The sequence below is a fragment of the Micromonospora matsumotoense genome, assembly GCF_900091525.1.
GTDB classification, from domain to species: domain Bacteria; phylum Actinomycetota; class Actinomycetes; order Mycobacteriales; family Micromonosporaceae; genus Micromonospora; species Micromonospora matsumotoensis.
The window spans coordinates 1-57671 of the sequence record NZ_FMCU01000029.1 but is presented as its reverse complement, the minus strand read 5'-3'; the positions used below and the strand labels follow the sequence as shown (position 1 = coordinate 57671).

At 69.7% G+C, this 57671-nt stretch carries 41 protein-coding genes and 1 pseudogene (1 of these 42 running past the window's edge); 21 read left to right on the top strand and 21 right to left on the bottom strand.

Annotated features, from left to right (window positions below; all coding sequences use genetic code 11):
- The 6 genes from GA0070216_RS31595 to GA0070216_RS31570 all read right to left on the bottom strand — a co-directional run.
- Positions 1-284, bottom strand: partial view of a glycoside hydrolase family 27 protein gene (locus GA0070216_RS31595; RefSeq protein WP_245722868.1) — the 5' portion only. Its footprint begins 1357 nt before the window's first position; only the first 284 of its 1641 coding nucleotides appear in the window; it begins with the start codon at positions 282-284; its stop codon lies beyond the left edge, outside the window.
- 21 nt (positions 285-305) lie between these two features.
- Positions 306-1697, bottom strand: a complete 1392-nt coding sequence (locus tag GA0070216_RS31590; protein WP_091253870.1) for a glycoside hydrolase family 43 protein — start codon at positions 1695-1697, stop codon at positions 306-308.
- A gap of 211 nt (positions 1698-1908) precedes the next feature.
- The gene (gene arfA, locus GA0070216_RS31585; RefSeq protein ID WP_245722867.1) at positions 1909-3438 is read right to left on the bottom strand and encodes an arabinosylfuranosidase ArfA; all 1530 of its coding nucleotides are present in this window, start codon (positions 3436-3438) and stop codon (positions 1909-1911) included.
- 23 nt (positions 3439-3461) lie between these two features.
- Positions 3462-4265 carry a carbohydrate ABC transporter permease gene (locus GA0070216_RS31580; protein ID WP_176739239.1) on the bottom strand — a complete coding sequence of 268 codons (804 nt, stop codon included), beginning with the start codon at positions 4263-4265 and terminating at the stop codon, positions 3462-3464.
- A 53-nt stretch (positions 4266-4318) separates the two neighbouring features.
- Positions 4319-5278 carry a carbohydrate ABC transporter permease gene (locus GA0070216_RS31575; protein WP_091253868.1) on the bottom strand — a complete coding sequence of 320 codons (960 nt, stop codon included), beginning with the start codon at positions 5276-5278 and terminating at the stop codon, positions 4319-4321.
- Positions 5279-5346: 68 nt separating this feature from the next.
- Positions 5347-6708 (bottom strand): ABC transporter substrate-binding protein, encoded by a 1362-nt coding sequence (locus GA0070216_RS31570; protein WP_091253866.1) that lies wholly within the window; start codon positions 6706-6708, stop codon positions 5347-5349.
- Between the two features lie 297 nt (positions 6709-7005).
- On the opposite strand from GA0070216_RS31570, the gene GA0070216_RS31565 reads away from it, so the two are divergent.
- Positions 7006-8028 (top strand): LacI family DNA-binding transcriptional regulator, encoded by a 1023-nt coding sequence (locus tag GA0070216_RS31565; protein WP_091253863.1) that lies wholly within the window; start codon positions 7006-7008, stop codon positions 8026-8028.
- Here GA0070216_RS31565 and GA0070216_RS31560 read toward each other — a convergent pair.
- Positions 8011-10260: an alpha-galactosidase gene (locus GA0070216_RS31560; protein ID WP_176739238.1), complete on the bottom strand. Its 2250-nt coding sequence runs from the start codon at positions 10258-10260 to the stop codon at positions 8011-8013. The two genes, GA0070216_RS31565 and GA0070216_RS31560, sit on opposite strands and share 18 nt — an antisense overlap.
- 93 nt (positions 10261-10353) lie before the next feature.
- On the opposite strand from GA0070216_RS31560, the gene GA0070216_RS31555 reads away from it, so the two are divergent.
- From GA0070216_RS31555 to GA0070216_RS35930, 5 genes are all read left to right on the top strand, one after another.
- On the top strand, positions 10354-11499 hold the full coding sequence (locus GA0070216_RS31555) for an ROK family transcriptional regulator (RefSeq protein ID WP_176739237.1): 1146 nt from the start codon (positions 10354-10356) through the stop codon (positions 11497-11499).
- Positions 11500-11969: 470 nt separating this feature from the next.
- Positions 11970-13361 (top strand): glycosyl hydrolase, encoded by a 1392-nt coding sequence (locus GA0070216_RS31550; protein ID WP_218108342.1) that lies wholly within the window; start codon positions 11970-11972, stop codon positions 13359-13361.
- A 47-nt stretch (positions 13362-13408) separates the two neighbouring features.
- Positions 13409-14890, top strand: coding sequence for a lectin (locus GA0070216_RS31545; RefSeq protein ID WP_218108341.1), 1482 nt, complete (start codon positions 13409-13411; stop codon positions 14888-14890).
- A 387-nt stretch (positions 14891-15277) separates the two neighbouring features.
- Positions 15278-16450 (top strand): poly(ethylene terephthalate) hydrolase family protein, encoded by a 1173-nt coding sequence (locus GA0070216_RS31540; protein ID WP_342670817.1) that lies wholly within the window; start codon positions 15278-15280, stop codon positions 16448-16450.
- Between the two features lie 67 nt (positions 16451-16517).
- A complete protein-coding gene (locus GA0070216_RS35930) occupies positions 16518-17969 on the top strand; it encodes an RICIN domain-containing protein (protein WP_245722866.1) in 1452 nt (483 codons plus the stop codon).
- A gap of 298 nt (positions 17970-18267) precedes the next feature.
- Here the strand turns inward: GA0070216_RS35930 and GA0070216_RS31530 are convergent, their stop codons facing one another.
- Together GA0070216_RS31530 and GA0070216_RS31525 are read right to left on the bottom strand one after the other, a co-directional pair.
- On the bottom strand, positions 18268-20352 hold the full coding sequence (locus GA0070216_RS31530) for a beta-galactosidase (RefSeq protein WP_091253850.1): 2085 nt from the start codon (positions 20350-20352) through the stop codon (positions 18268-18270).
- A gap of 179 nt (positions 20353-20531) precedes the next feature.
- Positions 20532-22061, bottom strand: coding sequence for a cellulase family glycosylhydrolase (locus GA0070216_RS31525; protein ID WP_091253848.1), 1530 nt, complete (start codon positions 22059-22061; stop codon positions 20532-20534).
- A 173-nt stretch (positions 22062-22234) separates the two neighbouring features.
- On the opposite strand from GA0070216_RS31525, the gene GA0070216_RS31520 reads away from it, so the two are divergent.
- Together GA0070216_RS31520 and GA0070216_RS31515 are read left to right on the top strand one after the other, a co-directional pair.
- Positions 22235-23488 carry an ROK family protein gene (locus tag GA0070216_RS31520; RefSeq protein ID WP_091253845.1) on the top strand — a complete coding sequence of 418 codons (1254 nt, stop codon included), beginning with the start codon at positions 22235-22237 and terminating at the stop codon, positions 23486-23488.
- A gap of 122 nt (positions 23489-23610) precedes the next feature.
- Entirely contained in the window at positions 23611-26073 is a 2463-nt protein-coding gene (locus GA0070216_RS31515; protein ID WP_091253842.1) for a glycoside hydrolase family 2 protein, read from the top strand.
- A gap of 76 nt (positions 26074-26149) precedes the next feature.
- Here the strand turns inward: GA0070216_RS31515 and GA0070216_RS31510 are convergent, their stop codons facing one another.
- The 8 genes from GA0070216_RS31510 to GA0070216_RS31475 are packed head-to-tail and all read right to left on the bottom strand — an operon-like array spanning position 26150 to position 36687.
- A complete protein-coding gene (locus GA0070216_RS31510; RefSeq protein ID WP_091253839.1) occupies positions 26150-27133 on the bottom strand; it encodes a PfkB family carbohydrate kinase in 984 nt (327 codons plus the stop codon).
- Positions 27130-28443 carry an AGE family epimerase/isomerase gene (locus GA0070216_RS31505; protein WP_091253836.1) on the bottom strand — a complete coding sequence of 438 codons (1314 nt, stop codon included), beginning with the start codon at positions 28441-28443 and terminating at the stop codon, positions 27130-27132. The genes GA0070216_RS31510 and GA0070216_RS31505 overlap by 4 nt, the downstream gene beginning before the upstream one ends.
- Positions 28440-31031 carry a glycoside hydrolase family 2 protein gene (locus tag GA0070216_RS31500; RefSeq protein ID WP_091253831.1) on the bottom strand — a complete coding sequence of 864 codons (2592 nt, stop codon included), beginning with the start codon at positions 31029-31031 and terminating at the stop codon, positions 28440-28442. Before GA0070216_RS31500 ends, GA0070216_RS31505 begins: the two co-directional genes overlap by 4 nt.
- A 55-nt stretch (positions 31032-31086) precedes the next feature.
- Positions 31087-31983: an ABC transporter ATP-binding protein gene (locus GA0070216_RS31495; RefSeq protein ID WP_245722865.1), complete on the bottom strand. Its 897-nt coding sequence runs from the start codon at positions 31981-31983 to the stop codon at positions 31087-31089.
- 11 nt (positions 31984-31994) lie between these two features.
- Positions 31995-32918 carry an ABC transporter ATP-binding protein gene (locus GA0070216_RS31490; protein ID WP_091253823.1) on the bottom strand — a complete coding sequence of 308 codons (924 nt, stop codon included), beginning with the start codon at positions 32916-32918 and terminating at the stop codon, positions 31995-31997.
- Positions 32915-33970: an ABC transporter permease gene (locus GA0070216_RS31485; RefSeq protein ID WP_091253819.1), complete on the bottom strand. Its 1056-nt coding sequence runs from the start codon at positions 33968-33970 to the stop codon at positions 32915-32917. The genes GA0070216_RS31490 and GA0070216_RS31485 overlap by 4 nt, the downstream gene beginning before the upstream one ends.
- A gap of 14 nt (positions 33971-33984) precedes the next feature.
- Positions 33985-34974, bottom strand: a complete 990-nt coding sequence (locus GA0070216_RS31480; RefSeq protein ID WP_091253816.1) for an ABC transporter permease — start codon at positions 34972-34974, stop codon at positions 33985-33987.
- 36 nt (positions 34975-35010) lie between these two features.
- On the bottom strand, positions 35011-36687 hold the full coding sequence (locus GA0070216_RS31475; RefSeq protein ID WP_091253812.1) for an ABC transporter substrate-binding protein: 1677 nt from the start codon (positions 36685-36687) through the stop codon (positions 35011-35013).
- A 464-nt stretch (positions 36688-37151) separates the two neighbouring features.
- Between GA0070216_RS31475 and GA0070216_RS31470 the strand changes: the two genes are divergently transcribed.
- From GA0070216_RS31470 to GA0070216_RS31440, 7 genes are all read left to right on the top strand, one after another.
- Positions 37152-38363, top strand: coding sequence for an ROK family transcriptional regulator (locus GA0070216_RS31470; protein WP_091253809.1), 1212 nt, complete (start codon positions 37152-37154; stop codon positions 38361-38363).
- A gap of 49 nt (positions 38364-38412) precedes the next feature.
- Positions 38413-40569 (top strand): alpha-galactosidase, encoded by a 2157-nt coding sequence (locus tag GA0070216_RS31465; protein ID WP_091253806.1) that lies wholly within the window; start codon positions 38413-38415, stop codon positions 40567-40569.
- Positions 40570-40649: 80 nt separating this feature from the next.
- Positions 40650-41459, top strand: a complete 810-nt coding sequence (locus GA0070216_RS31460) for a class I SAM-dependent methyltransferase (protein ID WP_218108339.1) — start codon at positions 40650-40652, stop codon at positions 41457-41459.
- A gap of 198 nt (positions 41460-41657) precedes the next feature.
- Positions 41658-42776, top strand: a complete 1119-nt coding sequence (locus GA0070216_RS31455) for a cellulose binding domain-containing protein (protein ID WP_091253802.1) — start codon at positions 41658-41660, stop codon at positions 42774-42776.
- 164 nt (positions 42777-42940) lie between these two features.
- On the top strand, positions 42941-43921 hold the full coding sequence (locus tag GA0070216_RS31450) for a GDSL-type esterase/lipase family protein (protein ID WP_245722864.1): 981 nt from the start codon (positions 42941-42943) through the stop codon (positions 43919-43921).
- Positions 43921-45246, top strand: coding sequence for an extracellular catalytic domain type 1 short-chain-length polyhydroxyalkanoate depolymerase (locus tag GA0070216_RS31445; protein WP_091253798.1), 1326 nt, complete (start codon positions 43921-43923; stop codon positions 45244-45246). The genes GA0070216_RS31450 and GA0070216_RS31445 overlap by 1 nt, the downstream gene beginning before the upstream one ends.
- Positions 45247-45735: 489 nt before the next feature.
- Positions 45736-47205: a hypothetical protein gene (locus GA0070216_RS31440; protein ID WP_091253795.1), complete on the top strand. Its 1470-nt coding sequence runs from the start codon at positions 45736-45738 to the stop codon at positions 47203-47205.
- Positions 47206-47453: 248 nt separating this feature from the next.
- Here the strand turns inward: GA0070216_RS31440 and GA0070216_RS31435 are convergent, their stop codons facing one another.
- Positions 47454-50201 (bottom strand): AfsR/SARP family transcriptional regulator, encoded by a 2748-nt coding sequence (locus GA0070216_RS31435; protein WP_176739235.1) that lies wholly within the window; start codon positions 50199-50201, stop codon positions 47454-47456.
- A 161-nt stretch (positions 50202-50362) separates the two neighbouring features.
- On the opposite strand from GA0070216_RS31435, the gene GA0070216_RS31430 reads away from it, so the two are divergent.
- From GA0070216_RS31430 to GA0070216_RS31410, 5 genes are all read left to right on the top strand, one after another.
- Positions 50363-52126, top strand: a complete 1764-nt coding sequence (locus GA0070216_RS31430; protein ID WP_176739234.1) for an AMP-binding protein — start codon at positions 50363-50365, stop codon at positions 52124-52126.
- A complete protein-coding gene (locus tag GA0070216_RS31425) occupies positions 52123-53016 on the top strand; it encodes a GNAT family N-acetyltransferase (protein ID WP_091253786.1) in 894 nt (297 codons plus the stop codon). Before GA0070216_RS31430 ends, GA0070216_RS31425 begins: the two co-directional genes overlap by 4 nt.
- On the top strand, positions 53006-53614 hold the full coding sequence (locus GA0070216_RS31420) for a hypothetical protein (RefSeq protein WP_141723263.1): 609 nt from the start codon (positions 53006-53008) through the stop codon (positions 53612-53614). The genes GA0070216_RS31425 and GA0070216_RS31420 overlap by 11 nt, the downstream gene beginning before the upstream one ends.
- A gap of 66 nt (positions 53615-53680) precedes the next feature.
- The gene (locus tag GA0070216_RS31415; RefSeq protein WP_091253780.1) at positions 53681-54211 is read left to right on the top strand and encodes a hypothetical protein; all 531 of its coding nucleotides are present in this window, start codon (positions 53681-53683) and stop codon (positions 54209-54211) included.
- A gap of 492 nt (positions 54212-54703) precedes the next feature.
- Positions 54704-55126 (top strand): hypothetical protein, encoded by a 423-nt coding sequence (locus GA0070216_RS31410; protein WP_091253777.1) that lies wholly within the window; start codon positions 54704-54706, stop codon positions 55124-55126.
- Positions 55127-55369: 243 nt separating this feature from the next.
- Here GA0070216_RS31410 and GA0070216_RS36315 read toward each other — a convergent pair whose 3' ends face one another.
- The 3 genes from GA0070216_RS36315 to GA0070216_RS31400 all read right to left on the bottom strand — a co-directional run bounded on the left by GA0070216_RS36315 (position 55370) and on the right by GA0070216_RS31400 (position 57302).
- Complete coding sequence (locus tag GA0070216_RS36315; RefSeq protein ID WP_281190484.1) at positions 55370-55498, bottom strand: hypothetical protein; 129 nt, start codon at positions 55496-55498, stop codon at positions 55370-55372.
- Between the two features lie 558 nt (positions 55499-56056).
- Positions 56057-56518 carry a cupin domain-containing protein gene (locus GA0070216_RS31405; protein WP_091253775.1) on the bottom strand — a complete coding sequence of 154 codons (462 nt, stop codon included), beginning with the start codon at positions 56516-56518 and terminating at the stop codon, positions 56057-56059.
- Between the two features lie 76 nt (positions 56519-56594).
- Complete coding sequence (locus tag GA0070216_RS31400) at positions 56595-57302, bottom strand: TetR/AcrR family transcriptional regulator (protein WP_091253771.1); 708 nt, start codon at positions 57300-57302, stop codon at positions 56595-56597.
- A gap of 269 nt (positions 57303-57571) precedes the next feature.
- Between GA0070216_RS31400 and GA0070216_RS34175 the strand changes: the two are divergent.
- A pseudogene (locus GA0070216_RS34175) lies at positions 57572-57671 on the top strand (IS5 family transposase); the annotation flags it as partial.

Below are 57671 nucleotides of genomic sequence, written 5' to 3'. Positions count from 1 at the left end.
CCAGCGGCGTCGCGGGTGGTGGCCTGCCAGCAGTCGTCGACCACCACGTACTGATAGCCGGCCGCGCGCATACCGGAGTTGACCATGGCGTCCGCAGCGCCGCGGATCTTGGCTTCGTTGATGTTGCAGCCGAAGGTGTTCCAGCTGTTCCAGCCCAGGGGCGGCCGGACGGCCGGGCTGCCGGGCGCCGCCGAGGCGGGCGACGCGGGGGTGAGCGCGGTACCCGCCGCGACGGTGGCGCTGGCGGCGAGGACGGCCAGCAGTGTTCGTATCCGAGATCGCACAGTTACCTCTGCCTTCGGGGATCAGGAGACACGGAAGGTGGCGTCCTGGCGGTCGCTGGCGCTGGAACTCGCACTCAGGGGGTCGATGCGCAGCACGTAGTTGGAGTGGCGCAGGTAGCGGTCCGGGAAGTTGTAGGACCGGAACGACGACCAGGTGGAGTCGGCCAGGCCGGGGACCCGCCGGAAGGTCGCGTCGGCGCGGAACGTCGCGGTGCCGTCGTTGGCCGCCAGCCGGATCGCGTAGTCGCTGTGCCGCAGGTAGCGCCCGGGAGAGTTGACCGACTCGAACGACACGCCGGTAGAGTCGGCCAGGCCGGCGACCATGCGCCACAGCTGGTCCTGGTGCGGGTCGAAGGGGTAGGCGTCGATCCGGCCCACGTCGCCGGCGTGCCGCACGTAGTAGTCGGGGAAGTTGTACGACTTCAGCCGGACCCAGGACGGCAGGCCCCAGCGGGACACCAGCCCGTCGTACTCGGCCGAGGTGACACCGACGATCGAGCCGTGCTTGGCGCTCAGCGGTGGCGTGTAGTCGCGCTGGTTGAGCAGCGTCCAGGAGTTGCCCGCCACGTTCGAGGTGGACCAGCCGTAGTAGTCGTTGTTGACCGGGCTGAACGAGTCGCCCCACAACCGCCAGCCGCTGCCGGTGTTGTTCTTGATCAGCAGGGGTGCCTCCATCGCGTTGCCCTGCCGCAGGCCGCCGGTGTAGTTGGTGTAGCTATTCGGCGCGCCGGTCGACGACCGGGCACCGTAGATCAGGCCGTTGGACATGTTCTTGTAGTACATGTAGAAGGTCGATCCGTCGGCCACGATGTCGGCGTCCAGCACCGGGTAGCCGGGGCTGAAGTAGACCTGGTTGGCGCTCACCGTCCGGAAGTCCGAGGTGTAGTTGACCATGAAGACGTCGGCACCGTTGTTCGCGGAGTAGACGATCGCGTACTGGCTGCGCGACGGCACCCAGAACGCGGTCGGCGCCCAGGTGTGGGTGGCCAGGCCGTGCATCCGGATCCGGCGGTAGCCGGTGAAGCTGCGCAGGTCGACCGAGTCCCAGACGTGCAGGTACTGGTTGTTCTGGTTGAAGATGCGGCCCCGCAGGTCGGTGGCGAGCACGACGAAGGTGCCGTCCTGCTTGCGCAGGATGAACGGGTCACGCAGCCCGAGCGTGCCGGCGGTCGGGGTCGCCACCGGGTTGTTCTGGTTCAGTGGACGCCAGTTCAGGCCGTCGGTGCTGACCGCCAGGTGCAGCGCGTAGCTGTCGCCGCTCTCGTTCGGCGTCTCCTTGAAGTAGCCGAACACGTACGCGCTGTTGGCGGCCGAGGCTGCCGACGGCCCGACCAACGCGGCCGCGCCGCCGCCGATGGCGGTCAGCGTGCCCAACGTGGCGAGGCGGGTGAAATCTCTCCGGGACAGGGACACAGCGGTCTACCTCTCTGGTGATTCGGTGGTGGCCGGTTCGAGCGGGGATCTTCGGGTTCGACGGTGCCGGAGCACCGCGTCGGCGAACACACTTCGAGAATGTTGAGCTCAGGTTTCACATAAGTGTTAGCGCTAACATAGACCTACATCGATGCTTTGTCTACACCTCCCCCGTGCAGCATCTGAAGAGGATGGAGCTAGTGCGTTAGCGCTAACATTCTGGATCCGACACGCAGAGCCGAACGGCGCTCCACGAGACGGGCGGCAGGGTCGCGCGCAGCACCCCGTCGGTCACCTCGACGTCGGCCGTCGGCCGGGCGACCACCCGGTCCGGGCAGTCCGCCGTGTTCACCGCCAGGAGGTCGTCGTCGGCGAGGGTCCACGATTCCGCCACCCGCAGCTCGACGCCGAAGCCCGTCACCGCAACGGTCAGCGTCGCCGCCTGCGACTGGTGCCGGTTGACCACGAAGACGGTCACGTCACCGGTGTCCGCGTCGTGGGTGGCGACCGCGTCGAGTGCCGGCACCGCGCCGTACCGCGCGGTCTCGTACGTCGGGCAGCGTGGCTCCACCCGCAGCACCTCACCCCGGGCCAGGCGCGAGGTGATGGCGAAGGGGTGGAAGATGGTCTGCCGCCAGGCCGCTCCGCCGGGTTCGGTGCGGATGGGTGCGATGACGTTGACGAGTTGGGCCTGACAGGCGACGGTGACCCGGTCGCTGTGCCGCAGTAGCGAGATCAGCAGGCTTCCGACCACCACGGCGTCCGCGACGCTGTAGCAGTCCTCGATGACGCGCGGCGCCACCGGCCACTCGGTGGACCCGGTGTCCAGCCGATCCTGGAAGTCGCGCAGGTACCAGACGTTCCACTCGTCGAAGGAGATGTTCAGTCGCTTGGTGCTCTTGAGCCGGGCGCCGACGCTGTCCGCGGTGGCGACCACGCTGCCCACGAAGTGGTCCATGTCCACCGCGGAGGCCAGGAAGCTGGCCATGTCGCCGTCGACCGGCTCGTAGTAGGCGTGCGCCGAGATGTAGTCCACCGCGTCGTACGCCGTCTCCAGCACCTCCGCCTCCCAGGCGACGAAGGTCGGCATCGACGAGCTGGAACTACCGCAGACGACCAACTCCAGCTCCGGTTCGGCGGAGCGCAGCGCGCGGGCAGTCTGCGCGGCCAGCCGGCCGTACTCCTGGGCGGTCTTGTGTCCCGTCTGCCAGGGTCCGTCCAGCTCGTTGCCGAGACAGAACATCCGCACCCCGTACGGCTTCTCCACGCCGTTGGCCCGACGCCGCTCGGCCAGGCGGGTACGGTCGGGATGGTTGAGGTACTCATGGACATCGAGCGCCTCCTGCACCCCACGGGTGCCCAGGTTGAGCGCGTACATCACCTCGACGCCGGCCTTGCCCGCCCAGCGCATGAACTCGTCGATCCCGACCTCGTTGGTCTCCAGGCTGCGCCAGGCCAGGTCACGGCGGACCGGCCGATCCGCGACCGGGCCGATGCCGTCCTCCCACCGGTACCCGGAGACGAAGTTGCCACCGGGATAGCGCACCAGGGACACCCCGAGCTCGCGCACCAGGGCCAGGACGTCCCCACGGAAGCCGTCAGCGTCCGCGGTCGGATGCCCTGGCTCGTAGATGCCGGTGTAGACACACCGGCCCATGTGCTCGACGAACGAGCCGAAGGTACGCCGGGACACCGGCGCGACGGTGAAGGACGGGTCAAGGCTGAACGAGGCGGCAAACACGGATCTCCCCGGGCTAGAACGCGTTACTTGAGGCTGCCGACGGCCAGCCCGCCCTGCCAGTACCGCTGCAGGGTGAGGAAGGCGATCACCAGCGGAATGATCGACACCAGCGAGCCGACAATGATCAGATTCCAGAGCGACTGGCCACCGCCGTTGTTGGAGCTGGCCAGTTGCGACCACAGCCCGATCCCCACGGTCAGCGGATAGAGCTTGGAGCTGGACAGCATGGTCAGCGGCAGGAAGTAGTTGTTCCAGGTGCCGACCACCGACAGCAGCAGCACGGTGACGACGCCGGGCCGCATCAGCGGCAGCGACACCCGCAGGAACGTGCGCAGTTCGCCGGCGCCGTCGATGCGCGCGGCGTCCAGCAGTTCGTCCGGCACCGAGACAGCCGCGTAGACCCGCATCAGGTAGACCGCGAACGGACTGAGCAGGGACGGCAGGATCACCGCCCAGATCGTGTCGGTGAGCCCGACGTTGCTCATCATGACGAAGGTCGGGATGACCAGCGCGGTGAGCGGGACCATGACCGAGCCCAGGACGAGCGCGAAGACGACGCCCCGCCCGCGGAAGTCGAACTTGGCGAATCCGTAGCCGGCCAGCACCGACACGATCGTGCAGCCGACGCCGCCGGCGAACGCGTACCGCACGGAGTTGCCGAGCCAGCGCAGGTACTCGCCGTTGTTGTGGGTGAACAGGTCGCCCAGGTTGTCGAACAGGTGGAAGCCGGAGAACCACAGGGCGCCGGAGCCGGCGAACAGGCCCGGGGCGTCCTTGGTGCTGGCCACCACGAGCCACCAGACGGGCACGAGAAAATAGCACACCATCGCCAGCAGCAGCAGTTTCGCCCAGACGTGGCGGGGCCGACGCCGCACGTCGCTCACGTGAAGATGCTCCCCTTCTTGCGCGTGACGATCATGAAGATGGCGACCGCCACGAAGACCACGAAGCCCAGCGCGAACGAGATCGCCGAGGCGTAGTTGAACTGTGCGTAGCGGAAGGCCAGGTTGAACGCGTAGATGTTCGGGGTGAAGTCCGGGGTGACGGTGCCGTTCGCGATCGGGCCGAGGATCTGCGGCTCGGTGAAGAACTGGAGGGTGCCGATCAGTGAGAAGATCAGGATGAGGGTCAACGCCGAGGTCACCATCGGCACCTTGATCCGCAACGCGATCTGGCGGGCGTTCGCGCCGTCCATCCGAGCCGCCTCGTAGACCGAGGAGTCGATACTCTGCAGCGCCGCATAGATGATGATCATGTAATAGCCGGCCCACTGCCAGGTGACGACGTTGAGCAGGCCGTAGAAGATGTTGCCCTGGCTGAGCAGGAACGGCGCCCGCACATCGAACGCCGAGGCGAGCTGCTCGATCGGCCCGAAGCTGGGACTGTAGAGGAAGCCCCACATCAGCGCGCCGAGGACCGCGGGGATCGCGTACGGCAGGAAGATGACCAGACGCGAGAAGCGCGCCAGCCGGCCGGTCACCTCGTCCAGCACCAGGGCCGCCACCAACGCCACGATCATCTGCAGCGGGATGACGACGAGGCTGAACCGGAGGACGAACCACAGACCCTTGCGGAACGACGGGTCGCCGAAGGCCCGGGTGTAGTTGTCGAGGCCGGCGAACGTGGTGCCCGTCGCCAGCCCTTTGGTATAGAGGCTGAGGTAGCCCGCGTAGGCCAACGGACCGATCAGGAAGACCACGAACACGATCAGGAACGGGAGGATGAACAGCCAGCCCAGGGCACCACGTCGGGCGGACCGGCGGCGAGCCGGTGCCGTGCCGGGCGGATCGGACGCGACGGCGCGCGGCGTGCTCGGTCTGGTATCGACGGTGGCGGCCACGGAGCGTCTCCCTTCGTTCCGAGAGGGGACCGGGTGGTCGGCGGTGCGCGGCGTCCACCCGGAGCGGATCAACGTACGGTGAAGCCCTGGGTCTTGGCGTACTTGACGATCTCGTCGTGCAGATCGGTGGCAGCCTGCGCGCCGGTCGTCTGACCCGCGTTGAGCTTCACGATCTGGGCCTGGAGCTGGGCGTAGTAGTAGACGGTGAACGGGCTGTAGACGGCGCCCCGGTAGGCGTTCGCCGCCGGGATGTAGACGTCCCGGTTGGCGGTCTGGCCGTTGAAGAACTCGCTCCTGGCGTCGACGAACTCCGTGGAGGTCAGCACGCCGGTGTTGAGCGGGAAGATGGTCTGCGACTTCCAGCCGTCGGTCAGCGACGGCTCGTCGGCGTACAGGCCCATCGCGACCTTGGCCGCGGCCGCCTTGTCACTCGCCTGGCTGGTCACCGCGAAGGTGGAGCCGCCCCAGTTCACCTCGACCGGGTTGGCCGGGTCCCACTGCGGCAACGGTGCCACGGCCCAGGTGCCCTTCTCCGTGCCGCCACCGACGCCTGCGCCGGTGAGGTAGCCGGGTGCCCAGGCAGCCGAGACATAGGTGGCGTACTTGCCGCCGACCATGCCGGAGATGTAGTCCGTGGTGAACTGGTCCTCCTTGCCGACCAGGCCGTTCTTGGCCAGCTCACCCCAGAAGGTGAGGACGTCCTTGGTGGCCTGGTCGTCCAGTTTGATGGTGATGTTCTGCTTGTCGGACAGGTCGTAGCCGAACGGCTGGGCGCCCTTCTGCATCATCAGCGCGGTGGTCACGGCCGGCACGTTGCTGCCGAAGTCGCCGAAGACCGGGCCGCCGGCCGCCTTCACCCTGGCCGCCGCCGCGGCGTACTCGGGCCAGGTTTTCGGTGGGGCCGTGATGCCGTACTTCCGGAACACGTCAGTGCGGTAGATCAGGGCCATCGGACCGCCGTCGACCGGGATGGCGTAGACGGCCGTGCCCTGCGAGACGTCCTTCCAGGCACCCTCGCTGAAGTTCTTCTTCACCGTATCGGCGCCGAACGGGGCGAGGTCGACCAGCGCGTCCTGGATCTCGAAGCCGACGAGTTGGTCAGATTCGAGCATGACGACGTCGGGAGCGCCCTTCTTCGCCGAGATCGCGGTCTGGAACTTCTCGTACTGCGGCTGGCCCTGGCCGGCGTTGGTCCAGCAGACCTGCACGTCGGTGTGGGCGTTGTTGAAGTTGTCGACGACCTTGGCCATGTTCGGGTACCAGGCCCAGACCGAGACACGGGTCGCATCCTCGTGAACGATCTTGTTGGTGCAGTTGGTGGGCTTCGCGCGGGACGCGCCAGCGCCGTCGTCACCGCCGCTACAGGCGGACAGGCCGAGAACGACCGCCACGGCGGTGACGAACGCGGGCAGATTCTTGCTGGTACGCATTGCTGCGAGCCTCCTGAAGGGACTTCGATCACCGAACCGCGCGCTGGCCACCGCGTTCCTGGGCAGGACGACATGGCCGTACGCGGGGCACGGCTCAAAGGCTGTGGCGAGGCGCTGTTCGGGGGGGTCGTTGGCAGAAGCGAGGTAACAACGCATCGATGAGCATGTGTCATGTAGGTTACATTGCAGCGCTGCAAAGGACTATGCACCGGGGCCCTGGCTCTGGCAAGAGGCGACCTGAGGAAAATACGATCGTCACTGCGGGAGACCCATCACCCGCCCGGCGGGGAGGCGCCCATGGGGGAAAGCACACTACGGGACGTCGCGGAACTGGCCGGCGTCTCGCCCCGCACCGTGTCCAACGTGGTCAACGGGTATGCCCGGGTCACCGACGCCACGCGGAGCAAGGTCGAGCACGCCATCGCCGTGCTCGGCTACCGCCCGAACGTTCTCGCCCGCAACCTGGCCACCGGCCGGTCCGGGCAGATCGTCGTCGTGGTGCCGTACCTCGACACCCCGTACTTCGCGGAACTACTCCAAACGATCATCCCCACCGCCCGCAAGGCCGGCTACAACGTGCTGGTGGACCAGACTGACGGCGACCGCGACCACGAAGTCGAACTGATCGGACGTGGGCCACGGCGCTTCCTGTTCGACGGCATGATCATCAGCCCGCTGGGCCTGTCCCAGGAGGATCTCTCGCTCCGCGATCCGACCCTGCCCCTGGTGGTCCTCGGCGAACGCCCTTCCGACGGCACCTTCGACCACGTCGGCATCGACGACGTCGCCGCCGCCACCGAGGCCGTCCGCCACCTCATCAGCATCGGGCGGCGTCGGATCGCGGCGATCGGCGACCAGCCCTACCCCACCGGGGAGGCGGCACAGCTACGCACCAGGGGCTTCCGGGCCGCCCACACCGCCGCCGGCCTACCGGTCGACGAGTCACTGATCATCAGCACCACGCGCTTCAACCGGGCCGACGGCGCCACCGCCATGGCCGCCCTGTTGGACCGGGCGGACCCGCCGGACGCGGTGTTCTGCTACAGCGACCTGGTCGCCTCGGGCGCCATCCACACCGCACTCCAGCGCAGGCTGCGCGTTCCCGAGGACATCGCCGTGATCGGCTACGACGACATCGAGGACGGACGGTACGGTCGACCCACCATCAGCACCATCTCGCCCGACAAGAAGGCCATCGCCCAACTCGCCGTCGAACGGCTCATCATGCGGATCGGCAGCACCGAGCCGGTGCTCGGAGTGGAACTCCGCGCCGCCCACCGACTCATACCCCGAGAAAGCACGCTACGGGACGTCCCGTGACCGGATGACGGCGTTGCCGGGAGCCGAACCGGCGGTGGTCCGCAGCACGATCAGGTCGCTGCGGTGGTCGGCGCCGATGGGTTCCCAGGCGGTGGGGCGGATGCCGACGGCCATCAGGGTCCTGCCCTGCCAGCGCGACCCGGCGGCCAGCCGTCCGGGCACGCCGTCGGTGTCGCCCCCGGCGACCACCTCGTAGCACGCGTCCGGATCCAGGGCGGTCAGCCGCAACCACCGGCGACCGCTCTTGGCGTTTCCGTACGGGTGGTAGACGAGCACGACGACCTGGTCGTCGCGCACGTACTGCAGGGCCGACCGCTCGACGCCGGGCCGTCCACCGAGCCGGTACTGCCGGCCGTGTTGGATGGTGCGGCGCACCTCCTTGTACTGCCCGATCAGTGCGCGGGCCTCGTCGAGCTCGGCGGCGGACCAGCGGGCCAGGTCCACCCCGATGCCGAGCACTCCGGCCATGGCGACGTGGAAGCGGTAGCGCAACGGCGTGGACCGGCCGACGTTCGCGTTCGGCGAGTCGGTGACCCACGCGGACATGACGTTGGCCGGGTAGAGCTGGCAGACGCCGTGCTGCGCGGTCTGCCGGTCGATGGGATCGGTGTTGTCCGACGGCCAGGCCTGGTCGATGTGGTGCAGGATGCCGAGGTCGAGCCGGCCGCCCCCACCGGCGCACGACTCGATCCGCAATCCCGGATGGCGGGCCCGCAGCTGGGCCATGACCTGGTAGACGTGCCGGGTGTGGTCGATCCAGACATGGTCCTGGCCCTGGCCCTGGCCGGGCCAGCCCGCCTGGGTGAACGGCCGGTTCATGTCCCACTTGAGGTAGTCGAGGCGCAGGTCGGTGACGAGCCGGTCGAGCCACCCCAGGGCCCAGTCGCGTACGTCGGTACGGGCGAAGTTGAGCACGAGCTGGTGACGTTTGCGGTCGCGACGGCGGTTGTCGAGGTGCAGTGTCCAGTCCGGGTGCGCCCGGTAGAGGTCGCTGTCCGGGCTGACCCCCTCCGGCTCCACCCACAGCCCGGCCTTCATACCCAGCGCGCGGACGCCCTCGAACAGGCCCTGCAACCCGTCGGGGAACCGTTCCCCGTGCGGCCACCAGTCGCCCAGCGAGCTGTGCTCGTCGTCGCGCCGGCCGAACCACCCGTCGTCGACGACGAACAGCTCGACCCCGAGCGTGGCCGCCCGCCGGGCGAGCCTGAGCTGTTCCGGTTCGGTGACCGCGAAGCCGGTCGCCTCCCAGGAGTTGTAGAGCACCGGGCGGTCCTCGTCGCCGGCGGGCAGGATGTGCCGGCGGATGTGGTCGTGCCAGCCACGGCTCGTGCCGCCGAACCCGTGGGCGCTGTAGAGGCCGAGGACCGCCGGGGTGACGAGCTCGGCTCCGGCCGGCAGCGGCCACCGCAATCCGTCGTGACCGAATCCCGCGGTCACCGCGGTCCCGCCCTCCGGCCGGCGGGTGGTGGTCATCCGCCAACTGCCGCTCCAGGCCAGGGCGACACTCCACACCTCACCGTGTTCCTCGCCGGCGTCCCCGGCATCGATCATGATCCAGGGATTGGCGTGGTGGCCGGTGATGCCCTGCCGGCTGGTGAAGGTCAGCTCGCCCACCGGCAGCCGGCCCTGCTGGAGTTGACTCTCCTCCGCCCAGGCCCCGGACGCCGCCCGGTACCGGTAGTCCTCGGCGTCGGGGATGAACCAGCTGCCGGAGTCCAGGCGGCTGACCTCCACGGCCGCGTCGCCGCCGGCCCGGTGCCGTACGGTCACCCACCGGGCGATGACGTTCGAGTCGGCGTACGGGCGGGCGTGCAGCACCACGTCGATCGGGAAGGTGCGGTCTTCCAGCGCGATGTCGAGCTGGTCCACCCCGTCCCCGGAGGCCGCGTCGACGCCGACGAACCGCAGCTCCAGCGACCGCACCTGGTCCACCGCGACCTGGAGGGCCGGTAGGCCCCACCGCAGGCCGCCGTCGACCGGCAGCAGCTCCTCGACCTCGACCGGGCGGGAGAAGCTGGTCACGTGCCGGCCGGCGCCCGAGGGGCTACCGGGCCCGGCCGACATCGCGGCGGCTTCCCGGGCGGCCTGCGGCGGTAGGATCGGTCCCCAGTACTTCTGCAGCACCAGCGCCTCGCCGGTCGTATGGTCGATCTCGATGCCGATGACGTAGGTGCAGTCGCGGGTGTTGAGTGCCCACAACCGGCCGTCCTGATCGAGGGACACCAGCGACACTACGTCCTCCGTGCAATAAATCCGGCACTGCACCCGGCGACCGAGGGGTCAGGCAGCGTTCATTCCTTGACATCATCAACAAATTTGTCCAAGATGTCCAGTGTGCTGTCCGATGCGCATCTGACCGAGGGCATGCGATCGGTTTTCGTGGAACTGCTCGTGCACGGGCCGCTGTCCCGGGCGGAGGCGGCACGCCGGTTGGACCTCTCGCCGTCCGCCGTGACGAAGCTGACCAAACCGTTGCTAGAGAACGGCTACCTGCTCCATCAGCCGCTCGGCGACCGCAGCACGATGGGCCGCCCCTCGCAGCCGCTGGCGGTCGATCCGGCCCGCGCGGCGTTGATCGGGGTCAAGCTGACCGAGGACGCGTTGTTCGCGGTCCGCACCGATCTTCGCGCCGAGATACAGCACGAGCTGCGCCGCCCCCTGATCAGCCACGCCGTCGACGACGTGGTGACCCGCATCGGCGAGGCCGTGCGTGACCTGACCGGGTCGGGGCAGCCGCCCGCGGCCCTCGGGATAAGCCTGGCCGGCACGGCCTCCGGAGGAGACCCGGTCGTGCTCACCTCTCCGTTCCTGGGCTGGCGCAACGTGCCCCTGGGCGACCTCGTCGCGGCGGCCACGGGCCTGCCGGCGGTGGTGGAGAACGACGTACGGGCGCTGACCGCCGCCCAGCAGTGGTTCGGCGCCGGCGTGGGGCGCAGCTCGTTCGCACTGGTCACGGTGGGTGCCGGCCTCGGTTGCGGCCTGGTGATCGGCGACCGCCTCGTCAGTGGCGCCGGCCGGGGAACCGGCCTGGTGGGCCACCTGCCGATCCACGACAACGGGCCCCTGTGCGAGATGGGGCACCGCGGCTGCGCCCGGGCGTACGCCAGCTCGGCGGCGATCCGGCGGGCCGTCGCGAGCACCCTCGACCGGCCGGGCCTGACCTTCGAGGCGTGCCTGGCGCTGGCGGGGGAAGGCCAGCCGGTGGCCCGGCGCATCTTCGAGGAGGCCGGCCGCGCCCTCGGGCAGGTGGTCGCCACGGTCGCCAACATCACCGGTGTGCAGCTGGTCATCCTGTCCGGCGAGGCGGTGGCGATGTACGACGTGTGCGCCGAGGCGTTCGACGCCGCGCTCACCGCGCACACCCACTGGACCTCGACGCCCGTTGAGGTGGTGGTCAAGCCCTTCACCTTCAGCGAATGGGCCCGCGGCGCCGCCGTCATCGCCCTGCAGCACCGCATCCTCGGCCGCTGACGTCCAGCTTCCGGGTGCCCGGCCAGGCGGATACCCGGCCGAAGTTTCTTGCTGTATTCAACTAACTACGCCCTCGAACACGGCATTGCAGCGCCGCAACCCATCGAAATACTTGACATCGTGTATGAATTAAGCACATGATTCCGGCATGTTAACCACGGCCTCGTCGCCGCAGCCCGGCGCATGGCGCCTGGGCACCGCGACGACTCGTGGGCGGCGTCCGCTGCACCGACATCCAGACCGCCCCGACCGCGGCGCTGGAGCCATCTCTGTTCAAGGCCCACCTCGGCGCGGCCGACAGGGTCAACGACACGCACCACTCTCCCGGTAACTCGCATCGAGTTACCCGCACCTGTCCGCACTGCTCCACGGGGCCGGGCCACCGGGCACGTCCGGCTCCGTGGCTCACCACGTCCCCACCCGCTGAGCCGGACGGGTTGGACGCCCCACGAAACCCGAGAGGAGAAGTCATGCGATGGAGGATCATGCTCGCCACGGCCATGGTGGCCGCGAGCGGGGGCGCGGCACTACTGGGGGCGGGCACCGCCTCGGCCGCAGTCGGCAGTCCGCTGGTCAGCGCAGCGTCGGGACGCTGCCTCGACGTGTCGGGCAACAGCCCCACGGCCGGTACCCCGGTCGCGATCTGGGACTGCAACGGGCAGCAGAACCAGGGTTGGGTCTTCACCGGCCAGGGTGAACTGCGCACCTTCAACGAGACCAGATGCCTGGACCTCTCCAGCGCCACGGCCGGCACCCCGCTCACCATTCAGAACTGCACCGGCCAGACCAACCAGAGGTTCCGGTGGAACACCAACGGCAGCATCACGGCCACCCAGTCCGGCCTGTGCCTCGATGTCGAGGGCAACAACTCGGCCAACGGCACCCGGGTGGTGCTCTGGAGTTGCAACGGCCAGTCCAACCAACGCTGGAGTCAATCCGGGGGGCCGACCACCCCGCCGACCACCCCGCCGGCCACCTGCACCGTCGCTCCGGTCGACCCGCAGGCCACCACCCAGGCTCGCAAGCTGCTGTGCTACCTCTACAGCCAGTACGGCAACCACATCCTGTCCGGCCAGCGGGAGACCAACGGCAGCGAGGCCGAGTTCCACCACATCCTGACCAACACCGGTAAGCAGCCGGCCATCCGCGGCCTCGACATGTGTGACCGCCCCGGGGCCGTCGACCGGGCCCTCGCCTGGTGGAACGCCGGCGGCATCCCGTTGATCGGCTGGCATGTCGGCGCGCCCGCGACCAGCTCCTGCAACTACGGCGGCACCGCGTCCATCAACGCCACCCTCACGCCCGGCACCGCCGAGAACCGCTCCTATCTCGCCGAGCTCGACGCCGCGGCAGCCCAGTTGCAGCGCCTGCAGTCCAACGGCGTCGCCGTGCTGTGGGCGCCCTACCACGAGGCCGGCGGCACCTGGTTCTGGTGGAGCAAGGAGGGCGGCAGCCAGTACCAGCGGCTGTGGCGGTTCCAGTTCGACTACTTCACCCGGACCAAGGGCATCCACAACCTGGTCTGGTTGCACCCGTACAACGGCGAACCCAACTCCTCGTTCTACCCCGGCAAGCAGTACGTGGACATCGGCGGCGCCGACACCTACGCCAACGACCACAACCCGTTGACGCCGCTGTTCAACCGCACCCGCGACATCGTCGGCGGCACCGTCCCGATCGCCCTGCACGAGAACGGCCCCATCCCGGATCCCGACCAGCTCCAGTCCACCGGCACCCGGTGGGTGCTGTTCAGCACCTGGAACGGCAGTTGGCTCACCGAGCGCAACGACGTCACGTTCCTGCGGCGCGTCTACGGCCACAGCTATGTCGTCACCCGCGACGAAGTTCCCAATCTCCGGTGATCCCGTCCCCGTCGAACCCGATCCGTCCCTCACCTCGGAGGCCCTCCATGACAGTCACTGCCCATCCCACCCCGGTGGTGCGGCGCCGCCGTACCAGGTGGATGAGCCTGTTCCTCGCTGCGGTGACAGCCGGCAGCGTCAGTGTGTCCGCGCTCTGGCTGACCGCGGGCAATGCCGCCGCCGCCTCGACCGGACGGCTGGTCAGCGCCGCGTCCGGACGCTGTCTCGACGTCGTCGGCAACGCCCCGACCACCGGCACCCGCGTGCAGATCTGGGACTGCAACGGCCAGGCCAACCAGATCTGGACCCTCACCGATGCCGGTGAGATGCGCGTGTTCAACAACAGCATGTGCCTGGACGCCGAGGCTGGCCAGACCAGCGCGGGCACCGCAGCGATCGTCTGGTCCTGCACGGGGGCGGCCAACCAGCGGTGGCGGCTGAACGCCAATGGCAGCATCACCGGCGTGCAGTCCGGGTTGTGCCTGGACGTCTCCGGTGCCGCCACCACCGCCGGCACCCTGGTCGCCCTCTGGAACTGCAACGGCCAGGCCAACCAGCGCTGGTCGCAGACCGGCGGCAACCCGACCACGCCACCGACCACCCCGCCGACCACCCCGGGTGGCTGCGCCGTCGCCCCGGTCGACCCCAACGCCACCGCCGCCGCGCGCCGGCTGCTGTGCTACGTCTACAGCCAGTACGGCAACCACATCCTGTCCGGGCAGCAGGAGTCCACCTGGGTCAGCGGTCCGGACTACGAGATGAACATCATCCGCAACGCCTCCGGCAAGTACCCGGCGATCCGCGGCCAGGACATGGGTGACGCCCCGGACTTCGGTGCCCGTGGGCTGGCCTGGTGGAACGCCGGAGGCATCCCGATGGTCGGCTACCACATGGGCTCGCCCGCGCAGAACACCGACGGCTACAACGGCTCCCTGATGCGGGCGAACATCAACGCGGCACTGACCTCCGGCACCGCCGACAACGGCCGGCTCAACCAGCGGCTCACCGCCTGGGCCAACCAGTTGAAGGTCATTCAGAACGGTGGCGGCGCGGTCCTGTTCCGCCCCTGGCACGAGGCCAGCGGCACCTGGTTCTGGTGGAGCATGGAGGGGGCCGGCCAGTACAACCGGCTGTGGGTCTACACCTACAACTTCATGCGCGCCCAGGGGGTGCACAACCTGGTCTACCTGCACCCGTTCAACGGCTCCCCCAGCGCCGCCTGGTACCCCGGCAAGCAGTACGTCGACATCGGCGGTGCCGACACGTACGCCGGTGACCACGGGCCACTGACGTCGATGTTCAACGCCGCCCGCAGCGTGTACGGCGGCACGGTCCCGATCGCGTTGCACGAGAACGGCCGCATCCCCGACCCGGCGCAGTTGCAGTCCTCCGGTGCCCGGTGGGTGCTGTTCAACACCTGGCACACGAGCTTCATCAGCGATGGCAGCACCAACTCGCCGTCCTTCATCAACACCGTCTACAACAGCTCGTACGTGGTCACCCGCGACGAGGTGCCGAACCTGAGGTGAGCGCGGCCCTCCGGGCGATGTCTGACCGGCATGGCCCGGAGGAGCCGTCGCCTCCTCGCCACCAATTCGCGCTGAGGACATCCCCGAGGGGCCGTCGGCCGAGGTGCGGAGCAGGATCCTACGAAAGGTGTGAACATCGTGAAAACACGCGCTCGCGATGGACTCGGCGGGGATCTCCGCCCGGTACCGGCCGGAGATCCCCGGTCCGGCATGCCGGGCGGTGCCGGGGCCGGTCGGCGGGAACGCAGTTCCCCGCCCCGGCGGGGCTGGCGCATCGTGGCGGGCGGGGCCGCGGCCCTGCTGGGCGTGGCCATGGCCGGAGCCGCAGTGGTGGGCAGTTCCCCCTCAGCTGCCGCCGCGTCATACCAGCGGGGGCCGGATCCCACGGTGCAGAGCGTCGCGGCCAACCGCGGAACGTTCGCCACGGCCGAGATCACCGTGCCACGTGGCTACGGCTTCAACGGCGGGAAGATCTACTACCCGACCGACACCAGTCAGGGGACCTGGGGCGCGATCGCGGCGGTACCGGGTTACACGGCATCCTGGGCTGCCGAGGGTGCCTGGATGGGGCCCTGGCTGGCGTCCTTCGGCTTCGTGGTGATCGGCATCGACACCAACAGCCCCACCGACTTCGACACCGCCCGGGGCACCCAGCTGCTGGCCGCGCTGGACTACCTCACCGGGCAGAGCCCGGTGCGTGACCGGGTCGACCCCAACCGGCTCGCCGTGCTCGGTCACTCCATGGGCGGCGGCGGCGCCATCAGCGCGGCCACGCGGCGTCCCACCCTCAAGGCGGCCATCCCCCTGGCGCCGGCCTCGTTCTCGCAGAACCTGTCCGGTGTCCGGGTACCCACGCTGATCATGGGCGCCCGGGACGACGGCACCATCACCCCGTCCTCGATCAACAGCCTGTGGGCCACCAAACCGGCCACCACGAAGGGCGCCTACGTCGAGCTCACCGGCGGCGGCCACGGATTCCCCACCTGGGGAAACTCCCAGGTGACCCGACGGGAGATCCCCTGGCTGAAGATCTTCCTCGACAACGACAACCGCTACACGCAGTTCCTGTGCCCATCACTCGCGGACAACACCGGCGTCTCCCGCTACCTCAGCGAATGCCCGTACGGATCCACCGGCCAGCCGACGTCCCCGCCGTCCACCCCGCCGCCGACCTCCGGCGGGCCGGTCCGCGCGGTCGGCGCGGGCAAGTGCCTGGACGTGCCCAACGCCTCCCAGACCAACGATACCCAACTGGCGATCTGGGACTGCAACGGCGGCACCAACCAACGCTGGACCCGCACCGCCGGCAAACAACTCACCGTCTACGGCAACAAATGCCTCGACGCCGCCGGTCAGGGCACCACCAACGGCACCCGGGTCATCATCTGGGACTGCACCGGCACCACCAACCAGCAATGGAACGTCAACGCCAACGGCACCGTCACCGGCGTCCAGTCCGGCCTCTGCCTCGACGTCAGCGGCGGCTCCACCGCCAACGGCGCCCTGACCCAACTCTGGGCCTGCAACAACGGCAACAACCAGCAGTGGCGCCTCGGATAGGCGGCACCCGGCAACCGGGGCCAGCACGGCGGCTGGATCACCATCGGCAACTGACATGGAGATTGTCATGACTGTTCGTAGACGCCTGTGGCGTCTCGCCTCGATCGGCGCGGCCGTCACCGTGCTGCTGGGCTCACTGGGCGTCCATGTGGCCACCAGCGCACCGGCGCAGGCCGCCACCAGCCAGTTCCGCGGAGTCAACTGGGCGGACGCCAGGGACAACTTCCTGTACGACGAGAACGTCCCGATCGGGCTGTCCAAGTCGGACAGCTATGCGACCACCTACACGAAGGCCACCGCGATCCTCAGGGGATTCCAGGGCCTCGGCTCGAACACGATCCGGTTCGGGATCAACCCGCAGACCACGTCGTCCTCGTGGTGGGGCAGCCTGACGGCGGCGTACGACGCGGCCAGCGCGATGGGCATGAACGTGATGATCGCACCCTGGCCCCCGACTGGCGGCCGGATCAGCGACATGAACGCGTTCTACCGGATGTGGGACACGGTCATCGCCAAGTACGGCAGCAACAGCCGGTTCTACTTCGACATCGTGAACGAGCCGTGGGGGTACAGCGCGACCGAGTTGACCAATCTCGCGGCAGCGTTCCTGCAGCGCTACTCGAACATCCCGCGCGGCCGGATCGTGGTGCCGGGGCTCTGGTCGGACATCGACCTGTGCGCCGTAGGGGCGGACTCCCGGTTGAACGGCACCCTGCTGTCGATCCACATGTACACCCTGGGTGGCGAGACCCACCCGACGGAGGCGGAGTGGATCAACAGCTTCAAGGCCCGCCTGTGCGGATACGCCGACCGCGCCATTCTCACCGAATTCGGCGTGCCGATGAACACCGGCGTCAACTACAACGGGCCCCGCGACGGCAACAACAACGTGTCGTACTTCTACGCGCTCACCGACACGGTACGGGAGTTGGGCATGGGCTCGCTGGTCTGGACCGGCGTCAAGGAGGCCAACCAGACCCAGGGCCCCGGCCCCTGCTTCAACGCCTCCTGCGCCATCACGTCGCTGACCGGCAGCGGCACCAACCTGTCACTGACCGTCATCAACCAGTCCGGTCTCGACCGGCTCCGGTACGGCTGGAGACTCGACGGCCCGACGACGCCGCCGACCGGCTCCGGTAACGTGCTGCGCGGTGTCGGCTCCCAGCGGTGCCTGGACGTGCCCGGCGCCAGCACCACCAACGGCACGCAGCTGGCGATCTGGGACTGCACCAACGGAAGCAACCAGCGTTGGGTCGCGCTGCCCAACGGCGCCCTGCAGGTGTACGGCAACAAGTGCCTCGACGTCCCCGGTCACTCCACCACCGCAGGTGCCAAGGTGCAGATCTGGGACTGCAACGGCGGTACCAACCAGCAGTGGACCCTCAACGGTGACGGCACGGTCGTCGGCCGCGAATCCGGGCTGTGCCTGGACGTGACCAGCGCGGGCACCGCGAACGGCAGCACCGTGCAGACCTGGAACTGCACGGGCGGCAGCAACCAGAAGTGGACCCGCCAGTAGTTCGCCGGCAACGCCGGGACCGGGTGCCGATTCGGCGCGGCACCCGGTCCCCCGCCGTCGTACCCGCCGGCCGTGCCGCCAGGCGTCACCGATCCGGCGGCGCCTGGCGGCACGGCCCCGGCGGCATCCGCGGCGCTCCCCGGCAGCCAGCCGGCCGCCGCCCACCGCCGGCACCGCCACCGGGTGACCCACCCGCCTCGTCGGCCGGTCCGTCCCACCCACGGCACCGGTGGCCACGGAATCGCCCCGGGTCTGGTGTCCCCCACCAGGCCCGGGGCGGTCCGGTCCGCAGGACCGGTCAGTTCTCGACGAGGACGCGCACGTCCCACGGTCCCAGCGGCAGTTCGTCGCCCGGGGCGTACGAGGTGGCGTCGAGCACGTCGGTGACCGCGACCGGAACACGGACATCCACCGGGGTGAACGACCAGTTGTGCAGGAAGCGCAACCGCTGCCCGGTGCGGGCGGTCGCTCCCGTGCTGGTCACGGAGTCGGGCACGGCGTACCACTGGTCCGACCGCTCGACGAGCAGCCAGCGCATGATGCCCCGGGCAAGGTCGACGTTGGGCAGCGCCCCGACGCACGTGACCCGTCCGCGTCCGGCCACCCTGGTGGTGACGGCCGCCCACTGCCCGAAGTGCGGGTGGTCGTACCCGGCCAGCACGGTGGCGTCCTCGGCGATCAGCGCGTCCAGCCAGCGGGTCGCGGCGGGCCGCCCCTGCAGGGTCAGTCCGGCGTCCCGCGTGGTCACCGGCACCTCGTCCAGCAGGTTGGCGGACTCCTCGTACCACGCTCCGGCGGCGTCGGCGAGGCGTCCGGGCTGCACGTCGACACGGGCCCGTGTCTCGCCGTCGCTGTAGCCGGTGCGCGGACCGACCACCAGGTGCCCGCCGGCGTGCGCGTACGCCTTCAGCCAGTCCAGGGTGGCGTCCTCGACGACGTAGAGTCCGGGCACCACGAGCACCGGGTGACCCTCGACGGCCTGCTCGACGGGCTGGGCCACGAGCTGGCTGACGTGGACGATGCGGGTCTGCAGCCGGGCGTCGAACGCCCCGCGGTGGAAGGCGTCGAAGAACGCGTGGTAGGAGTCGGTGTCGCCGCTGCCGTCCTGCCGGGCCAGCGGCGGGTGTTCCTGCATCAGCCACCGGGTGGGCAAGGAGTGCAGCAGGGTGACGTCGGCGTCAGGGGTCAGCCCGGCGACGAGTTCGCCGGCGGTGCCGAGCTCCCGACCGATGCGGGCGATCTCCCGGTAGGCGCGTCCGGGCCGTCCGCTGTGCGGGATGATCCCGCCCCAGCTGGTCTCCGCGCCGGCGTGGATGGTGTGCCAGTGCCAGTATTCGATCATCTGCGCGCCGCGGCTGACGAGGGCCCAGGCGGCCTGCCGCCACTGCCCGTCGTAGGCGGCGCGGCTGTGCGGGGCGATCCGGTGGTTGGCGTTGGTCTCGGTGACCAGGAAGGGTTCCTGGCGCGAGCTCCACATCCGGTCGGCGTGCTGGTGGATCGTCCAGGCCCCGTTGCCCACCCGGTCCGGTGGCGGCGTACGGGGGTCGGGGAGCGTCAACGCGTCCTGCGGCTCGTAGTAGGCGTTGCCCGCGGTCACGTCGAGCCGGGCGGCCAGTTCGTCGTCCTCGACGGCCGGCCGCCCATAGTCGATGCACGTGGTGACGAACTGTCCCGGGCTGGCGTATTCGCGCACGATGCCGGCCTGCCAGGCGATGAACTCCGTGGTCAGCCGCGCCTGGAAGCGCCGCCATGCCAGCGAGTACTGCGGATGGGTGTTGCCCTCCGGCCGCCACAGGTCGGCCCAGGTCGTCAGCCGGTTCGACCAGAAGACCAGACCCCACTCCCGGTTCAGGGCCTCGACGCTGCCGTACGTGCGGCGCAGGTCGTCGACGAATCGTTGGAAGACGCCGTGGTTGCGGAACAGCCACAGGCCGGGTTCGTTGTCGACCTGGAACCCGATGACGGCCGGATGGTCGGCGTACCGGGCGACGACCGCGCGGGTCACGCGCTCGGCGTGGAACAGGAAGGCGGCATGGGTGTAGTCCGCCTCCTGCCGGCCGCCCCACCCCATCCGTTCACCCGTGCGGAGCTCCCCGGCGATCTCGGGGTACCGGCGGGCCAGCCACGGGGGCACCGAGTACGTCGGGGTGCCGAGGACCACGCTGATCCCGCGTTCGTGGGCGCCGTCGAGGACCGGCTGGAGCCAGTCGAGGTCGAACTGGCCGTCCTCCGGCTCCCACGTCGACCAGACCGACTCACCGACCCGGATGACGGTGAAACCGGCCGCGGCCATCAGGTCGAGGTCGGTCTTGAGCCGCTCGTACGGCTGGTACTCGTGGTAGTAGGCCGCGCCGAACAGCACACGCGGTGGGAGGTCAGACATCGCCGATCCTCCCGGTCGCCGCCGCCGACGGCCGTCGCACCTCGGACCCCGGATGTGTTGCCCCCGGCGTGTTCGGTGACGTCAGTCGAGATTTCCTGCGCATGCCATCCCCTCGGGATACGGGTGGGTGGGTCGTCGGCCGGCCAGCGCTCGCGGCGCTGGCCGGCCGACGAGATTGCTCAGAGATAGGGGCTCTGGGTCAGCAGGTGGGCCTTGAAGCCCTCGCCGATGCCGGGCTCCGGGGTGCCGGCCCAGTCCTTGATGAGCACGGCGCCGCCGGTGCAGCCCCACGGGTTCCAGGTCCAGGCCAGGTAGCTCAGGTCGTGCTCGTCGGCCCAGTTCACCAGTCGCTGCATGTAGTCGAAGCCGCAGTTGTCCTGGCCGAACTCACCGATCACGATGGGCACCTGCTGCGCCAGCGGAGCGATCTGGCTGTCCCAGCAGGACTCGGTGGCGCAGGCGTTGAAGCTGTACGCGTGCCACGACGCGGCGATGTTGTGCAGCGGGTCGTTCGGCTTGTAGGTCAGCCACTCCCGCAGGTCGTTGGTCCATTCCAGGCCGCTGATCATGAGCAGGTTGGTGGCGCCTGTGGCGCGGACCGCGTCGACGAGGTCCTGCATGCCCGCCACCTCGTAGGGCAGGCCGGCGCAGGTGCCGCCGTCACGTAGACACTGCCAGCCCAGGGTCTTGTTCCAATCGGCGGGCATGTCCGGGTAGGGCTCGTTGAACAGATCGAAGACGACCGCGTCGTTGCCCTTGAACGCGTTGGCGACGCCCGTCCAGAACTGTGGGGCGTACCGCGCGTCCGGCATCGGCTTCTGGCAGGTGGCATGCTCGTCCTTGCAGTGCCATTCCGGGCTGTTGGGGTAGGCGCCCCATGTCCAGTGCAGGTCGAGGATGACGTTGATGCCGTTGGCGACGAGCCGGTTCACGTAGTCCTTGACGCCCTGCTGGTAGGTGACGCCGCTGGGCGAGCCGTTGACGCCGAGCCAGCATTCTTCGTTCAGCGCAATGCGCACGGCGTGGATGTTCCAGGTCTTCATCGCATCGATCGAGGCCTGGTCGACCGGCCCGGAATCCCAGAGGCCCTTACCCTGCACGCAGCCGAACTCCCCGCCGGACCGGCTCACGCCCAGCAGCCGGTACGGCTTTCCGGCCGTGGTGACGATCTTATTCCCGGACACCCGCAGCCCCGGTGCCGACCCACCGGTCGGTGGAGGGGTGGTCGGCGGAGGGGTGGTCGGCGGAGGGGTGGTCGGCGGAGGGGTGGTCGGCGGCGGGGTCGGTGTGGTCACCGACCCGGTGCACCTGGTGCCGTTGAGCGTGAACGATGCGGGCACCGGATTCGCGCCGCTCCACGAGCCGCCGAACCCGATCGAGGTCGAGGCACCGGTGCCCAGTGCGCCGTTCCAGCTCATGCTGGCGGCCGTCACCCGGGTGCCGACCTGGGTCCAGGTGGCACTCCAGCCCTGGGTGACCTTCTGGCCTGCACCGGGGAAGTCGAAGGCCAGCTTCCAGCTCGACACCGCGTCGCCGAGATTGGTGACGGCGACGTTGGCGGTGAACCCGCCCGGCCACTGGCTCTGCACCGTGTAGGTGACTGCGCAACCGGTGGCGGCCGCCGCAGCGGAGGGCGTGGACGTTGCCATGCCGCCCAGCATCAGCACACCGGCGGTGCCGGTGGCCAGCAGTGCATGTCGATGTTTCATCTGATCTCCTCGTGCTGGTGAGAGATCGATGGGAGCGCTTCGGGCCATCCTTTATTAGCCTGGTTACGAAAGTCAATACATGTCAGGACCGGTGCGAATGCGGAGACAGGGCGGTGACCAACGAGGTGCTGAGTGAAGTAGCCTGGCGGGCCGGGTGGAAACTGGGAGGGACCGTGGCGAGCAGCCCGATCTGGGCCAGCCGACCGAAGACGCGCGGCCTGGTGCTGGACGTCATCAGGTCGGCGCGCAGCATCAGCCGGGTGGAACTCGCGGCGGCGACGGGTCTGACGGGCGCGACGATCTCCGAGGTCGTGCGTGAGCTGATCGGCGACGACCTCGTGGTCGAGGCTGGTCGGGGTGCGCCGACGGGTGGCAAGCCACGCACCATGGTGCAGCTCAATCCGCTGGCCCGCTACAGCGTCGGGGTGCAGCTAGAGCGCAACACGTGCGTGATCGTGGTCATCGACCTGGCGGGTCGACAGGTGGCCCGGACGTCGTTCCAGGGCGTGGCGACGATGCCACCGGAGCGGGCGCTGCCACTGGTGGCGGCGCAGGTCGACGCGTTGCTGGCCACGGCGGCTGTCGACCGCGACCGGGTGCTGGGGGTCGGCCTGGTCAGCTACGGACCGCAGGATCGACGCGCGGGTGTGCTGTTGACGCCGCAACCGACCGAAGAGTGGCTCGACCACCCGGTCGCGCTGCGGCTGGCGGAGGCTCTCGGGTTGCCCGTCCTGCTCGACAACGACGCGGCGGCGGCGGCGATCGGTGAGTACTGGATGGGTACGGTCGACCCGCGAAGCACCTACGGCTGCATCTACATGGCCACCGGGATCGGCGGTGGCGTGGTGGTCGCCGGCGAGGTCTACCGGGGAAGTTCGTCGAACAGCGTGGAGATCGGCCACATCTCGATCGACGTCAACGGTGACGAGTGCCCGTGCGGCAACGTCGGTTGCCTGGAGAACTACGCGGGTCCGTCGGCCCTGGTCCGGCAGGCCCTGGCGACACCCGGGCTCGGCCGCCGGCTGGCGCTGGACCCGACCGCCACCGACGTCCTCACCGAGTTCGCGCGGATCGCGGCGGCGGCGAACACCGGCGACGCCGGCGCACGAGGGCTCGTCGAGCAGTCGGCCCGCTACCTCGGTCACGCGGCCGTCACCATGGCGTGCCTGTTCGACCTGGAGGCGATCGTCCTGGCCGGGCCGAGCTTCGCCGTGGCCGGTTCGATCTACCAGACGATGATCCAGCAGGAGGTGGACCGCCGTCTGTTCGCACGGCGCGCGCACCAGGTACGGATCGTGCCGTCGGTCAACGGGTCGGACGCGGCGGCGATCGGCGGCGCGGTGCTCGTCCTGCGGAGCGAGCTGACTCTCGGTCATCCCCATCCGCAGGACAGGGCACGCGCCGCCGGGTCGGGCGAGGCCTGGTAGCTGGGTCCGGATACCGCCGTCCGCTGAAGCCCGCGCGCACATGACGCATTGACTTACTTCGTTTGCTTACGTAAGGATGCTCCTCGGGCCTGACCCCTGCCGCCGACAAGGAGGAGGACCCGATGACGCGCACGACCCTGCACGAGGGCTGGCGGCTACGCGCCGACGGAGGCCCCGCGCCGGACGTCCTCGCGGGACGGGACATCCCCGCACAGGTGCCGGGCAGCACCCACCTCGACCTGATGGCCGCCGGGCTCATCCCCGACCCTTACCTGGACAGCAACGAGGCGTCCCTGACCTGGATGCACCGCGTCGACTGGCAGTACACGACGGCTTTCCAGACGTCCGCGCCCGGCGTGGACGAGCGGGTGGAGCTGGTCTTCGACGGCATCGACACGATCGCCACGATCGCCCTCAACGGCGTCGTGCTCGGCCGGACCGCCAACATGCACCGCGGCTACCGGTTCGACGTCCGCGACTGCCTGCGGGAGGGCCACAACGAGCTGACCGTGACGTTGGCAGCGGCGCTCACCTACGCCGAACAGGCAGAGAGCCAGCTCGGTTGGCGGCAGCGCGCCTACCCGCACCCGTACAACGCGATCCGCAAGATGGCCTGCTCCTTCGGCTGGGACTGGGGACCGGACCTGCAGACCGCCGGCATCTGGAAGCCGGTACGGCTGGAACGCTGGGACACCGCCCGGCTGGCCCAGGTACGACCGCTGGTCACCGTCGACGCCGACGGCACCGGTCGCGTCGACGTACACCTGGACGTGGAGCGCGCCGCGGACCGCGACTACATCGCGGTGGTGACCGTAGACGGGCGCGAGGAACGGACGGCTGTCTCCGGCAACGCCGCCCACGTCACCGTCCTCGTGCCGGACGCCCGGCTGTGGTGGCCGGTCGGCTACGGCGAGCAGCCGCTCTACGAGTTGACCGTCACGCTCCTGGCCGACGCCGAGCCGGTGGACACCGACCGACGTCGGATCGGCTTCCGCACCGTTGCCGTGGACACCGAGCCCGACGGGACCGGCACGCCGTTCGTGTTCGTCGTCAACGGCACCCGGGTCTTCGCCAAGGGCGCTAACTGGATCCCGGACGACCACCTCCTCACCCGGGTCACCCCCGAACGGCTCGCCCGCCGGATCGACCAGGCCGTCGGGGCGAACATGAACATGCTGCGGATCTGGGGTGGCGGCATCTACGAGACCGACGACTTCTATGCCGCCTGCGACGAACGGGGCGTGCTGGTGTGGCAGGACTTCCCCTTCGCGTGTGCCTTCTATGCCGAGGAAGAGCCCCTGCGGAGCGAGGTCGAGGCCGAGGCGCGGGAGAACATCACCCGGTTGGTCGCCCGCCCGTCGCTGGTGCTGTGGAACGGCAACAACGAGAACCTGCCCGCCTACACCGACTGGGAGGGCTGGCAGGAGGCCCTCGACGGACGCAGTTGGGGGCTCGGCTACTACACCGAGCTGCTGCCGGCACTCGTCACCGCACTGGACCCCACCCGCCCGTACGCGCCCGGCAGCCCGTACAGCCCCGGCGATCTCCCGCCCAACGACGCCCTCTACGGCACCCGCCACGAGTGGGACGTCTGGAACATGCTCGACTACACCCACTACCGCGATCACATCCCACGGTTCTGCGCGGAGTTCGGCTTCCAGGGCCCACCCACCTGGGCGACCCTCACCCGCTGGATCCGTGACCAGCCGCTGACACCCACCTCACCCGCGTTTCTGCTGCACCAGAAGGCCGGCGACGGCAACGGCAAGCTGGACCGCGGCCTCGCACCCCACCTGCCGGTGCCGGACGACTTCGAGCAGTGGCACTGGGCGACACAGCTCAACCAGGCACGGGCGGTGGCGTTCGGCGTCGAGCACTTCCGCTCCTGGTGGCCCTACACCGCCGGGGCCCTCGTCTGGCAACTCAACGACTGCTGGCCGGTCACCTCCTGGGCCGCCGTGGACAGCGACGAACGACCCAAGCCCCTCTACTACGCGCTCAAGCACGCGTTCGCGCCACGGCTGCTGACCGTGCAGCCCCGCCACGGAAGGCCCACCCTGGTCGCGGTCAACGATCACGACCAGCCGTGGACGGGTACGGTCCGCGCCGCGCGGCAGACCCTCACCGGCGACCTGCTGGCGACCGTCGAGATGCCGCTCGATGTCGCGCCCCGGTCTGTCGCCCTGCTCGACCTGACCGACGACCTGCTCACCCCGGTCGATCCGCGAAGCGAGGTGCTGACCGTCGCCGCCGGTGGCATCCGCGTCCACCACCAGTTCGCCGAGGACCGCGACCTCGCCTACGACCCGACCCCCTTCACGGCCGAGGTCACGCGCGTGACCGGCGGCTACCAGGTGGAGGTGCGGGCCACGTCGTACGTCCGCGACCTCGCCCTGCTCGCCGACAAGGTGGCCCCCGACGCGGTCGTGGACGACATGCTCGTCTCACTGCTCGCGGGCGAGACCCACACCTTCACCGTGCGCTCCGCGGCGTCCCTGGCCGACTCGTCCGCTCTGCGGCATCCCCGCGTGCTGCGCTCCGCCAATGCGGCAGCCCGGGCCGAGGAGCGGCCCGACAAGGACTGACCGCGTCCCTCCTCCCCCGCCGGAACGGCTGCGGGCCCGCCTCTGCGCCCGCAGCCGTCGTGGTGACGCTGCCACCTCAGCCGGTGGCCGCCCGCGCCACCGCGTCGAGCTCGGCCGACGTCGGTGGATCGGCACCCGGCCTGGAGACCGTGATCGCGGCAGCGCTCGCCGCCCGAGATCCCACCCGGCGCAAATCCTCCCTGCTGAGCGCGGCGAGCGCCCCGCGTGCGGTCGGCCCGTGCACCCCGACGCCGACGAGCGCGTCGATGAGCGCCCCCATGAAGGTGTCCCCGGCGCCGATCGTGTCGACCACGGTCGCGGGCCTGCCCGGCACGGTGACGACGTCGTCACCGCGCACGAACACGCTGCCGTCCGCGCCCCGGGTCACGACGACCAGGACCGGCCCCGACCCAGCCCAGGCACGGGCCACCTCCACCGGGTTGACTCCGGGGTGGTACCAGGCGAGGTCCTCGTCGGAGGCCTTGACGACGTCGCTGAGGCCCACCAACCGCTCCACGCGCGGCAGCACTCGCGCGACGTGCGGCGTGACCGCCGGGCGCGCATTGGGATCGAACGTCACCAGGGAACGTCCGCGGGCCCCGTGCAGCGCGGCCTCGACCGTGTCGGCCCCCGGGTCGAGCACGGTGGCGATCGAGCCGGCGTGCAGGACCGCGATCCCGCCCGCCGCGGTGACGCCGGTGAGGATCTCGGGCGAGAGGTCCCAGGTGAGATCGAAGTCGTAGGTCGCGGACCCGTCGGCGGCGAGCCGGACGGCGGCAGCCGACGTCCGCCCGGTGGCCGGCGGCTGCGCCACGACGGTGACGTCCGACGCCTCGAGCCAGTCCCGCGCGGCGGCGCCGCGCGCGTCGTCGGCGAGGGTGGTGACGAGCACCGGCCCCCGGCCCAGCCGCCCGAGAGTCACCGCCACGTTCGCGGGACTGCCGCCGGGTAGCTCGCGTACGCCGAGATCGGCACCGTCGCCGCGGCTGGCCGGCAGCACGTCGATCAGCGTCTCGCCGATCACCGTCACCGCCCCCACCGACGGTCCGTGCCCGCTCATGCCGGCTGCCCTCGACCGTCGGTGCCCTCCGGTGACGAGACGAGCAGCCCCGCCCGAAGCGCCCGGGCGAGCGTGGGCGCGAGCGGCAGGCGCGGCAGCAACGTGGCCTGCAACGCGTGGTAGACGTCGGGTTTACCGGGCCACACGGTCGTGGCGGGAATGTTGTGCGGGTCGAGCTCGTGCCACCACGAGCCGCCTGTGCGGTCGAGCAGATGACGCTCGGCGTAGTCCCACCAGGCGGCGTAGCTGTCGGCGAACCGCCGCTCGCCGGTGCGCCGGTGCAGTGCCGCGGCGGCGGCGATCGCCTCGGCCACCACCCAGTGCATCCGCTGACGCACCAACGGCGTGCCGTCCCAGTCGGTGGTGTAGACGAACCCCTCCGCACCGTCCGCAGCCCAGCCGTCGTCGACGGCCCTGTCGAACAGCCGCACCGCTGCTGCGGCGAGGGCTTCGTCGGTGCCGATCGTGGCCTCGACGTTCAACAACAGCCGCGACCACTCCAGGCCGTGTCCGGGTGTGGCGCCGTACGGCTTGAAGGGGTCGTCAGGCTGGTTGCGGTTGAAGCCGAGAACCGGGGTCCAGTCCGGCCCGAAGTGTTCCGGCAGGCGTCCGTCGTGTGCGGTGGCGAGCTCGACGACGAATCGCGCCGCCCGCGCGGCCCGGTCCCGCCAGGCAGACGCTCCCCCGCCGACGCCGGGCGCGTCCGAAGCGTCGAGCACCTCGACGGCGTCGGCCACGGCGAGCAACGCCTCGACGGAGTGCATCGTGGCGTTGAGACCGCGGTAGTCGTCGGCCCTGGTGAAGCCGGCGTCCCAGGTGTCCACCGGGCGACCGGCGTCGTCGTCCCAGAACCACGTGAGATAGACGTCGGCGGCCTCGGCGAGCAGCGTGGCACCGCCGGGCCGGCCGGCGAGCGCCGCGGATGACGCAGCCAGCAGCACGAAGGCGTGGTTGTAGCAGGACTTACCGGCGGCGCGGTCAGGGGTGCCGTCCGGCGCGAGCGCGTGGAACCACCCACCGTGCTCGGCGTCGCGTAGCCGGCCGGTCAGAGCCTTGAGTGCGGCGTCGGCGACGGCGGCGCTGCCGGGCACGCCGAGCAGCACGCCGAGTGAGTACGCGTGCGTGGTGCGGGCGGTGATCCAGGTGAGCACGCCGTGGGTGGGATCCGGCGTGCCAGTGGTGTCCAGGTAGGCCGCGCCGCCGTCGGGCAGCGCGGAACGCGCGCCGAAGGCGATCAGCCGACGGCACTCGGCATCGAGCCACGCGTGGTGGGCGGGCAACTGCCTGGGGACAGCCGGGACGGCGGTCATGGAAAGGTCCTCTCTGCCGGGTCCAGGAGGGTGTTGGCACAGCGCACGGCTGCGGCGAAGGCGTCTGGATCACCTGCCGGCGACGTCACCTGGATGGTGACGGACCGACCGGCCCGAAGGTTCACCATGCCGTCGTTCACCGAGGCCAGGGGATTCACCACGTCGGCAGGGCAGAACACGTCACGGGCGTAGGAGGTGGCGGCCACGTGCAGCAGGCAACCGTCATCCGTGGGTACGGCCTCGACCCGCAGCGGCCGGGGGTCGAGGCGCTGGTCGACCACCTCGACGCCGTGCCGGAAGGCCGGTGCGAACCCTGCGGTGCCATCGTCCGACTCGGCCACGATCACCTCGGCGGCGGGATCCCCGAACGCGGCGACGTCGTCCGGAACCGTGACCGACACCGCGCCGCGCGCGGGCACCGACGCCTCGATCGTGGCCTTGGCCAGGAGCGTGCCGTCGAATGTCTCCCGCGTCACCGTGAAGGTGCCGCGGAACGCCTCGGCGGTGTCGTTGACGAGCACCAGCGCGAGAGTGTCCGGGTCCGGCTCGAGTCCTTCCCACGCGGCGGCCCACGCCTCGGCCGACGCGCGCGGCTGAAGTGTGGCCAGCCGCGGGGCGTACGCGGCCCGCAGGGCGTACCAGAGGGGCTTTCGGCGCTCGGCGAAGTCGACGGCGGCCCAGGACACCACCGGCCAGTTGTCGTTGAGCTGCCACAGGATCGTCCCGGTGTTGTGGGGCGTCAGGGAGCGGAAGTGCTCGACGCCGAACCGGATGGCGTGCGCCTGGTTGAGCTGGGTGGTCCAGTGCCAGTCCTCGATGGTGACGGGGTCGGGCAGGTGGCCCTGCCATCCGCGCGCGAGCTTCGCGTTGCCGAGGTTGGCCTTCTGGTGCACCAGCATCTGCGGGCCGAACGGGTCGAGCGGCTCGTCGTGCACCACGGCGGCGAGCGTGGACCAGGCAGGCGGCGCCTGGAAGCCGAACTCCGCGACGAAGCGCGGCTTGTACCGGGTGTAGCCGGTGTAGTCCGCCCGGTTCCACACGTCCCAGACGTGCATGGTGCCGTACCGCTCGTCGTTCGGGTGCCGGTAGTCGCCGAACGAGTACGGGCTCGCCGGTGAGTACGGGCGCGTCGGGTCGAGCTCGGCGAGCACGCGCGGCAGCAGGTGGCGGTAGTAGAGGTCGCCCCAGCCCCGACCGTCCAGGCGGCCGGGCCAACCCCAGTCCACCGAGCCCCAGGTGTTCTCGTTGTTGCCGTTCCACAGCACGAGGGACGGGTGCGGGCTGAGCCGCGCCACGTTCTCGCGGGCCTCGGCGTCGATCTCCGTCCGCATCGGTGCGTCCTCGCTGTATGCGGCGCAGGCGAAGGGGAAGTCCTGCCACATCAGCAGGCCGTGCTCGTCGGCGAGGTCGTACAGGTCGTCGGACTCGTAGATGCCGCCGCCCCACACGCGCAGCAGGTTGATGTTGGCCTGCAGCGCGTCGGCCACCCGGCGGGCGTACCGATCGCGGTCGATCAGGGTGAGGAACGCGTGATCCGGGATCCAGTTGGCGCCCCGCACGAGCACCCGCTCGCCATTGACCCGGAGCAGGAACGGGGCCCCGGCCTCGTCGGGCGTCGTGTCGAGTTCCACGGTACGGAAGCCGACCCGCCCGTACCAGGACGCGGCGTCACCTGCGGTCTCTGCCTCGACCTGCACGCCGTACAACGGCTGGTCGCCGTATCCGACGGGCCACCAGCGCCGCACGTCGCGCACCGTGACGAGGACGACGGCGGACGTCTCGTCAGCGGGCACGGTGCAGCCGGTGTGCAGCGTCCCGCCGTCGGGGGCGGTGACGGTGACGGTGAGCGAGACGTCCTGGTCGGCGTGTCTGTCGTCGCGCTCCACGTCCACGTGCACCCTCAGCAGGCCGTCGTCGCGCCTGCCGGCACCGTCGGCGTCCCCGGTCGACACCACATCCACGAGCGGCCGCACCGAGGCGATGCGCACCCCGGACCACGAGTCGAGCCCGATCGGCTTCCAGATGCCGGCACCGGCGACGTCGATGCCCCAGTCCCAGCCGAACGAGCAGGCCATCTTGCGCAGCTGGTTGTACTCGTGGTGGTTGACCCGCGGCAGGGCGCCGTCACGCTGGGCCCGCGCCGTCGCCTCGGGCACCGGAGCGGCGAACGTCACCGTGAGGGTGTTCTCCCCCTGGCGCAGTGCCCCACGCACGTCCCAGCGATAGGAGCGGTGCATGTTCTGCGTCCGCCCGACGACGTCGCCGTTGAGCTGGACGGTGGCCACCGTGTCCAGCCCGTGAGCCACCAGGTCGTGGCGTGTCGAGGCGTCGTCGGCCCAGGTGAACGTCGTCGAGAAGCGCCATGTCGTGTCACCGATCCACTGCTGCGCGGCCTCGTTGGCACCGTCGAACGGGTCGTCGATCAGGCCGGCACGCCGCAGGTCCAGGTGCGCCTCGCCGGGCACGACGGCGGGCACGCCGTCGGCGAGGGCTGCGGTGACGGCTTCGGGGGCGTCGTCGGGGAGCGCGGGGGCGGTGAGGGTCCAGCCGTGATGCAGGGCACGGAAAGTCAAGGGAAGGTGAGCCATGCGGTGTCCTCGGGTTCGAAAACGAATACGACAAGCTGGGGCGTGGCCCGCCGGGTCAGCCCGCGGGCATGCCGGCCGCCGTGACCGAGGGCACCCCGGCCTCCACCCACCGGCTGGTGCGGTGGTCGTAGCAGACGCTGTTGTCGATCGCGTCGCGGTCGACCGTGACCGCGGCCGTGATCCGGTCGAGACGCTCGGGATCTGGTGCCGAACTCGCCAACAACTTGGTGTAGTCGTGGTGCGGGTCCAGGATCACCGCGTCGGACGGCCCGCGCTCCACGATCCGACCGCGGTAGAGCACGAGAATCTCGTCCGAGAAGTGCCGCGCGGTGGCCAGGTCGTGGGTGATGTACAGGACGGCGAGCCGGTCCTCCCGCTGCAGGCGGCCCATGAGGTTGAGCACCCCGAGGCGGATCGAGACGTCCAGCATGGACACGGGTTCGTCCGCGATGAGCACCTGCGCCCCCGGCGCCAGGGCGCGGGCGATCGCGACGCGCTGCCGCTGGCCGCCGGAGAGCTCGTGCGGACGGCGCGGCGCGATGGTTTCGGCGGGTGTGAGATTGACCCGTTCGAGCATCTCCAGCACGCGCGCATGTGTCTCGGCGGCGGTACGGGTGCGCTGGTGGATGCGCAGCGGACGGGCGATGTGGTGCTCGATCGAGTGGAAGGGGTTGAGGGAGGCGAACGGGTCCTGGAAGACCATTTGCACCTGACGCTGGTACAGCGACCCGTGCACCGGGGTGCCGTCGTCGAGACGCACGTCAACTCTGCCGGACGTGGGCTTCTCCATGCGGGTGAGGATCTTGGCGATGGTGGATTTCCCCGACCCGGACTCCCCCACGAGGGCGACGGTGCGCCCGGGGATCAGGTCGAAGCTGACGTGGTCGACGGCGCGCAAACGCGTGCGACGTAGGCCCGTACGGAGTCCGTAGTCCTTGACCAGGTCGGTCACGTGGACGAGGGTCATGCTCGCTCCTCGATGGCGCCGTCGGTGAGGGCGGTCTCGTCGACACCGGACCGGATGAACGCCCCGCGCGCTCCGGACAGGCTCGGGAACGAGCCGAGGAGCTTGCGGGTGTACGGATGCTGCGCGCGGCGGTACAACAGGTCGGCCGCACCAAGCTCGACGATCTCGCCCGCCAGCATGACGGCGATGCGGTCGCTGATCTCCAGTAACAGCGGCAGGTCGTGCGTGATGAAGATGACGGCGAAGTTCAGCTCGTCGCGGAGCCGCATGATCTCGCTCAGGATCTCGCGTTGGACGACGACGTCCAGAGCCGTGGTGGGCTCGTCCAGGATCATGACCTGTGGTTGGAGCAGCATCGCCATGGCGATCATGACTCGTTGGCGCATTCCCCCCGACAGCTCGTGCGGGTAGGAGCCCAACCGCCGGGGGTCCACCCCGACGCGTCGCAGCACCTCTTCGGATCGCTCGCGCACCTTCGCCCGGGACAGGCCGGGGCGGTGGGCCACGAGGGTGTCGCGCAGTTGCGCCCGCACGGTGGTGACGGGGTTGAGGGCGTTCATCGCCCCCTGGAACACCATGGAGAGTTTCTCCCAGCGAAAGGCGCGCAGCTCGGCGTCGGTCAGCGCGAGCACATCGACGTCGTCGCCGCCACCGTCGTGGAACGTCACGCGGCCGGACGCGATCCGGGCGGGCGGCCGGTGCAGGCGGTTGATCGCGTACGCCAGGGTGGTCTTGCCGCAGCCGGACTCGCCGGCCAGGCCGAGGACCTCCCCCCGGTGCAGGGTCAGGCTCGCGTCCCGGACGGCCGTGACCGGGGTGTCCGCCTCGTACACGACGGTGAGATTCTCGACGGTCAGGACGGCGTCGGCCCTCGGCCGGCCGGTGGCGGGGGTGTCGTCGTTCAGCAGCGTCGTGTTCATCGCGGGGGCGCCTCCGAGACTGTCGAACGGGTGGCCGGGGTGCCCGTGGCACCTGCGCCGCGTCGGGCCAGTTGCCGCTCCATACGCGCGGTCCGCCGCGCGCGCCTGCGGTACAGGCGGAGGTTCTTGAGCTTGGGGTTGATGGTCTCGTCGATCGAGAAGTTGACCAGGGACAGGCCCATGCCGAAGAGCGCGATGATCAGGCCCGGCGGCACGAACCACCACCAGGCGCCGAGCGACAGCGCGTACCCGTTCTGCGCGTAGAAGAGCATCGTGCCGAGCGTTGCGGAGTTCGAGGCGCCGAGGCCGATGAAGGCCAGACCGGCCTCGCCGAGGACCGCGGCGATGATCGCGAACACGAACTGGGACGCAAGGACGGGCAGGAGGTTCGGCAGGATCTCCACGGCGATGACCCGCCAGGGTTTCTCACCGGCGACCTTCGACGCGGCGACGTAGTCGCGGTTTCGCACCGAGAGCGTCTGGGCGCGCAGTACCCGCGCCGACGCGGCCCAACTGGTCAGGGCGAGCACCACGACGATGGTCCACACGCCACGGCTCTCGCGCGGTACGAAGCCGGAGATCACGATGACCAGGGGCAGGCCGGGGATCACGAGGAAGACGTTCGACAGCAGGGAGAACGCCTCGTCGAGGATGCCGCCGCGGTAGGCGCCGTAGATGCCGAAGAACGCCGACAGGACGGTGGCGAGGATGCCGACGAGCACGCCGATCTGTAGTGAGCCGCGGGTGGCGTAGGCGAGTTGTGCGAGCACGTCCTGCCCGGTCTGGGTGGTGCCGAGCAGGAACTGCGCCGACGGCGGCGTGAGCCCTTGGTCCCGGATCTGCTTGGGATCGCCCACGACATAGACGGCGAGGATTCCGAAGAGCGTGATGCCGACGACCAGCGTGAGACCGATGGCCAGCCAGGGCGTCATGGAGGGCAGGAGCATGCGCCAGCCTGACCGGGCGGGACGGCCCGTCGAGCCGGTCGGCTGGATCAGCGTGTCGGCGGCGTCAGCCACGGTCGGTGCGCTGGCGGGGGTGAGGTTCGTCATCGTGGTCTCCCCCGTCAGTGCCGGGCGCGGGTGCGCGGGTCGATCAGGCCGTAGAGCAGGTCGACGATCAGGTTGGCGCCGAGCACGGCCAGCGTGATGAAGAGGAAGACCCCCTGCATGAGCGCATAGTCGTTGTTCGTCACGGCGCCGAGCAGGCGCCCGCCGATCCCGGGGTAGGAGAAGACCTGCTCCGTGATGACCGAGCCGGAGACCACGAACCCGAGGGAGATGGCGAACCCGGCCACGGAGGGAAGGGCGGCGTTGCGCGCCGCGTAGGAGCGTCGGATCTTTCTCGGTGCCAGGCCCTTGGCCTCTGCGGTCAGGACGTAGTCCTCCGACAGGGTGGAGACCATCATGTTCCGCATTCCGAGCAGCCACCCGCCGATCGACGCCAGGACGATGGTCAGGGCGGGCAGGATCGCGTACTGCACCGCCGAGAGGATGAACTCCGTGTTCCAGCCGGGGGTGAGCGCGACGTCGTAGCCGCCCTGCAGCGGCAACCAGCCGAGTACCCGGGCCAGCAGGTAGGTGAGGATCAGGGCGAGCCAGAAGTACGGGATGGCCGCCAGCAGCGTCGTGGCCGGGACCAACGAGTCGAGCCAGGTGCCGGGGCGCCACCCCACGATCGCGCCGAGGAGCACCCCGAGCAGCGCGGCGAGGACGGTGGCGACCCCGACGAGCACCAGGGTCCAGGGCAGCGACCCGAGGATCACGTCGGAGACCTTGGCCGGGTAGTAGCTCACCGAGACACCGAGGTCGCCGTGCGCGAGGTTCTTGAGGTAGTTCAGGTACTGGCTCCACAGGGAGCCCGTGTCGTCACCCCCGAGGAGGAGCGTGTACGCCTTGCGCGTCTCCGGGCTGACCGAGCCGCCCCGCTGCTGGAGCTTGGCCAGCAGGATGTCGACGGGGTTGCCGGGCAGGAGGCGCGGGATGGCGAAGTTGAGGGTCAGGGCGGCCCAGAGGGCCACCACATAGAAACCCAGCTTGCGAAGGAAGTAACTCACAGCAACGCTCTCTCCTCGGGGCGACGTCTGGGGCGGTCAGCTCTGGGGCTTGAGCCGCTTGAAGATCTCCGCGGCGTCGAGGGATGACCACACCGCGGGGAAGGCGTACAGGTCCTGGTCCGAGGGCCAGCCGCTGAACTTCGCGGTACTCCACACGCTCGTCGTCCCGCCGGTCAGGACCGGGACGTACGGCATGTCCCGCACGACCGCCTGCTGGATGGTGTCGAAGTAGGGCTGCCGGGCCGCCTGGTCGTCGAGCGGGAGCGCGGCCAGCTTGTCGAGCGCCGCGTCGACCTCCGGGTTGGTGTAGCGGGAGAAGTTGTTTCCGGCTGACTTACCCACCTTGGCTCCGGTGTTGGAGTCGAAGAAGTAGGTGTAGAGGTAGAACGGATCCGGCGCGGGGCCCTGCCCGAGCGAGTCGATGACCAGCTGGAAGTTGCCGGATCCCTTCTTCTCCGTCCACTCGTTCCAGGAGGACTGGGCGGCTTGCAGGTCGATTCCGGCGGCCTTGGCCTGCGAGGCCATCGTGTCGATCGCGGTGATGTAGTCCGTCCAGCCGGTGACGACCTCGACTGTCAGAGACAGCCGCTGGCCGCCCTTGGCGTAGATGCCGTCGGCGCCCTTGACCCAGCCGGCCTGTTCCAAGCTCTGCGCGGTCTTCTGCGGTTCGGCGGCCATGGGCGCCACCTTCTCCGTGAGGGCGGCGGAGGCGAACTGGTCCTGGCTGGGGGTGAGCGTGAAGGCGGGGGAGATCGCGCTGGCGGTGTCCTGGAACGCCAGTTTGTTGAGCTGCGTCCGGTTGAGGGCGGCGTAGAGGGCGTGCCGGACGGCGGGGTCGGTCTGCGGGCCCTTGCAGCCCATCTGCACGCTGGAGCAGGTGGCGAGCACCATCTGGTTCTGCCACTGGGTGTACGCGTCGTACTTCGGGAAGTTCTTCTTGGTGTTCTTGATGTCGGGGATCGGCCCGGTGAACCAGTCGACAGTGCCGGCCGCGATGCCGTCCGCGCCGGCCTGGTTGCCCGACAGCGCGACGAAGCGGATCTTCTTGACCTTCGGTTCGCCGCCCCAGTACTTGGGGTTCGCCGCATAGGTGAAGGCCTGCGGCTTGAACTCGCCGATCAGGTAGGCGCCGGTGCCGATGGGCTTCTCGACGACGTCCTGGGTGGGGTTGATGGTCTTCCACAGGTGCTCGGGGACGATCGGCACGGTGCCGAGCAGGTCGGGGCCCTTGACGAAGGCGGGTGCCTTGAACGTGAAGGTGACATGGGTGTCGTCCACCGCGGTGGCGGTGCCGTCGAAACCGATGTTGTTGATGGCCGCGTTGCTCTTCAGCAGGCCGAAGGTGAACGCGACGTCCTTCGCGGTGAAGGGTTGACCGTCGCTCCACGTCACCCCGTCGCGCAGGGTCACCGAGAGGACGGTGCCGTCGGTGTTCCAGGACTGCTGGGTGCCGAGCAGCGGCACGAGGTCGGACACCTTGGCCTTGTTGACGAAGAACAGCGTCTCGTAGGTCGCGCCAAGGCCCCCGATCCGGGACGGCGAGAATGGGTTGAAGTTGATCTGGTAGTCGCCCGATTGACCGGTGTAGGCCACGAGCGTGGCCTCCGAGCCGGCGGACGTGGTCCCGCCGGAGCAGCCGGTCAGCACGAGGCCGAGCGCGGCTGCGCCGGCGAGCGTCGCAGCGCGGCGCGACATGCCGGTGAGAAGAGACATCTTGGTCCTTTCACGCGGGGGGCGATGCTCGCCCGCCATGGCCCAGGAAGGGCATGACATGTATTCTTAAGCGACTAAATTTACTCAGTCAATGCATGGGGCGAATTGATCTCGATAAGTTCTCGCTCCGGAACCGACGGCCAGCTGACCCCAGCTACCCGGCCCCGCCCCGGCGACCATCAGGGACGGGCCACCCCGCCGAGGATTCGCGGCACCCTTCACATGCACCATGAGCAGCGGATACGCCTGGACTGTCGGCGGTTTCCGCCCGAGCGGACGCTGCCACCGGGCATGCCGCCGTCGTCCAGCCCGACCACACCGCACCGATCCCGACCCATCGGCCTCCCCGGGCCGGCGAGGTCGCTCTCGTCGACCCTTGCGCTATTTAGTTGACCGGATGAACATATGAGCGGGAGTGATCAACCCGGCTCCAGCTCCCGATCGGATACCAGGAGGGCTTTGGCATGCTCCGCAAGGACGATGGCCGCGTCACCACGGCCGGGCGAATGCTCGATCTCCTGCGCACCCGCGGCACGCTCAGCCGGGTGGAGCTCGCCGAACTCTCCGGCCTCACGCAGGCCAGGATCACCCATGTGGTCCGCCGTCTGCTCGACGGGGGCCTCGTGCGCGAGGTGGGTCGTGAGCAGCAGGGCCGGGGCCAGCCCCGACGCCTGCTGGAACTGGAGGCCGATGCCTGGTACGCCGTCGGCGTCCAGTTCGACCGCACCACGACGACGATCGTCGTGATCGACTTCGCCGGCCGGCGGGTCGCGACCGCAGGCTTCCGCGGCACCGGGACCAGCGGGCCGGATTCGGCCGTCTCCACCCTGGCCGACCAGGTCGACGACCTGGTACACCGCACGGGCGTGCCGCGCGGGCGGGTCCTCGGCGTCGGCCTGGTCACCCACGGGCCTCAGGACCGCGAGCGCGGCATGCTGCTGATGGCCCATCCCACGCCCGACTGGCTCCAGTATCCCCTGACGTCGACACTGTCGAACCGGCTCGGTCTACCCGTCCTGCTGGAGAACGACGCGACGGCAGCGGCCACCGGCGAGCAGTGGTCCGGCACGGTGCCGACCGACACGTTCGGGCTCATCTATCTGGGCTCCGGCCTGGGTGGCGGCATCGTGGCGGACGGCAACGCCTACCGCGGTCGCGCCTCGAACGCCGTCGAGATAGGGCACGTGGGGCTCATGGGCGCCAGCGCCCCCTGCGTCTGCGGCAACCGCGGCTGCGCCGAGGCCGAGGCGGGCCCGCGCACGGTCGTCGCGCAGGTGCTCGCCCGCCCCGACCTCGCCGAGCGCCTCGGCATCAAGGCCCACGAGGAGAACACCCTCGCCGACTTCGGGCGCGTCGTGCGCGGCTGGCAGGCGGGCGACCCGGACGCCACGACGATCCTCCAGCAGTCCGCCCGCTGGATCGGTCGCACGGCGGTGACCATGGTAAACCTCTTCGATCTCGACACCGTCGTGCTGGCCGGACCCGCCCTCATCAGCGCCGGCCCGCTCTACCAGCAGTTCATCGAGGCGGAGCTGACCCGCCACGCGCTCAGCCGAAAGCTCAGCCGACCCCGCGTCCTCCTGTCCGCCAACGTGGACACCGCCGCCGCCATCGGCGGCGCCCTCCACGTCCTGCGCAGCGTCGCCGTGGAGCACATCGCCAGGACGCCCGCCTGACGTCCCCACCCACCCCGCCCGGTCCCGCCCGACGAGAGCCAGGAGAGAGATGTCGTCTCCACGCACCCCCGTACCGCACACCGCCTGGACAGCACTGCGCCGCGACGGCGTGGCCATCATCCTCGCCCATCCCGCCACCGGCCTGCCCGCCGTCCTGCACTGGGGCGCCGACCTCGGCCCGCTGGAGGCCGGCGACCTCGACGCCCTGGACCTGGCCACCAGCCGGCAGACGACGCCCGGCACGCTGGACGCCGCCTGGCGCCTACCAGTCGTGCCCGAGGAAGCGAACGGCTGGTCCGGCCGACCGGGTCTGCTCGCCACCCGCGACGGCCGTCCCCTCTATCCGCGCTGGTCGTCGCAGGTCGAGCACGAGGATTCCGGGTCCGTGCGCATCACCGCTACCGACGCCGTCGCCGGCCTGACCCTGCGCATCCGGGTGGAACTCGGTGCCGGCGGGCTGGCGCTCCTGCAGCACGAGCTGATCAACGACGGTGCCGGGGAGGTGGAGGTGGCATGGCTGGAGGCGACGCTCCCGGTGCCGAAGACCGCCGACCACCTCACCGCCTTCTCCGGGCGTTGGACCCGGGAGAGGTCGCCGCTCACCACGGCCATGCCCCGGGGGACGACCACCCGCGAGTCGCGCCGCGGCCGTGGGGGGCACGACGCCCCATGGGTGACGATCGCGTCGATCGGGTCACCGCGCAACCGCCGGGGTGAGGCGTGGGCGGTCCACCTCGGTTGGAGTGCCGACGTCCGTCACCGCACCGACCGGGTCACGGAGCATGTCACGCTGCTCGGCGTCGGCGAGCTGTTGCGACGCGGGGAGGTGCGCCTGGCTCCCGGCGAGTCGTACCGCACCCCCACGGCGTACTTCGCGTGGTCCGCCGCGGGTCTCGACGGCATCGCGGAACGCTTTCACACCTGGACACGGGCGCGGCCCCAGCATCCCCGTACCCCCCGGCCGCTCGTGCTCAACACGTGGGAGGCGGTCTACTTCCAGCACGACCCCGCCCGCCTGGAGCAGCTCGCACACCGCGCCGCCGCCGTGGGCGTGGAGCGCTTCGTGCTCGACGACGGCTGGTTTCTCGGCCGCCGCGACGACACCGCAGGGCTGGGCGACTGGCAGGTCGACCCGACGGTGTGGCCGCAGGGCCTCGAACCTCTGGCAGACCTCGTCCACTCACTCGGCATGCAGTTCGGGCTGTGGTTCGAGCCCGAAATGGTCAACCTCGACTCGGAGTTGGCCCGCGCGCACCCGGACTGGCTGCTCGCCAACCCGGCGTCGGTTCCGTCGCCCGCGGGGCTGTCCTTCCGCACCCAGTACGTGCTCGACCTGGCCCATCCCGAAGCCTGGGAGCACGTGCGGGCGCACATGTCCACGCTGATTGGCGGGCTCGGCATCGACTTCATCAAGTGGGACCACAATCGGGACCTGGTCGAAGCGGTCCATGACGGGGTACCCGGCACGCACGCGCAGACGCTCGCCACGTACCGGCTGATCGAGCGCCTCAGAACCGACCACCCGGGCCTCGAAATCGAGTCGTGCTCCTCGGGCGGGGCACGCGCCGACCTCGGCATCCTCGAACGCACCGACCGGGTGTGGGCGTCGGACTCCAACGACCCCGTCGAGCGGCAGGACATCCAACGCTGGACGGAACTCCTGCTGCCACCGGAGCTCGTCGGCGCTCATGTGGGCCCCTCGCCCGCACACTCGTCGGGTCGCGCCACCACCCTGTCCTACCGCATGGCCACCGCCCTGCAGGGCTCGGCAGGGTTCGAGTGGGACATCGTGGGGTGTACCGACGAGGAGGTCGACGCGATCACCGCGTTCGCCGACCTCTACAAGGAGCTCCGCGGGTTGTTGCACACCGGCACCGTGGTGCACCCGGACGTACGCGATCCGGCGCTGCGGGTGCGCGGCGTGGTCGCCCCCGACCGGGGCGAGGCGCTGTTCACCGTGTGCACGGTCAGCTCGTTCGAGGAGGCGCTGGTCGAGCGGCTGCGGCTGGACGGTCTGGACCCGGAGCGCCGATACTCGGTGCGCCTCCGCGACGAGATCGGCGCGGCGCAGTGGGGATGGGCAACCCCGGCGTGGGTGGGCAAGACACCGGTCGTCGTCCCGGGCCTGGTGCTCACCGAGGTCGGCCTGCAGCTACCCGCCCTCTGGCCGGTACAGGCGCTCGTGCTGCACCTCACCGCAGTCTGACGACCGCAGCGGCAATGCGTTCTGTGGTGGGCTCTGCCGCATCGCCGTGCCGGTCGACCCTCTTGAAGAAGCCTGGTGGCGTGAAGGAGGACATGATGGACGATCCGACGACGCTGACGAACAAGATCGCCTGGGAGACGGCGTCACAGAAGCATGTACGCGAGTACGACGATCTGTTGGCCCAGGCAGCGACCGGTGACTCGCTCATCGACATCGAGCGCGACCTGCTGCGGGATGTCCTGGCCCATGCGCCCGAGGTGATCCATCTTCAGAGCGGCCACGGCCTGGACGACCCCGCGCTCGTGTACGCCGGGGCCAGATCCGTGGTCGGCGTCGACTACAGCGAAGTCGCCGTCGATGCGGCGCAGCGGCGAGCCGACGAACTCGGCGTGGCATGCCGGTACATCGCCGCCACGGTGCCACAGCACGTACCCTTGCCGGACGCCAGCGCCGACCTGGTCTACACCGGGAAGGGCGCGCTGATCTGGATGCCCGACCTGGACGCGTGGGCCAACGAGGTGGTCAGGCTGCTACGACCCGCCGGGCACCTGTTCGTCTACGAGGCACATCCGGCAGTACCGCTGTGGACGTGGGACACCGACCAGCCCCGGATCCGCCCCGACCGCAGCTACTTCGCCACCAGCCACGTCAACGACACCTTCCCCGGCAACGGCGCGGTCGAGTGGCAGTGGAACCTCGGTCAGATCATCACCGCGGTGGTGGCCGCCGGCATGGAGGTCCTGCACGTCGGTGAGTATGCCGAGCCGTTCTGGCGGGCGGGCGGTGTCAGCGCCGCCGCATGGGACGGCCGACTGCCGAACTCCTTCTCCCTCCTCGCTCGCCGGCGAGCGTCACCGCCTCGACTCTCCACATCGACCCACTTGACTTAATCATGTTAATGAATAAAGCTCCGAGGTGCGCTCCCATCGACGCTCCCCGCTAGTTCAGGAGAGCATCAATGACACCTCACCCTGTCCTGCCGGCGTCGGCGTCAGCCGACTCGCCGGTGGCCGCCAGCCTGCCTGCGGCCACACTTCCCCGCCTCGGCCGCGACCATCTGCTCACCGTGACGCGGTAGGGAGTCCCCGATGTCGCGAAAGACCCTTCGGTACGCGGCGCTCGCCGCGATCACCACGACCCTGGCGCTCACGATGGCGCTCCCCGGCACCCCTGTGCGGTCGGCCCCCCACCAGTCGGCGGCGGCGGCGACCAGGATCATGCCGCTGGGCGACTCGATCACCGCGGGCCCCGGCTGCTGGCGCGCCCTGCTCTGGAACCAGTTGCAGACCGCCGGCTACTCGAACATCGACTTCGTCGGCAGCGCCTCGGATGGCGGAAGCTGCAACTACGGCTTCTCCTACGATGCCGACCACGAGGGCCACGGTGGCTTCTCCGCCGTCGGCATCGCCGGCAACAACCAGCTCCCGCCCTGGTTGAGCGCGGCACGGCCGGATGTGGTCGTGATGCACCTGGGCACGAACGACCTCTGGGGCGGCTGGCAGTCCATGGACACGATCCTCGCCGCGTTCACCAAGCTGGTCGGGCAGATGCGGGCGAACAACCCCAGCATGAAGATCATCGTCTCGCAGATCATCCCGCACCACGGCTGCGCCACCTGCCCCGCCGACACCATCACGCTCAACAACCGGCTCCCCGGCTGGGCCGCCGGTCTCACCACCGCCCAGTCGCCCATCGTCGTCGTGGACCAGTGGACCGGCTTCGACGCGGCCACGGACACCGGCGACGGGGTGCACCCGAACGACTCGGGTTTCCGCAAGATGGCCAACCGTTTCCACCCCGCGCTCGCGCGGGTGCTCGGCGGCACCCCACCGCCCACCTCGCCGCCGGGCCCGACCCCCTCGGCCACCCCGACCCCGTCACCGTCGACACCCCCGCCCGGCAACGGACGGTGCACGGCGACGTACCAGGTGGTCTCCCAGTGGTCCGGAGGATTCCAGGGCGAGGTGAGCATCCGCAACGGCTCGACGGCGACCACATCGACGTGGACCGCAACGGTCAGCCTCGGCAGCGGCCAGCAGGTCTCGCAGGCATGGAACGCCACGGTCACGCAGGCCGGCACGACGGTCACCGCACGGAACGTGAGCTGGAACGGCGGCCTGACACCGGGTGGCACGACCAGCTTCGGCTTCCTGGCGTCCTCGACCGGCAGCAACCCGACACCGGTGGTCAACTGCGCGGTCAGCTGACCACCAGCGGGGGGCTCAGGCACCGGACGCCGCGCCACCCGATCGCACGATCAGTCATGTCCGTACCCGGACCGCCCTGGCCGTGGTCGACGCCGGAGAAGGTCGTCAGGCCCCCGTCGACCGTGAGCCGAACGCGGCGAAAACGATCCTCAAGGAGAACTGCTGTGACGAAAAAGTGGTGTTATGCCCTAATCGCCTTCCTGGCGATCCTGGCCCCGTACCTCCTCGTTCAGCCGTCGGCGAGCGCGGCGGCATCCACCCGGGTCATGCTCCTCGGTGACTCGATCACCGGTTCGAACGGCTGTTGGCGGTCGCTGCTCTGGCAACACCTCCAGTCCTCCGGATACCCCAACGTCGACTTTGTCGGAACATTGCGGAACCCGTACTGCTCCGGCACCTTCGACGCCGACAACGAGGGCCACGGCGGCTTCCTCGCGACAGGAATCGCCGACGGCAATCTCCTTCCCGGATGGCTGTCCGCCACCAGACCGAATGTCGTCGTGATGATGCTCGGCACCAACGACGTCTGGAGCAACAAGGGAACTCCGGCGATCCTGAGCGCGTACACAAAGTTGCTGGCGCAGATGCGGGCCAACAACCCGGACGTCAAGGTGCTCGTCGCTCAGATCCTGCCGATGGCCCCGGCAGGGTGCGGCAACTGCAACGCCAACGTGCAGAGCTTGAACGCCGGCATTCCCGGGTGGGCCGCGACCAACAGCACCAGCAGGTCCCCCGTCCGGGTGGTGGACCAGTACACCGGCTTCAATCCGGCGCAGGACACGGTCGACGGCGTGCACCCGAACGACACCACCGGCATTCGTAAGATCGAAGCGAGGTTCTTCCCGGCGTTGACCCCGCTGCTGGGAACCTCCACCCCGACCTCCCCGTCGCCGACCGCGCCGAACGGGTTCCCGTACTGCGCCAGCGCCGCCAGCGACCCGGACGGTGACGGCTGGGGCTGGGAGAGCAACCGGTCCTGCGTGGTCCGGGGTGGCCGTGCGGACAGCGGCACGCCGACTCCCAGTGCCACCGCGCCGAACGGGTTCCCGTACTGCGCCAGCACCGCCAGCGACCCGGACGGTGACGGCTGGGGCTGGGAGAACAACCGGTCCTGCGTGGTCCGGGGCAGCCAGGCGGATCACTGATGAACCGCCAGCGAACCGTGAACCGGCTCCGCGCCATCGCCGTCGGGACCGCGAGCATCGTCGCAGTCGTCCTCGGTGCGCTGACAGTGGCACCGCCCGCAGCTGCCGCCTCGCTCCAGGAGATCACCAACTTCGGCACCAATCCGAGCGGGGCACGGATGTTCCTGTACGTCCCGGCGAGCGTCAAACCCAATCCGGCAGTCGTGGTGGGGGTGCACTGGTGTCACGGCACCGCACAGGACTTCTACGGCGGCACCAGCTACGCATCGCTGGCCGACCGGTACGGCTTCGTCGTCATCTATCCGTCGGCCCCCAGCAGTGACGGATGCTGGGACGTCCACTCGACCGCATCACTGAGCCACAACGGTGGCGGCGACTCCCTCGGCATCGTGTCGATGGTGAACTATGTCAAACAACGGTACGCCGCGGATCCGGGGCGCATCTTCGTGACGGGTCACTCGTCCGGCGGCATGATGACCAATGTGCTGCTCGGCGCCTATCCTGACGTATTCCGTGCGGGATCGGCGTATGCCGGCGTGCCGTTCGGGTGTTTCGCCGGCACCAGTTCGTGGAACACCGCCTGCGCCAACGGACAGGTCATCCGGTCGGCCCAGCAGTGGGGTGACGCGGTGCGCGCCGCATATCCCGGCTATTCCGGCACCCGGCCACGGGTGCAACTGTGGCACGGCACCAACGACGACACCCTGCGCTTCCCCAACTTCGGCGAAGAGATCAAGCAGTGGACCAACGTGCTCGGCGTCAGCCAGACGCCGACGTCCACGGAACAGAACCAACCCCGATCCGGCTGGGTCCGCACCCGCTACGGCAATGGTGTCGAAGCGATCCAGGAGACCGGCCAACCGCACAACCTGCAAATCCTCGCGGACGACACCATCCACTTCTTCGGTCTTGACACCCCGACCACCCCGCCGCCCTCGACGGCCGGTGCGATCGTCGGTACCGCCTCCGGCCGCTGCGTGGACGTGACCAACGCCTCCCAGGCGAACGGCACCGCGGTGGCGCTCTGGGACTGCAACGGCGGATCCCACCAGCGATGGGAACGCACCGGCGCGGGACAACTGCGGGTGTACGGCAACAAGTGCCTGGACGCTGAGGGCGGTGGCACGTCCCCCGGCACGAGAGTGATCATCTGGGACTGCACCAGCGGTGCCAATCAACGGTGGAACGTCAACACCAACGGCACGATCAGCGGCACACAGTCCGGCCTGTGCCTGGACGCCGAGTCGGGCGGGACCGCCAACGGCACCCGGGTGATCCTGTGGACCTGCTCCGGCGGGTCGAACCAGCGATGGAGCATCCGCTGAGATCGAGGCAGGGCCGGCAAGCCCGCCGCGACGACGATTCGGGACACCGGCCCAGCCGCCACGTCCGCGCCCACGGGCCGGACGTGGCGGCTGCCCGGCAACGGCACGCGGGGTGGGTTTCGTAGTCGCGGGCCAGCCGGCGGTGGGCGGTCAGCCAGGCCAGGGTCCGTTCTACCGCCCAGCAGCAGCGATGCACGACGAATCCTTGCTGGTCGGCGGGTTTCCGGACGATCTCCAGGGTGGTACGCAGGAGGTCGCGGGCCCAGTCGACCAGCCGGCCGGCGAACCCTAAGTCGGCGAACACATGCCGGAACGACCTCGATCGCCGCATAACATCAGACCGGATCCCGCGAGGGCCATCTCTTACACCACCAGCGCGGACGCGACCCTACCCCCCGCTCCCGGGGAGGCCTCCCACACCGGGGCAGTAGCGTCTGCGGTGAACATGCGTGACTGTTGAGGCTCGACGGTTTCGGGGAGGGGCGACCGGTGGCTGATGACGCCCCGACGCCGGCCCACCTATCGAAGGTGCTCGACGGCCTTGCCGAGAACCCGGCCCTGCCCACCGGCTTGGTCCGCCGCTTGGTGCGCTACCGGGGCGGCTTCGGTCACGTCGCCACCCGCGCCGACCTGACCCTGGACATAATCGAGGAGATCCTCGCCTCGGACCATCACTGGCTGCTGCACTCACTCGCACTCAACCCGCGAATGCCGAACAACGCCCGGAGGCGGTTGGCCGCGCACGCCGATCCCGCCATCCGGGCTGCCCTGGCCGCTGGCGCCCGTGACGCATCCCGCGACGTGTACGAGCGACTCGTCGACGATCCGCACACGCAGGTGCGCACCTACCTTGCCGAACGCGACGATATCCCGGCCTATCTGCTGGCCCGGCTCGCCACCGATCCTGACCCTCAGGTCCGGACCACGCTCGCACGGTGGTGGACGCAGGCACCCGAGACGACCCGGCGGATCCTCCTCACCGACCCCGTCGACGAGGTCCGCGCAGCCGCCTGCGCGACCTACTACGCGCGGTCACCACACCCGGTGCCGCCCCCCGACCTCGTGACGGGACTACTCGCCGACCCGGTCACCCGCGCCGGAGCAGTACGCCACGCGATCCTCACCCCGCAACTGGCCGCACAGCTGGCCGGTGACCCCGACCACCAGGTTCGCCGCCAGCTCGCCGAACACCCGCAGCTCCCCCCACCAGTACGGGACCTCCTCACCGACGACCCCAGCGCGAACGTACGCGTCGGTATCTTCGGCCGCCGGGACACGCCCGAGCCGGCACGCCACCGGATCTACGAGGACATCCAGCAGGGTGAGCGCACACTGACCGACCTGCTCGACGACGACCTCGACGACAATTCCCTGTTGCAGCAGGTCGAAGACGACATGGCCCTCGCCGAACTGCGGCACCTGCGGCTCGACTGGGTCACCGCAGACCCACTGCCACACCTGTCCTCGCCCTACATCTGCTTCCGTCGCTCCGCGGCACGGAACCCGGCGCTGCCGGCCGACGCGGTCATCCGGCTCCTCAACGACGACGACAGTGGCGTACGCACGACCATGGCCACGCACGCCCCGCACCTGGTTGATCCTGCGACGGCCGAGCGCATCGACCGTGAGTTCCGGCCGGAGAAGAAGACGAAGTGGCGTCCGGCCGACATCCTCACGTTCCCGCCGCAGACCCTGCGCCGGCTCGCCACCGACCCGGACCCACGGATGCGATGCCTGGCACCCCGAGACGTCGACCTACCCGTCGAGCTGGCCGAACGTCTGGCCACCGATCCCGAGAGTAGGGTCCGCCGCGCCGTCGCCGAACACCCACACCTGCCAGTCCACGTGCGACGCGCCCTGCTCGCAGATCCAGACGAGTGGGTAGCGCACGCAACCGCCACAGCACCCACACTGCCAGTGACCGAAATGGACCAGCTCCTCACCCTCGCAGGCATCTGACCGGAAACCTCGGCGGACCGAGACGACTTGAACCCACGAGAACCTCTTGTCGAGCCCTCTTCAGGACATGTCATTGGTTGTCAGCACCCCGGACGCTCGCCGACGTCCTTGACGGACTCGGCCGAAGTGAGAAGGCGGCAGATCTGCGCAGGCTGCTCGACGAGGAAACCCAGTAGGCCGTAGACCGGAAGCAAGACGACACGCGACTTCACCGCCGGCTGACGTCCACCACAGCTGCGTAGTCCGGGTCAGGCGGGAGGTTCCATCCCGAGGCGCTGGTAGATGGCCCGCGCCTCCCGCAAGTGCTGCTCGCCGCGCTCGCCGTGCCCGAGCTCGTGTTCGATGCGGCCGAGATGGTGCAGGTCGCTTGCCTGCATGGCGAGGTCGTTCATCTCGCGGTGCATGGTGAGCGCGTCGCTGAGGTGGGTGAGCGCCTCATCGTACTGCTTGCCCGCGACGAAGGCCTGGCCCAGGCAGCTCAGTGTCATCGCCTCGCCCCAGCGGTCGCCGATGTCGCGGCGGATGGTCAGGGCGACGGTGAAGTGGTGACGGGCCGCGGCGAGGTCACCGTCGGCGAGGTCCTCCTCGCCGAGGTTGCACATGGTGATCGCTTCGCCCCAGCGGTCGCCGATCTCCCGGCGGATCTGCAGTGACCGCCGCAGGAACTGTCGGGCGAGACGGCTCTGGCGCATGTCCCCGTAGACGGCGCCCAGGCCGTTCAGCGCCTGGGCCTCTCCCCTGCGGTCCGCGGTGCGTCGGCTGATCCGCAGCGCGGCGTGGTGGCACTGCCGGGCCTCGGCGAATCGGCCGAGTTCCCGGTGGGCCGTGCCGAGGCTGCTGTGCATGGTGAACTCGGCAGAGGTGTCCTCGCACGCCTGGGCACAGGCCAATCCGACGCGATGGGTGGCGATCCAGTCGTCCCAGTATTTTCCCAGGTGGAACAGTCCCCAGAGCAGGTTCGCCAGCCGCCAGCCGGTGGCGTACTCGCCGGTGTCGTGCGCGAGGCGTACGACTGCGGTGAGGTTGTTGCGTTCGGTCTCCAGCCAGCTGAGGGCTTCCAGGTGCCCCCCGAAGCAGGGCAGTTCGTCCAGGGGTGACACCGGTTCGGGGAGGGGCGTGCGTCGCCGGTGCGGGGTGACGAGGACGTCGGCGGACGCCGCCGCGTACAGGTAGTAGGTGAGTAGTCGGCGGATCGCCCGTTGCCGGCCGGCTTCGCTCTCGTGGGTGGCTGCCAGCTCGCCGGCGTAGGCGCTGAGCAGGTCGTGCATGGCATAGCGGCCCATGGTGTGTTCGGTGACCAGGTGGGATCGGGCGAGGTCGGTGAGGACGTGCCGGGTGTGGAGGGCGGGCCGGCCCGCCAGGTGCGCGGCGGCCGACACGGTGATGTCGGTGCCGCCGTGCAGGCCCAGGAGCCGGAACATCTGGGCGACGGGCGCGGACAGTCGTTGGTAGGACCAGGAGAGCACCGAGCGCATCTGGGTAAACTGGTCCCCGCCGTCGACGGCGTCGAGCCGGCGTCGGGTGTCGGTCAGCTCGCCGGAGAAGGTGGACAGCGGGAAGGTCGGGTGCGCGGCGGCCCGGGCCGCCATGATGGCCAGCGCCAGGGGCAGTCGGGCACAGCAGGCGATCAGGTCGCTGACCGCCTGCGGATCGGTCGTCAGCCGTTCCGCACCGAGCCGGCCGGTGAGCAGTTGCTGGGCTTCCTCGACGGAGAACAGGTCGAGGGTGAACGGGCGGGCGCCCTCGACGGCGACCAGGCTGGTGAGTTCGTTGCGGCTGGTGGCGACGACCATGCAGCCCCCGCCGCCGGGCAGCAGCGGCCGGATCTGGTCGGTGGCCCGGGCGTTGTCCAGCACGATGAGCATCCGGCGCTCGGCAAGCAGGCTCCGGTAGAGACTGGCTCGTTCCTCCACGTCGGCGGGAATCTGTTCGGCGGTGACGCCGAGGGCGCCGAGGAGCGAACGCAGCGCGGTAGCCGCGGGCAGTGGTTGCCGGTGCGGATCGAAGCCGCGCAGGTTGACGAACAACTGTCCGTCCGGAAAGGCCGTGGCGGCGCGGTGCGCCCAGTGCACGGCCAGCGCGGTCTTGCCGATGCCGCCGGTGCCGTGCAGGACGGCGAGGGCACCGCCCTGGGCGGCGGCGTCCTCGGCCAGGGTGTCGAGTTCACGGAGGATCGGTTCGCGTCCGACGAAGTGCCGGACCGGCGCGGGAAGCTGCCGGGGAGCGGTCCTGCGGGGTACGGCGGCCGGGGTGGCGGGGGCCGCGTTGCGCAGGATGCCGGCGTGCAGTTCCTGCAGGGTCGTACCGGGGTCGAGTCCCAGTTCCTCGCCGAGGTGGTGGCGGAGCCGGTCGTAGGCCCGCAGCGCCTCACTGCGCCGGCCAGAGGCGTGCAGTGCCAGCATGAGCAGCCCGACCATGCGTTCGCGCAGCGGGTTGGCCGCCACGAGGTGCAGCAGTTCTCCGATGATCTCGTTCTGCCGGCCCTGGCCGAGTTCGAGTTCGAGGCAGGTCTCGAGCACGGCCAGTCGCTGTTCGTCGAGGCGGCTACTGCCGGCTTCGATGACGCGGCCCTTGATGCCCGCCAGGGCAGGGCCACGCCAGAGCGCCAACGCGTCGCGTAGACCCGACGCGGCGTCGGCGACCCGGCCGACCGCGGCCTGGTCGGTGGCCACCGCGACGCTGGTTTCAAAGACCTGCGCGTCGAGTTGCCCAGCCTCCAGCCGAATGTGGTAGCCGGTCGGTTCGGCGACGATCGGGTGCTCGCCCTGGTCGCCCGCCAGGCGGTGGCGCAGCTGCGAGACGCAGTTCTGGAGCTGCCGGACGGCGGTGGCGGGTGGCGAGTCGTTCCACACCGCGTCGACGAGGTGGTCGCGGCTGACCATCCGGTCGGGCGACAACAGCAGAACGGCAAGGATCCGGCTCTGACGCCGGTCGAGGAGACAGGGCCGCCCCTGGCCATCGACAGCCCTCAGCGCGCCCAGGATCCGGTACCTCATGCTGCCCCCAGCCGCATGGCAACCCGATGAGTGGATTTTAAGTTGATCAATGTGATCGTCACAAGTCGAACCCATCGGTAACGTCTGCGCCCGCCCGCATTCCTGATGCCGATGAAGAAACGCGTGCCGTTTCGATGAACCCCTCCGCTGATCCTGGGCATATGAAAACCGTGGTCGAAGCGCTCGTCGCCAACGCCGACCCGCGCGCCACCCTCACCGTGACCGGGACCGACGCCCGGTCCGACACCCGTCACACCTGGGCCGAACTGCACGACCAGGCCCGACGCATGGCCGGCGTCCTCGCCACCCACGGCATCGGCCCGGGTAGCCGGGTCAGCCTGCTCGGCGACACCACGGCTCCCCTGATCGCCGCCCTGCGAGCGGTGTGGCTACGCGGTGCCGCCTTCACCGTGCTGCCCCTGCCCGGCCGCACCGAACGACAGCCGTACCTCGCCCAACTGCGCCGGATCCTCGCCGACGCCCGGCCGGACCTGGTGATCGTCGACCCCGCAGTGGTCTCCGACGCCCCGCCGGAGCTGACCGGGCCGTCCGGCGCGGAGGTGCTGACCCTGGCCGATCTGGTCACCGGGGCCGCCCCGACGCCACCGGCAGAGGTGGTGCGCCCCGGACCGGACGATCTCGCCATCCTCCAGTACACCAGCGGCTCGACCAGCCACCCGCGGGGAGTACCCATCACCCACCGCAATCTTGCCGCCAACCTGGCCGCCATCGAGGCAGCCATGGGTCGGCAGGCCCTCGACCCGACGTGTGCCCGATGGCTGAGCTGGCTTCCACTCTTTCACGACATGGGTCTCATCGGCTTCCTCGCCCTGCCGATGTCACGCGGGTGCCCGCTGGTCCTCCAGCCATCGACGGCCTTCGCGGCCCGACCGGCCAGTTGGCTCGAGCTGATCAGCCGACACCGGGCGACCTGCACAGGCGCACCCAACTTCGCCTTCGGGCTGATGACCCACCTGCTCGAGGCGGACCTCGGGGCGGACCTCGGTTCACTGCGTCACGTCTTCTCGGGCGCCGAACCGATCGACCCGGTGACCACCCGACGTTTCCTCACCGCCGCGGCACGCCGGGGCCTCGACCCGGACACAATGATCGCCGCGTACGGTCTCGCCGAGTCGACGCTGGCGGTCAGCTTCTCCAGGGTCGGCACCGGAATCGCCGTTGACGAGGTCGACCGCGAACTGCTCGAGCGGGACGGCCGAGCGGTACCCACCCCGGGGGCGTACCCCCTGACCCGCCTCGGGCGGGCGGTGCCCGGAACCTCCGTCCGGGTGGTGGACCGGACCTCCGGCGCACCCGTCGACGAGCGGGCCGTCGGGCACATCGAGGTGTCCGGGCCGTCGGTCACCAGCGGCTACTGGGGTGAGGCACCCCGGCCGTCGCCCTGGCTGCAGACCGGGGACCTGGGCTACCTGACGGACGGGGAACTGGTCGTCTGCGGACGGGCCAAGGACGTGCTGTTCGCGGCGGGACGCAACATCCATCCGCAGGACGTTGAGGCGGCTGCCGCACACGCGACCGGCGTACGGGCCGGCGGCGCCGCCGCGTTCGGCGTACCGGCCCGCCACGGTGAGCGTCTCGTCGTGGCGGTCGAGACCCGGCTCGCGGGCGTCGTCGACGTGCGCCGGGCGGTGACCGTCGCCGTCACCGCGCACGTGGGCGTCACCCCTGCGCAGGTGGTGACGCTGAGCCCCGGCGGCCTACCGAGGACATCGTCGGGAAAGCTGCGCCGGGCCGAGACCCGACGCCGCTACCTCGCCGGTGACCTCACCGGACCTGACCTCCCCGGCACCGGCGACAACCCCGTCACCCGTGGCCTCGACACCACCGACGACCGCACCGCGACCCCCGCACCCCCCGCATCCCTCGCATCCCTCGCATCCCTCGTGGACAGGAGCACCCGATGACGACCGGCGACAATGTCGTACCCGCCCGCGCGGAACTCGCGACACTGCTGGACGTGCCGGCGGAGTCGCTCATCGACCGGGTCTCGCTCCGCGACGAACTGGCCCTCGACAGCCTGGCCCAGATGCGTGTGCTCACCTGGCTGCAGAGCCGGGGCGTCCGGATCGCCGTCGAGGCGGGACTACCCAAGACGGTGGGCGAGTTGTTGGCGCTCGTGGACAGGGCGCCCCGGTTCTCCGTTCAGATCGGTGGCGGCGGTGGAATGTCGGGGCTTCCCACCCGGCTTGCCCGCACGACTCCACCCGACCCGCTGGTACCCGTCCTGGAGACACCCGTGTTCCGCCTGATGCCAGTCACCCCGGACGACGTCGGTTTCCTCTACGCACTCGCCGTACGACCGGAGACGGGTTTCCGCTGGCGCTACCGGGGATCGGTGCCGCCGATAGAGCGTTTCAACGCCGAACTGTGGAACCAGGTGCTGTTGCAGTTCGTCGTACGCCGGATCGAGAACGACGAACCGGTCGGGCAGGTCGTGGCCTACGGCGACGAGCTGAGCCTGCGACACACCTACGTCGGTGCCGTGTTCCACCCGGCCGTCACCGGTACCGGGCTGGCGGCTCAGGCGGTGGCGTTGTTCGCCCGCCACCTCTTCCACACGTTTCCCCTCAACAAGATCTACCTGGAGATACCGGGAATCAACTGGCCACAGGTGCAGAGCGGGCAGAACCACCTGTTCCACGTCGAGGGGGTGCTGCGTGAGCACGACTACTACGCGGGCCGCCTCTGGGACAAGTACATCTGCGCGCTGTACCCGGAGGACGTCACCGGCGACGGACTCCTTTTCGAAACCGGCAGACAACACAGAGAAAGGCAGGTGGGACGTGCGGACTGACAGTGTCCGGCAGCGGACCCTCGGAGCCATGGTCACCATGGGGATCCTCACCGCGCTGGCCCCCGCCGGCGCGGCGCAGGCCGCCCCGGCGGTCACCGACGAGTCGAGCGGCGTCAACCAGAACGTTCTGAAGATCGGCGTCAACACCGCCACCGGCGACCGGGTCGTCCAGGCGGCCTACGACGAACTCAACAGCAACCACACGCTCGAAACCCCGATGGGCTCCAACTGCAACTTCTACTCCAACCACTGGGGCAAGGGCTGCCAGGCATGGTGCGCCGACTTCCTCAAGTACGTCTGGAAGAACGCCGGCGTCTACGCCTGGGAGAACCTGAACTCCGAGGCCGGCACCGCCGCGCGGTACGGGAAGTTCTTCGGCACCTGGCACCCGGGCACCACGTCCGGCATCTACCCCGGTGCCGCGGTGACCTACAACTCCTCCGGTGACCCGACGGTCGACTCCGACCACGTCGGCGTCTACGTCGGCGTGGTCAACGGCACCCAGAAGGTGGTCTCCGGCAACTTCCAGAACCAGGTGTACAAGCACAACCTGCACTACGGTGGCGCCCCGTACGCAGGCTGGACCGGTGTGGGCTGATCTTGCACAGTCGGGCGGGCGCACCCAGCGCGGTGCGCCCGCCCGGCCCGACCACGAGGGAACCGCATGAGAAGAACCTGCCTGCCCCTGCTGCTCGCCGTGGCACTCACCCCACTGGGCGGATGCACCGACCCGGCCACCCCACAGGCCGCCTCCGAGGCTGCCCCGACGGAGACCGCCGCCCCGCCGATAGCCGTCCTGTGGCTCGGCCAGCAGGCCGCGATCGACCTCTGGGGAAACGGTCAGGCCAGCGTGACCGTGACCGCGGCGGTTCTGTCCCCACCGGCCGCCGGCCGGGAGAACCTGGTCGTCACCGTGGACATCAGGCTGTTGAAAGCCGGGAAACCGGTCACCGCAGGACCGGAGAACTTCATCTTCCGGGACACCGCCCAGGCCACGCATCCGGCACAGGTCAGCGCCCAGGTCGCCGCACCCCAACTGACGTCCACAGCCTTCACCACGGCCGGGCAGGCGTCACACGGCCGCGTCTACTTCGACGTGCCGACAGGGACAGCCAACGGCGGCCACGTCCAGCTCGTGACCGGCAAGCTCGTGCACGCCATGTGGCAGATCGGGAAGCAGCGGCCCACGGGATAGGCCGGCGGCGAACCCGACCCGGGTGGGGCGCTCGCGGCTCGGCGCGGCGGGCGGGGCCGTCACACCAGCCGCGCGGCAGGTACAGGTTCCGCCGACGAGGGGTCGACCCGCCGGGGGTGGCGTAGGTGAAGAACACCATCCCCATGAGGTTCTTGCCGTAGGCCCACCAGATGCGGCCAGCAACGCCATCATGATCTCCACCCCGGCACCCCACCCGATTAGACCGTGTATCGACGTAGGTGGTGATTGATGAGGGCGCAGTGCTTCGGCGATCGATAGCGGCGGTGTCTCGCGTAGACAGCTGACGATGTGCGCAATGAGGACCAGGTGCCCGTGCAGCGGTAGCGACCGGAGTGACCCCGAAGCGATCGAGGAAAGACAATATTCAGTTGCGGTGTGATTGCTTCCGATGACACTACGCTGCAAGGATCGAACCCATCGGCGGCAACCGCCGCCGGGTCGGTACCGCACCAGTCCGGGAGAGTCGACGTCATGGTTCGTGGGTCCATCCGCGCTCTGCTGATCACCGCCGCCGTCTCCGCAGCGGGCCTGACCGTGGCCGCACCCGCGCAGGCCACCCCCGCGCCACCGGGCCGGCAGATCAGCACCACCACCACGCAGATCACGGTGACCAGCTTCTACGCCCTCTCCGACCGGGAGATCCAGGTGCACGGGACGGTGACCTGCACCCAGCCCACCGGCACCGCCCACGTGCTCTCCACCGTGGTGCAGCTGATGCCGTTCCGGTTCGGCGCGGGCGAGGTGGACGTGCCCTGCACGGCCGGGCCGGTCGCCTGGCAGGTCACCGTCGATGTCGCCGAGGGCTGGGACCCCTTCCGGGAGGTCACGGTGAACGGCCTGATGACCGACGACCACGGCGGCTCCGCGTCGACCTCCGTCCACGGTTGGGCATAGCCGGCAACCGCCTCCCCGCAGCCCCCGGCCGTCGACCGCTTCAGGCGCCAGCCGACGGCACCGGCGGTCGGCGGGCACGGCGCAGGAAGCAATGGGACAGATCAGCACCAGTCGGTGCCGCGTCGGCGTCGAGCGCGTGCAGGTCGGCTCGGGTGCCTACCGAGCTAGCTTCTCCGCGCAACGGCTTTGAGTGGAGGCCCAGGGCGCGCTCCACACCGAGAGGTCAGGCACCGATCGGGGTGGTCATCCGTCGGTTGCGTGTCGGGCGGCCTGGTGCGCGGCGACGGCGGCCTGCCGGCGGGCGCTGGCCTCCGCGATGACCTGAGCGACCCGGTCGGTCCGGCGCAGCGGGTTCTGGCGCGGCCGGGGCACGGATGCCGGGTAGAAGCCGTGGGCACCGTCCGGCTTGGGTCGGGCGGGGTCACTCTCGATCAGGTGGGTCGGTTGGCTTGGGGCGTCGAAGGTGGAACCGGGGTTGGTGCCGGCGACGCGTGCGGGCGTAACAGCAAGGTCCGTACGAACGGCGTTCTTCTTCCTGGGTTGTCTCGCTCCTCGTTGTTCCTCCTGGTTCCTCTGCCACCCGGTTTCCGGGGGACGTGAGGACGGTTGCGGGGGACGTGGCGGATCTTGGTTCCCGGTGCCGTCCCCCGTTTCCTGGGGGACGTGGGGGGGTGTCGGGCATCTCGCTCGTCATCGCACCACCGGTTGAATCCGCCCCTGACTGCTGGTCGGTGGTGCTGACATCGTCCGGTACGGCTTCGATGCCGTTGATCGCGGCGAGCATTCCGTCCATCGCGGTGCGGCGGGCTCCGACGTCACCGCCCGGCGGCTGCTTCACCTCGCCCGCGTTTTCCAAGATCGGGGTAAGAGCTGCAGCGATCTGCGGGTCGAGTGGCAACGCCATGCGTGCCCCCCAGATAGGTGCAGGGGTCAGCGGGGCGGGCCAACGATGACGTTTCCGTATTCTGCGGCGATTGCCGGGTTCGGCGTGATCTTGAAGTCCGGCGGGCGAGGGGTGGACTTGTCCCGCCCGGATGCGCGGAACATGCCCTCGATGCCGGCCGGCGTATTGATCATCAGCAGGTCGGCCCGGTCGGAGGTGATGCGGTACGCATGTGGGACGCCTTTGGGTAGGAACACCACGCCACCCTCGGCCACCTCGTATTCCTGGTCGTCGTACCAGACCAGGGCGGTGCCCTTGATCAGCATGAAGACCTCGTCCTCGCGGGTGTGCGTGTGGTAGGGCGGCGCCTCACCTTTGCTGACGTCGAAACGGCCCATCATCAACTGGCCGTCGGTGGCCTTGCCGTCGAGCAACATGGCGAGCGTTCCGCCGTCGAGCCACTCCAGTTGTTGCTGCTGTTCGGGCTGCGCTAGGTAGAGCATGCTCATGTCGGTCTCCTTGCCTGAAGCACCGGGCCGGCGCGGCAAGCCACCAGCTTAGACGGAGGAAACCGTCCGGATAAGTCTAGCGTCGGACGTACGGTTCGCCACTCCGGGGCGGCATGCCGGCGAGATAGACGTCTGCCGTCCGTCGTGCGACGAGGTCCCAGTCCGTGATGTTGGGCAGCGGCTGGGCCAGCATCGTCGCCATCAGGATGAGGTCGAGGGGAGTCAAGCCGCTCTGGATCGTGCCGTCCGCGACCCCTCGGCGCAGGATGTCCTCAAGTTCTCGGCGGACGTCCTCGCGAAGTCCGGCCGCTTCGGCGCTGGCCACCGCAGGGCCGCCGCGCAGTGGGAGGATCAGCTGGTCGCGGTGTTCGATCATGCGGTAGAAGTAACCCCGCACCGCGTCGAGCGCGGTCGCGGCGTCGCCGACCGCATCCCGGATCGCCTCGAGGACAACCCGCAGGGACCGTATGACCAATCCATCCAGCAATGCCGCACGGTTCGGGAAGTGGCGGTAGAGGGTGCCGATCCCGACCTCAGCCTCGGCCGCCACCGTCGCCAGGGGCACCTGCAGGCCGTCGCGGGCAACGACCACCGTCGCCACGGCGAGAATCCGCTGCCGGTTCTCCACGCCGTCGCTACGCTCGGCGCGCAGCCTCGACCGTTCTCGCCTGTCATCGGGCACGGCAGGAAAATACCGCAGAAACCCCTGATGAGCAGACACGAACTGGAATTCGTCAACCGGCGCCGGACTGACGAGGATCCCGGATGCGACCGGTGGGGTCATGATGGTCTCGTACTCGATAGGTCAACCGGGCTACGAAACGGGACCTAACTGGACGTTTCCTTCACCTTCGCGCCAGTGTGACCGATTGGCGCCCCGGCCTTGGCGGGGCAACATGTCCCACTCGGGCCAGAATAGCCCCATCCCACCCGGCTCCACCCTGACCGGAAACGCAGCATTTCACCCCGGGATCGTGTCTGGTTCACATTCGGCTATACATCGACGGACATGACGTCCGCCGACCCGGTGCCACGGCACCGTACGCCTGAATCATGACCGCGCGACGAGCCTATCCGTCCGACCTATCCGACGCCCGATGGGCCCTGATCGCACCCCGTCTGACCGCATGGCGGCAGGCCCGCACCGACGCCG

Coding starts and splice junctions, on each gene's coding strand:
- GA0070216_RS31515 (WP_091253842.1), top strand. CDS start 23,611: ATGACGCGCACGACCCTGCACGAGGGCTGGCGGCTACGCGCCGACGGA.
- GA0070216_RS31505 (WP_091253836.1), bottom strand. CDS start 28,443: ATGACCGCCGTCCCGGCTGTCCCCAGGCAGTTGCCCGCCCACCACGCG.
- GA0070216_RS31425 (WP_091253786.1), top strand. CDS start 52,123: ATGACGACCGGCGACAATGTCGTACCCGCCCGCGCGGAACTCGCGACA.
- GA0070216_RS31465 (WP_091253806.1), top strand. CDS start 38,413: ATGTCGTCTCCACGCACCCCCGTACCGCACACCGCCTGGACAGCACTG.
- GA0070216_RS31470 (WP_091253809.1), top strand. CDS start 37,152: ATGCTCCGCAAGGACGATGGCCGCGTCACCACGGCCGGGCGAATGCTC.
- GA0070216_RS31565 (WP_091253863.1), top strand. CDS start 7,006: ATGGGGGAAAGCACACTACGGGACGTCGCGGAACTGGCCGGCGTCTCG.
- GA0070216_RS31410 (WP_091253777.1), top strand. CDS start 54,704: ATGGTTCGTGGGTCCATCCGCGCTCTGCTGATCACCGCCGCCGTCTCC.
- GA0070216_RS31485 (WP_091253819.1), bottom strand. CDS start 33,970: ATGACGAACCTCACCCCCGCCAGCGCACCGACCGTGGCTGACGCCGCC.
- GA0070216_RS31435 (WP_176739235.1), bottom strand. CDS start 50,201: ATGAGGTACCGGATCCTGGGCGCGCTGAGGGCTGTCGATGGCCAGGGG.
- GA0070216_RS31500 (WP_091253831.1), bottom strand. CDS start 31,031: ATGGCTCACCTTCCCTTGACTTTCCGTGCCCTGCATCACGGCTGGACC.
- GA0070216_RS31430 (WP_176739234.1), top strand. CDS start 50,363: ATGAAAACCGTGGTCGAAGCGCTCGTCGCCAACGCCGACCCGCGCGCC.
- GA0070216_RS31570 (WP_091253866.1), bottom strand. CDS start 6,708: ATGCGTACCAGCAAGAATCTGCCCGCGTTCGTCACCGCCGTGGCGGTC.
- GA0070216_RS31580 (WP_176739239.1), bottom strand. CDS start 4,265: ATGGTGTGCTATTTTCTCGTGCCCGTCTGGTGGCTCGTGGTGGCCAGC.
- GA0070216_RS31475 (WP_091253812.1), bottom strand. CDS start 36,687: ATGTCTCTTCTCACCGGCATGTCGCGCCGCGCTGCGACGCTCGCCGGC.
- GA0070216_RS31550 (WP_218108342.1), top strand. CDS start 11,970: ATGCGATGGAGGATCATGCTCGCCACGGCCATGGTGGCCGCGAGCGGG.
- GA0070216_RS31530 (WP_091253850.1), bottom strand. CDS start 20,352: ATGTCTGACCTCCCACCGCGTGTGCTGTTCGGCGCGGCCTACTACCAC.
- GA0070216_RS31415 (WP_091253780.1), top strand. CDS start 53,681: ATGAGAAGAACCTGCCTGCCCCTGCTGCTCGCCGTGGCACTCACCCCA.
- GA0070216_RS31525 (WP_091253848.1), bottom strand. CDS start 22,061: ATGAAACATCGACATGCACTGCTGGCCACCGGCACCGCCGGTGTGCTG.
- GA0070216_RS31490 (WP_091253823.1), bottom strand. CDS start 32,918: ATGAACACGACGCTGCTGAACGACGACACCCCCGCCACCGGCCGGCCG.
- GA0070216_RS31545 (WP_218108341.1), top strand. CDS start 13,409: ATGACAGTCACTGCCCATCCCACCCCGGTGGTGCGGCGCCGCCGTACC.
- GA0070216_RS31455 (WP_091253802.1), top strand. CDS start 41,658: ATGTCGCGAAAGACCCTTCGGTACGCGGCGCTCGCCGCGATCACCACG.
- GA0070216_RS31555 (WP_176739237.1), top strand. CDS start 10,354: ATGTCCAGTGTGCTGTCCGATGCGCATCTGACCGAGGGCATGCGATCG.
- GA0070216_RS31405 (WP_091253775.1), bottom strand. CDS start 56,518: ATGAGCATGCTCTACCTAGCGCAGCCCGAACAGCAGCAACAACTGGAG.
- GA0070216_RS31400 (WP_091253771.1), bottom strand. CDS start 57,302: ATGACCCCACCGGTCGCATCCGGGATCCTCGTCAGTCCGGCGCCGGTT.
- GA0070216_RS31510 (WP_091253839.1), bottom strand. CDS start 27,133: ATGAGCGGGCACGGACCGTCGGTGGGGGCGGTGACGGTGATCGGCGAG.
- GA0070216_RS31445 (WP_091253798.1), top strand. CDS start 43,921: ATGAACCGCCAGCGAACCGTGAACCGGCTCCGCGCCATCGCCGTCGGG.
- GA0070216_RS35930 (WP_245722866.1), top strand. CDS start 16,518: ATGACTGTTCGTAGACGCCTGTGGCGTCTCGCCTCGATCGGCGCGGCC.